The organism is Streptomyces sp. NPDC031049 (assembly GCF_055571015.1).
The window spans coordinates 1-53,170 of the sequence record NZ_JBVIGC010000023.1 but is presented as its reverse complement, the minus strand read 5'-3'; the positions used below and the strand labels follow the sequence as shown (position 1 = coordinate 53,170).

The following is a 53,170-nucleotide window of genomic DNA, read 5'->3' as shown; positions in this document are numbered from 1 at the left end:
ATCTTCTCCGCCTGCGACCGGTTCAGGATGATCACCTGGGAGCGGCGGCCGTCGATCCACGCGAACGCGTACGCCAGGATCACTTCACCGCGCTCTTCGTCGGACAGGTCGATGCGCGGCTTGTGGAAGAAGTCCCGGGGGCTGGGCTCGGTGGGCGTGTAGTCCCACTGGTCCTTCTCCCGGATCCAGTTGAAGTGCACCGAGTCGACGCGCGGGTGCCGGTACATCAGGTCGATGTAGCCCTCGTACATCGGCTGGAACGTCGCGACCTCCCCGTACGGGATGATCGCGGCGTGCTTGCCGTCGGGCTCCAGGCCGAAGCGTGCGCAGGCCAGCAGCGCCTGATGGATGGACGCCGGCGTGCAGTTCTTCAGGTCCTCCATCCGGGCGTGGGCGACGGCCATGAAGTGGGCCCGGTCGACGTGCCTGGGGAGGGCGTCCACGAAGTACGTCTCGCGGCGTTGGAGCCACTGGCGGGCGGAGTCGGTGACGGCGAGGTCGGTGACCGGCTGCTGCGGCTTGTCGTCGCCGCTGGTGGCCTGCCGGACACGGTCCTTGAGGTCGGACATGGTCATCCTTCCGAGGGCACGCGCAGCACGCGGGCCCGGTACTTGCGGTAGATCTCGGGGTGGTCTTCGGCGAGCCGCGCGGTGTCGACGGCCGGGACCAGGCGGGTGTACTCGGCTGCCAGCTGGGGCTGCTCCTGCCGGAACCGGGCGGGCGCGAACTGGCCGTTCTGCCGCCAGGTGATGACCGGCTTGCTGCCGACCTTGGCCACTTCGGCGTCCCCCAGCAGGGCACGCATCCGGTTCTCGGTGGCGGTCAGCTCGTCACCGAGCGCGCCGATCTGCTCGCGCAGCTCCCGGCGGCGCTGCGTCAGCAGCGCGGCTTCCACCGGGTCGACCTCCACCGTCGCTTCCTCGCGGGCGTCCCACAGACGCGCGAGCAGTTCGGTGGCGGCCTCGCTGCCGTCGGGCTCCGGCGGGATGCCGGCGAGGACGTGGTCGTGCCAGAACCGGTCGACGGCGTCGGCGAGCATCGCGCACAGTTCGTCGTCCCGCTCCAGCCGGAACCAGGTCAGGTCGTCATCGATGAGCCCGGCGACATAAGCGGCTCGGTAGCCGCTGACGGTCAGGTACCAGTGGGCCTGGATCGCGGGCCCGTCGGGGGCCTGCTCGCCCCGCCAGTTCTCCGCACGCGCGGACCGCCAGGTGCGGGACTTGCACTCCAGCACCGCGACGTCGTCCGGGTCCTCGTCGACGACGAGACGGTCGGGGTTGGCTATCCAGTACGGGCGGTCGACGTGCTGAAGGGTGCCCGGCGCGTCGAGGACGGTCAGCCCGGACTCTTCAGCGAAGAACTCGGCAGCGAGGCCTTCGAGCCGGTGACCGCGCCGCGCGGACCGCTCCAGACGAGGGTCGCGCTGCGGCCTGGCCTGCCCGGTCTTCTCCAGCCACACCCGCAGCGCCCCGCCGTAGCTGTCCATGCCCAGGATCGCGGCGACGTCGGAGCCGCCGACGCCTTGCCGCCGGGCCTCGCTCCAGACGTCCGCCGGGGCGCCGGCGGGCAGCAGCAGACGGGCGGTGGGGGTGATGGGAGGCCCGCCGCACGCAGGCCAGTTCTGCGGAGCCGTAGCACAAGGCGGCTCCTCCCCGGCCTTCGCTCCCGCGCCCGGCCAGATTCCAGGCGAGGGCGGCGTTGACGTGCGGCGGGTGGCACGGGTCCCGTACGGCGCAGGCCGGGTCTGCGGAGCGGGGGTCTGCCGTACAGGCTCCTCCCCGGCCTTCGCTCCCTCAGCGGCCGTGCGCGGACCGGCGGAGGGTGACGTTGACGCCGTACGGGTGGTTAGGGGCTCGCCCGCAGCAGGCGGAGTCTGCGGGCCCCGAGAGCCCTCTTCCGCCTTCGCTCCCGATGCAGGCGGCACTGTCGAACCTGCGGCGGATGACGTTGACTCCGGGCGAGCGGCCTGGGGCCCGCCCGGCGCAGGCAGGATCTCGGGAGCAGCGGAACGGTCCAGCCCCTCCCCTGCCTTGGCTTCCGCCGGCGCGCCCGTGACAGCGGCGGCGGACGGCGTTGACGCCGGACGGGTGGTCTTCACGGCAGCCTCACCGCCTGCACGGTGATGCCGGGCGTGGGGCCGGAGCGGACGTGCTCGGCGATCTCCCGCATGGACTCCGCCCATGACGGGGACAGGTGGCGGGGCGTCTGCCCGGCCAGGGCCTTGAGGACGTCGCCGTGCACCGTGTCGAGGAAGTCCGTAGGGTGCGGCAGGGACTCGATCTCCAAGAGTCCGCGCGCGGTGTTGCCGGAGTTCCAGCCGGTGAACACCACGGGCCCGGCGTACGGCTGGATACGGGCGCCCAACGCGATCAGCGTGCAGGAGCCGACGACGTTCCGCGCATACCGGCCCGGGTGCAGCAGGCCGACGTCGTTAACCCACCCGGCGGCCCGGACGTCGGGCAGGTTCACACGCGCCCGGCCCTCCGCCCCGATGACCGCGTCCCAGTCCAGGTCGCTGTCGTGGTGGGTGAGCTGCCCGTCGCTATCGATGACCGCCCACTTCATCGCCGGCCTCCCGTCCGCGCCCGGTTTCCGGGCCGGTTGACGGCCGGGGTGCGGCCGGTGCGGATCTTGGCGACGGGCACCCACACGCCCCACCTGATGTCGGCCTCGTTGTCCCAGTGGGCGAAGACCATCGGGGTGTCGTGCCAGCGACCGGCGATGCACACGGCGGTAGGACGGCCGTCGAAGAGACCGGGGACGTGAACCGGCTGGTCCAGGGCGACAGTTCCGCCCCGGCCGCAGACGTGGGTGACGCGGGCCCCGACCGGGAACTGGTCGGCCAGTTCCTTCAGCTGCTGGTGGGTCGCGCCCCACAGCGCGGTCGCGTCGACGACGGCGCCTCGGTAGTCGAGCGTGCGGGCGGTCATGACGCTGCCCTCTCTTCACGGTGGGTGGGGGTGCCGATGTAGCGGGCGCGGACGCCGTAGCCGCCGTTGCCAGCGAAGGCCTCCGCCTCCCAGTCCTCTGCCGGACGGAAGGCCGCCACGCCTCCCGAACGGAGTCGCCAGGCCGTCTGCCGGGCCGTGGGGCCGCTGCCGCAGACCAGGACGGTGCCCCACTCACCGGGGGCCTTCCGGAGCCGCTCCGCGCACTCCTGGTAGGCCCTGCGGCTCTCGCCGTTGCTGAGCAGCCGCGGCACGTCCGGCAGCTGCAACGACGCACCGGGGAACCAGCCGGCGGCGAAGCAGACGACGACGGCCTGTTCGGGTGAGCGAGCCCCGAGCCGTCCGACGGCTGCCTCTCGGTGCTTGCGTACGGCGCCGTGTGTCAGCCCTAGGTCCTCCGCGATCTCGCGGGCGTTCTGGCCGTTGGCCGTGGCGATGAGGACCTGTAGTTGGCGGCGGGTGAGCGGGCAGTCCAAGGGCGGCTGCCAGTCCCGCCGCACGGGATCGGAGTGAAGCCGGTCGATCTCGTCCAGGAGCAGCCGGATCGTCCGGGCCCCGGGGGCGTTCGGCGTCCGGGAGAGTCCGGAGCGGATGTTGGCGAGCATGCGGAAGCTGAGCGGTTCACCGGCCACGGTGCTCACCGCCGTCCGCGCGCTCCAGCTGCTCGATGCGCTTCGTCAGGCGCCGGATGTCGTCGGCCTGCCGGGAGACCTCGCCGACGTAGCGCGGGAGGGCCTCGCGGGCGTGGGCGATGAACTGGATGACGGGCACCTGGTACTCGTCGGAGGCGGTCTCCAGGAAGGAGATCGGGCCGACGGCGTCCGGCATCCCGTAGTCGTTCGGGATCGGCTCCCAGGGCCCGTTCGGCACGGCCGCGACGATGCGCTGTGTCTCGCGCAGGTACTCCGGGGATATCGGCTCAGGCATGGCGGCCGTCCTCGGCGTCCAGCGCGGCGAGGACCTGGCGGAGCGCCTCGCATACGCCGCCGAACTCGCGGGCGATCACGAAGGAGTCGGCGATCTCCAGGTCCAGCGCGTTGGCCTCGGCGAGCGTGCGGCAGGCCTGGTCGCGGGCGATGTCGAGGGGCGGAACGAACGTCGGCCCCGGGGGAAGCGGGTGCGTGTGTGCAATGCTGGATGGCATCGGGCCCACCTCAGTTCCTTCAGGGTGATGGGTGTTGGGCCGAGGGCTCGCCGGGTGCACGGCGGGCCCTCCTTGCTGTCAGGCCGCCTGGCGTTCCGCCAGCGGGGGCAGGTAGGGGCGATGGAGCACGGCCAGGCGCGCGATCTCGTCGTCCGTCAGACGGCAGGCCGGGCACACGGTCGGATCGGTCACGCCGTGCTCGCACGGCGCGTCGTATCCGGCACGGAACGCCTCCTCCGGCGTCCGACAGACCGGCATCACGCACCGGCCTTGAATTCGCGGGCCGCCTTGCACACGCGGCACAGGGCGCGCCAGATCGGGTTGCGATGGCCGCAGCTGCACACCCACCGGCACACGTCGTCGATGCGGGCGCGCATCAGGCCACGCTCCGGTCGGCGGCGGGCTCGTCGTCCGGCTCGGGGAGCAGCAGGTCGTGCACCTCGCAGCCGAGCACGTCGGCGATCGCCTTCAGGTTCCTGGGGGAGAACCCAGCGTTCCCCTTCTCGACGCTGCTGAGGTGGCTCTTACTGACGCCCGCTCTCTCAGCCAGCTCGGTGACGCTCAGCCCCGCCGCTATCCGCCGGCGGCGGAACTCTCGGGGGTCTTCGTTCATGAGGACGACTGTACGACTTTGTATCAGTTACCACAAGTGAGGAGTCCAAATTTCTCCTACCACCTGTGAAGGGGTTGTGCACGCCCTCGCGTGACCTGCTGCCGTTCAATAAAGTTCGAGAAAGTACGAGTGACCACGAGGGGGAGATCATGAAGGACAAGGTGGACCGCGACCACAGCCCGCCTGGACATGGGCAACTCATCCGCCTCGCCCGAGAGGCGAAAGGCTGGAGCCCGGAAGTCGCCGCCAGCCACATGCCGTACAAGTTCAGCGGCAGCAGCTGGCGTCACACCGAGGCCGGCTACCGGGGCGCCGGCGAGAAGCGAGTCCCGGTGCCCGGCAAACCGTCGACGGTCGCGGCAATGGCCCGCACCGTCGGAGTGACCGCCGACCGGCTCGCAGAGCACCACCCCGAAGCGGCGGAGGTCCTGCGCGAGATGGAGCGCCAGGAGCAGCGGCAGGCGCAGGCCATGCCGGACGTCCTGCGGTCGGCTCCGCCGCACGTACGCCGCATGATCGAGGTCGCCCTCGAGGACGTGGACCCGGCAGACCGTGCCGAGCTGCTGCGCGAGATGGCGGCCGACTACGAGGCGATCCGCACCCGCAAGGAGCGAAGGGCAGGCTCACCTCACCAACGACCCCGCAACGCAGGGTAGTTACTGCACGTCACGACCCATGGTTGCGCTGGCCAAAGCTTGATAACAGAACAGTCACGGTCCGCGTGAATATGCCTGACAGATGAGGCGTTCGGACGCACGATCGATTCCTCGTACACGAGAGTTGTGTACGAGGACCGACGCGCACTACTCACATCACAGGGGCGTGACATGACATGGGTCATCGTCACGGGTGCGCTCGGCGTCATCATCATCACTGGGGGTCTGTTCTTGCGGCGTCTCCTCGGTGACCTCTCCGCTCTACGCGCGGAGGTCACCGGGATGAGGCGACAGATCACAGGGATCGACAGGCAAGTTCGACGCCAGCGAGCCCAAGTGACATTCATCAGACAGATGCTCGCCGACAACGGCGAGACCACCGACGACGAGGGCCTTCCCCCACAGGCCGCCGTCGTCAACGGCCATCAGCCCGGCCATGGCGCCGAGGCCGACCCGGCGCAGGGGCAGGAGCCCGTCCGCCGGAAGCGGCACTTGGGGCTGTTCATCGGCGGGGCCGTCGCCGCCCTCGCAGCGATCAGCGAAGTCGCCCGCGAAGCTGCCCGCGCCCACCGCGGACAGTTCATCGGAGCAGTCACCGGGGCCGCCGTCACCGCGGCCACCGTGAGCATGGTCGTCGTCCAGCCCTGGAGCCACGACGCCGACTTCGAGCCGCCCACCTCGGCGCCGTCAGCCACCGCCCCACCGGTGCTTCCGCCTCCCGGCCCGCTGCCGCCCGAGCCAGGCAGCACGGCCGATCCGCCCGACTCGCCTGACCACGCGGACCCGAGCACGAGTCCGTCGGCCAGCGGCAGCCCGTCCGCCCTGGGAAGCGAGTCGCCGGCGGTGAGCGAGCCGCCGGTCGTCTCCTTGGCACCCGTCAACGACGTGCCGGAGCCGGAGCCGTCGCCGTCTGGTGCGGCCTCCCCGCCTGCGCCCGACTCCGATGCACGTCAGGGCGGGGACGGCACGGACGCGCCAGGAGCTGACGCTCCCCCGCCGGGGCCGTCGCCGACTCCGGCTGAGCCCCCGCCCGGCCCGGAGCCCCCGCCGTCCTCGCCGCCGCCCGTGGCTGAGGAGACCGCCGACGCGCTGCTGTGTGTGGATGTGACGGTGCGGCCGTCGGTCGACACTGAGGTCTGCCTGCCCGGATGACGGGCGCCCGCACCCGCCTGTCTGGGCAGCAGCGTCCGATAACAACCGCCCACCTGCCATTGCGCAGCCGCAGGCGAACGCCTGCGGCTGCGGTCCGTCAGGAGACACGGTCGCTACCTGCCGACCGCGAGGCTGCGGCGCCAGAGCCGCACCGACGACGGGTCGAACCCGCGGCCCTGCTTCGCGGGCAACATCACCACGTCCCAGAGCATGCTGACGATCGTCGCGCGCACCTCAACGGGTTCCGCGGCCCACGCCTCGGCAGTGATGCCCAGCATGCGTTCGAGGCGGCGATGCTCGCGGTGCGTGGTCAACTGGCTGCGTAGCTGATCGAGCTTCCGGTCGTAGCTGGCGATGGCCTGCATGGCCAGCATGGGGTCGACGTCGGGATGGTCCGCCGCCTGCTGAACCTTTTGCCGCAGGGCGGCCCTGCGGCGCTCCAGGTCGGCGATCTCCTGCCTGACGCTCGTGTTCTCCTCACCAGCCACGGCGTGCAGCTCCTGCGCCAGCCGCGGGTCGGACAGCAGACGCAGGGTCCGGCCGTCCACATAGGCATCGAAGTACGCCATGTTGCGGCCCTTCCCGCAGGACCGGCAGTAGTACAGGCGGCTACCGCCCACTGGCTTCGTCGACAGCCGGACGTGCTGGCCCTTGCACAGCCGGAAGGAGGTCGCGCATCTCGGCTGTTCCTTGGGGGACTTGCTCGTGTCGTGGCAGGTTACGCAGACGGCGTTGCCCGACAGCAGATATTTTCGGGCGCTGCCGTGGTAGCCGTGCTCCGCTGCGGACTCGGCGAACATCGCCCGCAGGTCGGACAGTTGCTCGAGAGAGATGACCTCGTCCCAGGCCGCTTTGTAGAGGGTGCCCTCGTATTCGACCAGGCCAGCCATCCGCCAGGCGGTGAGCGCCCGGGTCAGAGTGGTCAGGCTCCACGGGTTGCCTTCGGAGGTCAGACATCGCTCGTTCATCCACCGGACACCCCCGCGCCGGCTCATGCCCGCGAGCAGCTTCTCAGCGACTTCCGCCAGCAGCTCGGTCTCCTCCGGCACGGTCTGGTCGTAGTCGAGCACCGGTACTTCAATCTCTTCTCCGGTGCGGCGGTTGACCTTGACGCGGGTCTCGCCGGTAGGCCGGCCCCAGCCGAAGGCACGCCGCCCGCCCGGCCGAGACCTGGCAGGCACCTTGCCGCCCTTGCCGGTCATGGCCGCCTTGATCCCGAGGCGGACGCGGCGAGAGGTGTTGTCGGATTCGCGGCATGCCTGCGCTGCTTCGATGCGGAGGATGAACCGGTCGTCCGGGCTGGACAGGTCGCGCACGCCGGACACGGAGGCGAGCTGTATGTGCCGGGTGTCAGCGATGTTGAGGAGCAGCTCCAGGTCGTACGGCTGCCGGATCAGACGGTCCCCGTGGTACGTCATGATCCCGTCGTGGTGGTGGTCCGCTTTCGGGTCCGACGGGATGAGCTTGCTGCTGTCGCGATCCAGGGTGAGTAGCATCCGGTCCCAGTCGGGCCGCTTGCGGTTGCGCTGCCAGGCGCTGCGGGAGTTGTCGACGTACACGCAGCAGAACTCCGGCCAGCGCAGACGCTGTCCTTGGGCGCGGCCCTCGTCTTCCTGGCGTTCGACCTTCTCCAGGGAACCGTCGGGGGCGTAGGACAGGCGGGTGTACAGGCACGGGCGTTGCGGAACGATGAGGTTCATACGGGCTCCAACGCTCAACTAGTTAGTGTTTATCACACGTTGAGCGGCATCAACGTCGCCTTCAACAGCGCGGCCGTGGACCTGGTCGCCGTGCTGCGGCGGCCCATCATGCCCAGCTTCCACGCCGCGTTCAGCCTCGGCGGCATGGTCGGCGCGGGGCTGGGCGGTCGCCGGTTCGCTGTCGCCGACGCGGCACCTGCTCGGGCTGACCGTGATCGGGCTGCTGGTCACGGCCGTGGCGGGCCGCCTGCTGCTGCGCTGCGAACCGCTCGTTCCGCCGGACCGTGCCACCCGCGCCGAACCGCCCGTACCGCCGGACCGTGCCACCCGCGCCGAGGGGCCCGCGCCCCGGCGGACGGACCGCCGCACCCGCGTGCTGGTGATCACCTTCGGTGTCATCGCCCTGTGCACCGCCTACGGCGAAGGGGCCATGGCCGACTGGGGCGCCCTCCACCTCGAACAGGACCTCGACGCCTCCGAGGGCCTGGCGGCGGCCGGCTACTCCTGCTTCGCACTGGCGATGACCGTGGGCCGGCTGAGCGGCACGACCCTGCTGGAACGCCTCGGGCGGACCCGCACGGTGGTGGCCGGCGGCACGGTCGCCACGGCCGGCATGCTGCTGGGCTCGCTGGCCCCCTCGGTGTGGGTGGCGCTCTTCGGCTTCGCCGTCACCGGGCTGGGCCTCGCGAACATCTTCCCGGTCGCCGTCGAGCGCGCCGGTGCCCTCGGCGGCCCCGACGGCGTCGCCACCGCCTCCACGCTGGGCTACGGCGGCATGCTCCTCGGGCCGCCCGCCATCGGTTTCATGGCCGACTGGTTCTCGCTGCCCGTCGCCCTCACCAGCGTGGCGGTGCTGGCCGCGGTGGCCGTGCTCGTCACCTGCGTCACCCGGCGCGCGGCGGCGGGCGGCTGACCGGACAGGACCCGGCCAGGCGGGCGGAGGCTCCCGCGGGTCCGGCGGGCAGTGGGCGGCCTCCCCCGGAGCGCACTCCATCGGGCACACTCCCCGCATGGAGACTGCCACGTACGTGCGCGTGCTGGACCGGGAGGGCCGGGCGCTGGCGTCGGCCGCCGAGGCCGCGGGAAGCGACGCCAAGGTGCCGAACTGCCCCGGCTGGCAGGTGCGGGACCTGCTGCGGCACACCGGGATGGTCCACCGCTGGGCGGCGGCGTTCGTCGCCGAGGGGCACACCTCGTACCACCCGGATTCCGGCCTGCCGGACCTCGACGGCGACGCGTTGCTGGCCTGGTTCCGCGAGGGCCACCGCTCGCTCGTCGCCACCCTGATGTCCGCGGCACCGGACGTGGACTGCTGGCACTTCCTGCCGGCTCCCTCGCCGCTGGCGTTCTGGGCCCGGCGCCAGGCGCACGAGACGACCGTCCACCGGACCGATGCGGAGTCGGCCACCGGTGCCGCCCCCGCCGGCATCGACGCCGCCTTCGCCGTGGACGGCATCGAGGAGCTGCTGCTCGGGTTCCACGCCCGCGACAAGAGCCGGGTGCGCAGCGGGACGCCGCGGGTCCTGCGGGTGCGGGCGACCGATGCCGCGGACGCGGTGTGGACGGTGCGGCTCTCCGACCGGCCCCCGGCCGCCGAACGGGGCGCCGCGGGGGACGCGGACTGCGAGGTGGCCGGCCCGGTGGCGCGGCTGTACCTCGCGCTGTGGAACAGGCTGCCGTTCCCGGAGGTCACCGGCGACGCCTCGCTCGCCGCGCTGTGGCGGCGGACCTCGGCCGTGACCTGGAGCTGACGCGGCAATCCTCGGCCGTGACCTGGAGCTGACGCGCCGGTCCCGCCGGCGGGCGGACCGGACGGAGCGGCGGCCGGTCAGTCCGCGAGCATCCGGGTGAGGACGGCCCGCTGCACCGGCAGCACCCGGCCGTGCAGGGCGCGGCCCCTGCCGGTGAGGACGACCCGTACGCCCCGCCGGTCCTCCGCACACTCGGCGCGCTCGACGAGTCCGTCCTTCTCCAGCCGGGCGATCAGCCGGGACAGGGCGCTCTGGCTGAGATGGACCCGCTCGGCTATCTCCTGGACGCGCAGGGCGCACGGGCGGTGCGCGGCGAGGACGTCGAGCACCTCGAAGTCGCTGGCGCACAGGCCGTGCTGGTGCAGGGCCCGGTCGAGTGCGCACTGGGTGCGGGCATGCAGCGCCAGGATGCCGCGCCACCGCTCGACGAGCGCCTGTTCGGCTCCTGTCCCCGCCATGCGCGGCACCGTAGCAGAGAGCCGGCGCCGCCCGCGCCGGCCCGGAGGCGGGCGTCCGCGCGGGGCCGTGGGAGACTTGGCGGCATGAGCGGTGGGCGGGTGCACGGGGGACGGCGTACGCAGGCCGAGCGGGACGCGATCACGGTCGAGATCGGGTACGCCCTGTTCAGCGCCGCGTTCGCCGCGGCCGTGCTGTTCGGGGCGGTGGCCGGACCGGCGTACGTCTTCGGGCTGCCGCCGGGCATACGGCGGGTGCTGGTGGGCGCGGGGGCCGCGGTGGCGGTCCTGGTCTTCTTCGCCCGGGTGGTGAGTGTGCTGCTCCGCTTCGGCCGGGGCCCTCAGCCGCCCAGCCAGCCCGGCCGGACGAGCCCGGACTCGTAGGCCAGGACCACCAGTTGGGCCCGGTCCCGGGCGCCGAGCTTGACCATGGTCCGGCTGACGTGGGTCTTGGCGGTGAGCGGGCTGACCACCAGGCGGCGGGCGATCTCCTCGTTGGACAGGCCGATGCCGACCAGGGCCATCACCTCGCGCTCCCGTTCGGTGAGGCCGGCCAGGGCCTCGCCGGCCGCCGGTTCCTTGGAGCGGGCGGCGAACTCGGCGATGAGGCGGCGGGTCACGCCCGGCGAGAGCAGAGCGTCGCCGGCGACCACGGCCCGTACGGCGCGCACCAGTTCCTCCGGCTCGGTGTCCTTGACCAGGAACCCGGAGGCGCCGGAGCGGATCGCCTCGAAGACGTACTCGTCGAGTTCGAAGGTGGTCAGCATGACGACCTTCACGTCCGTCAGATCCGGCTCACCGGTGAGGCGGCGGGTGGCGGCGAGGCCGTCGAGGACGGGCATGCGGATGTCCATCAGGACGACGTCGGGCCGCAGTTCGCGGATCGCGCGCAGCGCCTCCTCGCCGTCCGCCGCCTCCCCGGCGACCTCGATGTCCGGCTGGGCGTCGAGCAACGCCCGGAAGCCGGCCCGCACCAGTGACTGGTCGTCGGCGAGCAGTACGCGAATCACCGGTCGTCCTCCTCGGCGTCCTCGGCGTGCTTCGGGTCCATGGCGTTCTGTGCGGTGAGCGGCAGGACGGCGAGCACCCGGAACCCGCCGTCGTCGCGCGGGCCCGCCTCGATGGTGCCACCGAGGGCCGCCGCCCGCTCCCGCATCCCGGCGAGCCCGTTGCCGCTGCCGCCCGCCTGCGCACCGGTCGCCGGGCCATCGTCGTCGACGCGCAGCCGCAGCATGCCGCCGTCCCTGCGGAGCCGCACGCGCGCGTGCCGCGAACCGGAGTGCCGTACGACGTTGGTGAGGGCCTCCTGGACGATGCGGAAGGCGGCGAGGTCGGTACCGGGCGGCAGGCGCGGCGGCTCGCCGTCGACGTCCACGGTCAGGCCGGCGCTCGCCGCCTGCTCCACCAGTTCGGGCAGGCGGTCCAGTCCGGGGGCCGGGGCGCGCGGGGCGTCGCCGGGGGCGCGGAGGGTGTCCAGGACCTGGCGCACCTCGCCGAGCGCCTCCTTGCTCTTGGCCTTGATGGTGGTCAGCGCCGTGCGCGCCTGTTCGGGGTCGGTGTCCAGCAGGGCGAGGCCGACGCCCGCCTGCACGTTGATGACGGAGATGCTGTGCGCGAGGACGTCGTGGAGTTCACGGGCGATCCGCAGCCGCTCCTCGTCCGCGCGCCGCCGGGCGGCCTGGGCCCGTTCGGCGCGGTCCCGCGCCCACTGCTCGCGTCGTGCCCGGGCCAGTTCGGAGAGGGCCACGATCGCCACCATCCAGGTGGCGACGACGATCTCGGTGCCCCAGGAGGCCGCGGCGTCCCCGTCCGGGGGCAGCCACCGGTAGAGCCAGTGGGCCACCAGCGCGTGCCCGGCCCACAGCGTGCCCATCGCCGCCCACGCCGCCCGCCGGTGGCCGGCGACGACGGCGGAGAAGCAGGCCACGGCGACGGCCAGGAACACCGGGCCGTAGGGGTAGCCGGCGCCCAGGTAGAGCAGGGCGGCGGTCGCCGTGCCGAAGACGACGGCCACCGGGTACCGCCGGCGCCACAGCAGCAGGCCGCCCGCCACCAGCAGCAGTACCCGCGCGAAGGAGTCCAGGCCGGCCCGTTCGCCCTGCTGTCCCTGGGCCGCCCAGTGCGAGCCGGCCAGCACGAAGGCGGTGATCAGCACGGTGGAGCGCCAGGGCCGGTGGGGGCGGCCCTCCTCCTCGCCCCAGCGGTTGAACCATGGCGGTCCGTGCCGCCACCAGTGCGGCGGACCGCCTGCGCGTGCGCGCTGCTCGTCCATGACGGACACGCTAGACGCGGGCCGTACCGGCCGGCGTCACCCGCGCGCGGTCATCGGCGGTACTCCCCCGGGCGTACGTCGCCACCGTCCGGACGTACGTCCCCGCCGACGTACGTCCCCCGCCGTCCGGAGGTACGTCCGCGCCGTCGGCTCCTCGTCGCGGCTCCGCACGCGCCGCGCGGCGCCGGCCGCAGGCCCCGCCGGTGAGGGACACCGAGAATTCACGTCCGCTGCGGGCGGAGTTCACCTCTCCGCGCCTCCGCCGACACCGCCGCCCACGGGAACATCGATAACCTGTTCCAATCCCGCCCTTCGAACTGAGAGGCCCGTGTGCCGAAACTGTCCGTCGTCGTCCCCATGCACAATGTGGGCGCCTTCGCCGAGAGCACGCTGAGAAGTCTGGTCAGGAACGCGGACCCCGACTTCGAGTTTCTGCTCGTGGACGACTGCTCCACGGATTCCACCCCGTGGGTGATCGACCGGTGGGCCGAGCGGCTTCCCCAGGCGCAGGTGATCCGGCACGAGACGAACCGGGGAATCGCCCAGGCACGCAACAGCGGAATCGACGCGGCGAGCGGCGAGTTCCTCACCTTTCTCGACGGAGACGACTGGTACGGCCCGGGGCATCTGCGCGAACTGGTGCGGGCCGTGGAGGAGTTGGGCTGCGACTTCGCCCGTACCGACCATGTGCAGGCCACCGGCACCGAGCGGGTGGTCCGGCGGCCCCCGGCCCGGCTGCGCAATGCGGTGATGGACCCGCGCGACGGAATAGCGCCGGCCGCCATGGAGACGATGGTGGATTACCCGTTCGTGTGGGCCGGAATCTACCGCCGGCACCTCTTCGAGGACGGCGCGATGCGTTTCGCGACGGAACTGCGCACCGCCGAGGACCGGCTGTGGATATGGCGCCTGCACCTCAAGGCGAGAACCTACGCGTCCGTCGGTCTGCACGGCGTCTTCTACCGGCGGGGCGTGGCGACGTCGCTCACCCAGATCAAGGACGCCCGCCAGCTGGATTTCATCCCCGCCTACGACACACTGCTCAACGAGGTGCAGCAGGACCCGGAAGCCGGGCGTTTCCTCCTCAAGGCCGTACGGACGTACTGCGCCATGATCGCCTTCCATGTCGGCAAGGTGGACGAGTACGAGGCGTCCGCCGCCCAGCGGCTGCGGCGTGAGGCGCGCGAGGCCCTCCGCCGGATGCCCCAGCCGGCGCTGGAGGAGACCCTCAGGACCATCGACAGACCGCGGAGCAGGTTGCTGAGCCGGCTGCGTGACGGGCGGAAGGCTGCCTGATCCATGCCCCACAAGACCCAGATCTTCCAGGTCTCGACCCTGTACGGAGCGGCGACCCTGGCCGCGGCGCTCGACGCCGGCCGGTTCGGGCCCCGCGACGCCGCCCGGCGCGTCCTGCTGGTCTCCAACAACGCCACCGTGCCCGAGACCGCGCTGCGCCTGGACGAGATGCACGGCTACGCGCGCATCGCCGCCCGGTTCGACGACGTGGTCAGCTGGAACGAGGCGATCACCCCGTACCACCCCAGCACCTGGGGCCCGCGCGGCAACGACACCACGCTGTGGCAGCGGGCGTTCCGGCTCGCCTGGGGCATCGACGCCCGCGAACCGGTCGAGCTGGCCGTGGAGTCGATCCAGGTCAATCCGGCCCGCGCACTGGCGGCGATCTTCTCCGAGAGCGCGGTCCACGTGTACGCCGACGGCCTGATGAGCTACGGCCCGACCCGCACCCGGCTGCCGCTGACCATCGGGTGCCGCATCCGGCGGCTGCTCCACCTGGACCTGGTGCCCGGTCTGAAGCCGCTGCTGCTGTCCGAGTTCGGCGTGGAACCGGAGATCGTCCCGGACGCGGCGTTCCGCGCGGTGCTCGACGAGATCTCCGGGGACGCGGCGGACGACCCGCTGTGGGAGCCGGTCCGCCGGGAGCGGCCGACGGCCGTGCTGCTGGGCCAGTACCTGGCGGCGATCGACGTCCTGACCGCGCAGGAGGAGGAGGACCTCCACCTCCGCATGCTCACGGGGGCGGCGCGGGCCGGGCACCGGTCCGTGGTCTTCAAGCCGCATCCGACGGCCCCGCCCAGCTATTCGGAGGCGCTGAGCAAGGCCGCGGCGGACGCGGGCGTGCGGCTCACCGTGCTGGACGCGCCCCTGCTGGCCGAGACGCTGTACCACCACGGCCGTCCCGAACTCGTCGTCGGCTGCTTCTCGACGGCGATGGTGACCGCCTCCGCCTACTACGGGGTGCCCGTGGCCCGCGTGGGGACCAGGCTGGTGATGGAGCGTCTGACGCCGTACGCGAACAGCAACCGCGTGCCGCTCGCCCTCGTCGACCGGCTGGTGCCCGACCTGGAGCGCGGGCAGGAACCGGCGCTCGTCGGCGCGGCCCCCGAGTCGCTGTCTCCGCTGGTGCGGACGATGGGCTTCTGCATGCAGCCCAAGACGTACGAGAGTCTGCGGGAGCCGGCCGCACAGTGGCTGCGCGCCCATCTGGCGGGGACCCCGGGCCACTACTTCCCCGAAGCGCGGCTGGCCGAACTCGCACTTCCCGGCAGCCGGCCGCGGTCCCGGGCGAGGCTCCAGGTCCGGCGCGCCAAGCGGGTGGTGCGCAAGGCGGTGCGGCGGGGCAACAGGACGTGACCGCGGCACGGGCCGGGCGCGCGGAAGATCCCGTCGTACGGGGTCGCCGCGCGCCCGCCCGGTTCAGCCGAGCCAGCGGCCCAGCCGCAGCCGGGTCCACAGCAGCGCGGCGGCGAACGACAGCACGACCGTGCCGGCCGTGAGGACGGCGAGCATGCCCACCGCGGCGGGCCCGCCCGCGTCCGCCGTCACCACATGGGGCGCGATGGCCTCCAGGAACAGCAGATGCACCAGGTAGGCGCCGAACGAGGCACCGGCCAGGCGGCCCAGCAGCGGGCGCAGCCGCGCGGGCACCCGGATCCGGTCGAGGGCCATCAGCAGGGTCCCCGCCAGCAGCGCCACCACGAGTGAGGCGTAGGGGCCCGGGAACCGCACGAGGTGTTCGTAGGCGGCCACCGCGGCCCACGCCGCAAGCCCTCCCGCGAACCACAGCAGCCGCCGCCGGCGTCCGCCGGCCACCCGGGCGGGCAACGACAGCAGCACCGCCCCGGCGACGGCGTAGACGAGCTGGTAGGTGTCGAACCGCCAGTCGAACGGGGGCATCGGGACGTCGAGCAGCGCGGTGAGGTCGTCCAGCAGGGCCGGGGCGAGGGCGAGCGCGAGCAGCAGGGCACCGGCGCCCCAGGGGCGCTTGCCGGCCCTGATCAGCACGGCCACCGACAGCAGCAGGATCACCGGGACGTAGGCGTACAGGTACCAGAGGTGGAAGGCGGGCCGGACGGAGCCGAACACCGCTTCCCAGGCGAGCCGGGCCGTGGGCCGGGTGTTGAGGTCCTGCACCAGGTCCCACGCCAGGTAGAGGGCGGTCCACACGGCCATCGGCACGACGACGCGGGTCAGCCGCCTGCGGATCTGCCCGCCGTCCCGGGGCGGTGCCCCGACGAGCACGACCCAGCCGGCGATCGCGAAGAACAGCGGCACGGCGCACCGGCTCAGTGCGTCGGCGACCAGCGCCGTCCAGTAGACGGGCCCGCCGCCCGAAGGGGCGCCGCCCACGGCCTTCATCAGTTCGGCGGCGGAGTGGCAGACGATGACGCCGACGGCGGCCAGGACGCGGACGAGGTCCACGTCGTGGCGGTACGCGGGGCGGGGACGCGGGGCCGGTCGCCCCGTGGCGGCTTCAGGGGCGCGCACGGACGGGGGCACGGTGAGGGGGTCGGCGGCGATGGGGGGTCACTCCCGGGTGGGGCACGGGCGCCCGGCGGTGTCCGGCCGGGCTGGGGACATCGGTGCAGGCTACGCAAGGACCTGGGACCACGGACAGGCGTCGTGGATGAACATCACCCCTCGCCGCATGGGGCTCCCGTGAAGATCGCGCCACCTCCCGGCCCGGCGCGCACGGCACCGGGCGGCACCGGCCTACTCCGGGCGGTCCAGCCCCACCCCGTGGGCGAGCCGGGCGGCGGCCTGCCGGAACAGGGCCGGCCGGTCCTCCACGACCCGGTGGAACTGCCCGAACACCTCGAAGCTGATCAGACCGAACAGCTGCGCCCACGCCGTGATCAGCGCCGCCACGGCGCCGGGCGGCAGGTCGGGGGCGAGGTCGTCGGCCATCCGGCGCGCCTCCGGCCGCAGCTCGGCCGGGAGCGCGGGCTCCGCCAGGGTCCGGTCGCGGTGGGCCTGGCGGGCGAGTCCGATGAGCACCCGTCCCACCCGGGCGGCGGCGGGAACGGTGTCCTGCGGGGCGGCGTACCCGGGCACGGGCGAGCCGTAGATCAGCGCGTACTCGTGAGGGTGCCCCAGTGCCCACGCGCGGACGGCCTCGCACACCGCGACCCAGCGCTCGGCGGGCCCGGCACCGGCGGCGGCGTCGTGCGCCGCCTCGGCGGCCTCGCCGATCGCGTCGTAGGCGTCGATGATGAGCGCGGTCAGCAGGTCGTCGCGGCTCGGGAAGTAGCGGTACAGCGCGGAGGAGACCATGCCGAGTTCGCGGGCGACGGCCCGCAGGGACAGCTTGGCGGCGCCCTCGGCGGCGAGTTGCCGGCGCGCCTCGTCCTTGATGGCGGTGATGACCTCGGTCCTGGCGCGTGCCCGCGCGCCCTGTGCGGTGCTGCTCATGACGGTCAGTGTCCCATGATTCAGAGCAGTGCACACAAACGAGAGCACTGCTCTTGCCGTTTTCGGACGCCTCGTGCAGACTGAGGACGTCGAGAGAGCAGTGCTCACAAAAGAGAGCGGTGCTCCACGACCAAGTCCCCTGGAGGCACCTCATGTCGTCCGCGTCGCCGTACTACCTCAAGGCAGGACCGGTCGCCGCCCGGTTCAACCGGCTCGTCGGCCGGCTCGCCCGGCTGGGCATCAGCCTGGCCGGCACCGCCGAGCTGTCCGTCCGCGGGCGCACGAGCGGACGGATGCAGCGCCTCCCGGTCAATCCGCACCGCCACGGGGACGCGCAGTACCTGGTCTCGGCACGCGGCCACTCCCAGTGGGTGCGCAACATGCGCGCCGCCGGGGGCGGGGAACTGCGCGTCGGGCGCAAGGTCCGGCAGTTCACCGCGGTGGAGCTGCCCGACGAGGAGAAGCTCCCGGTGCTGCGGACCTATCTCCGGAAGTGGGGCTGGGAGGTCGGCCAGTACTTCCAGGGGGTCACCGCGAAGTCCACCGACGAGGAGATCATCGCGTCCGCCCCCGACCACCCGGTCTTCCGGATCGAGGTCAGGAGCTGACCTCGCCGTCCGCCGCAGCCCCGGGGCGGCGGTCCAGAGCGGCCAGCGCGCGCTGGGCCATGGGGTGGCCGCGCACCAGCTCGCCCAGCGACGTCGCCCCCTGGGTGATCTCCCGGAACGCCCGCCACGCCGGACGGAAACCGGTCAGGGCCGCGTGGAAGACGCCCGGCCGCCGCTCGAACACCGCCAGCATCCGCTTGCCGACGCTCATCTCCACGCCGAGCCCGGCCTTGACGGCGAACGCGTAGTTCAGGGCCTGCCGGCGGGTGTCCACCGCGTCGTGCGCCTCGGCGATCCGCACCGCCCACTCCCCCGCGAGCCGGCCCGAGCGCAGCGCGAACGAGATGCCCTCCCGGGTCCAGGGCTCCAGCAGCCCCGCCGCGTCCCCGCACACCAGGACCCGGCCGCGCGAGAGCGGCGAGTCGTCGGCGCGGCAACGGGTCAGATGCCCGGAGGAGACGGCCGGTTCGAACCCGGCGAGGCCCAGCCGGCCCACGAAGTCCTCCAGGTAGCGCTTGGTCGCCGCGCCCTCGCCGCGGGCCGAGATGACCCCCACCGTCAGGGTGTCGCCCTTGGGGAAGACCCAGCCGTAACTGCCGGGGATCGGGCCCCAGTCGATGAGGACGCGTCCCTTCCAGTCCTCGGCGACCGTCTCCGGCACCGGGATCTCCGCCTCCAGGCCCAGGTCCACCTGGTCGACCTTGACCCCGACGTGGGCTCCTATCCGGCTGGCGCTGCCGTCCGCGCCGACGACGGCCCGCGCCAGCACCGTCTCGCCGCCCTGGAGGACCACCGCGACCGTGCGCCGGTCCGGGACCGCGGAGCCGTGCTGCTCGACCCGCGTCACCGTCGCGCCGGTGCGCAGCTCGGCGCCCGCCTTCTGCGCGTGCTCGACGAGCTGCTGGTCGAACTCGGGCCGGTCGATCAGTCCGAAGAGCATCTGCTTGGAGCGGCGGGTCCGGGTGAAGCGCCCGTTGTGGGAGAACGTCACCGCGTGCACGCGGTCCTTCAGGGGCAGCTCGAAGCCGGGCGGCAGGGCGTCGCGCGAGGGGCCGATGATGCCGCCGCCGCAGGTCTTGTAGCGGGGCAGGTCCGCCTTCTCCAGCAACAGCACGCGCCGACCCGCGACCGCCGCCGCGTAGGCCGCCGAGGCCCCCGCGGGTCCCGCGCCCACCACGACGACGTCCCACACCTGACGCGCGTCGTCCGCCGAAGAGTTCTCGCTGCTCACGATGGTCTACTGCTCCGATCAAGCCGCCTGCCGCTGATGACCTTCGCATCCTACGGCGGCAGCGCCGCAGGCCCCTGTGCGAGGATCGCACCCGGTACAACGTCGCACCCACAAGGAGCGTGCCCATGTCGTCGAATCCGGTCGCCGAGACCGTCGCCTCGCTGATGCCCAGGGCGCGGGCGGAGCTCACCGAACTGGTGGCGTTCAAGTCGGTGGCGGACTTCGACCAGTTCCCCCGGAGCGAGAGCGAGGGCGCGGCGAACTGGATCGCCGACGCGCTGCGCGCCGAGGGCTTCGAGGACGTGGCCCTGCTGGACACCCCGGACGGCACGCAGTCCGTCTACGGCCACCTGCCGGGTCCCGAGGGCGCAAAAACGGTCCTGCTCTACGCCCACTACGACGTGCAGCCCCCGCTGGACGAGGCCGGCTGGCACACGCCGCCGTTCGAGCTGACCGAGCGCGACGGGCGCTGGTACGGACGCGGCGCCGCCGACTGCAAGGGCGGCGTGATCATGCACCTGCTCGCGTTGCGAGCGCTCAAGGCGAACGGCGGCGTGCCGGTGCACGTCAAGGTGATCGCCGAGGGGTCCGAGGAGCAGGGCACGGGCGGTCTGGAGCGGTACGCCGAGGAGCACCCGGAGCTGCTGGAGGCGGACACCGTCGTCATCGGCGACGCGGGCAACTTCCGCGTGGGTCTGCCGACGGTCACCTCGACCCTGCGCGGCATGACCCTGGTCCGGGTGCAGGTCGACACGCTCGAAGGCAACCTGCACTCCGGCCAGTTCGGCGGCGCGGCCCCCGACGCCCTGGCCGCCCTGATCCGGGTGCTGGACTCGCTGCGGGCCGAGGACGGTTCGACGACCGTGGACGGCCTGACGACGGACAGCCGGTGGGAGGGCCTGGAGTACGACGAGGAGCAGTTCCGCAAGGACGCCAAGGTCCTCGACGGCGTGGGGCTGATCGGCTCCGGCACGGTCGCCGACCGCATCTGGGCACGCCCGGCCGTCACGGTCCTCGGCATCGACTGCCCGCCGGTCGTGGGTGCCACGCCGTCGGTGCAGGCGAGCGCCCGTGCGCTGGTGAGCCTGCGGGTGCCGCCGGGCGTGGACGCCGCCGAGGCCACCAAGCTGCTCCAGGCGCACGTCGAGACGCACACGCCGTGGGGCGCGCGGGTGCGCGTCGAGCAGATCGGCCAGGGCCAGGCGTTCCGCGCCGACACCACCAGCCCGGCGTACCGGGCCATGGCGGACGCGATGGCGGTGGCGTACCCGGGCCAGGAGATGCAGTACGCCGGGCAGGGCGGCTCGATCCCGCTGTGCAACACCCTGGCCTCGCTCTATCCGGGCGCCGAGATCCTGCTGATCGGCCTGAGCGAGCCGGAGGCGCAGATCCACGCCGTGAACGAGAGCGTGTCGCCGCAGGAGCTGGAGCGGCTGTCGGTGGCGGAGGCGCTGTTCCTGCGCAACTACGCGGCGAGCTGAGCCCGTCGGGCCGCGTCCGGCGTCCGCGGCGAGCGGGCCGGCGGCGTTGCACCGCCGGCCGTCGCCATGTGACCGGGCGGCGTCGGTGCGGCGCCCGGTGAATGCACCGTCGGCCGAGACCGGGCGTCCGGCACCGGCGACGCATGGCCCGCCGACGTCTGGCCGGCCGATGTCCGCCCGCGGTGTCAGCCCGGTCGGTGTCAGCCCGGCCGATGTCTGCCCGGCCGGCGTCAGCCGACCGGGACGCCGGACTCCAGATAGAGCGCCGCTCCCCGTTCCCGGGCCCGCAGCGCCCAGCGCAGCCGCTCGTAGCGCACCGGGGGCAGCAGGTCGGCGGCCTCCTCCTCGGTGACGAAGCGCCAGGCGCGCAGTTCGGGCCCGGGCAGCAGCAGCCGACCGGTATCGGCGCGGTCCAGCCGTCCGCCGTCGAAGAGCAGGCGCAGGCCACCGAATCCGGGCGGGGCGGGCCGTTCCCAGTCCACGACCAGCAGCGTCGGCGCGTGGTCCAGGCGGATGCCGGTCTCCTCGGCGACCTCGCGCACGCCCGCGCGTGCGGGCGCCTCGCCGGGTTCCACGACCCCGCCGGGGAACTCCCAGCCGGCCTTGTAGGTGGGGTCGACCAGCAGGACCCGGTCCCGCTCGTCGAAGAGGAGGACGCCGGCGGCGAGCGTCTCGGCGGTGGGCTCGGGCGTCTGCACGATGTCGCAGGCGGGCACGGCACCGCTGCCGACCGCCTCGGCGATGCGCACGGCCGTCTCGTACGGGGTGAGGGCGCTGGTGTCGACGGGGTGGGCGTCCGCGGTCAGCCAGGAGGCGAGGGCGGCGCGGTAGGGCTCGATGCGGTCGTAGGACCACTGGCGGACCCGCATCTCGCCGTCGGGGAGGTCCGGGGGGACCTCCCGGCCGGCTATGCGCTCCCGCAGGATCGTTTCGGCCGGGGCGAGCAGGATGTGCCGGACCGGTATCCGGCGGGCGGCGAGGCCGCCGAAGATCTCGTCGCGGTACTCCTGGCGGAGCAGGGTCATGGGAACCACCAGGGTGCCGCCCAGCTCGGCGAGCATGGCCGCCGCCGTGTCGATCACCAGGCGGCGCCAGATCGGAAGGTCCTGGAAGTCACCGGCTTCCGAGAGATGCTTGGCCGGCAGCAGGTGCGGGAGCGCCGCGCCGATGACCTCGGGGTCGAAGAGCGTGCTGTTCGGGATCAGTTCGATCAGTTCCCGTGCGGCGGTGGTCTTCCCCGCACCGAACGCGCCGTTGATCCAGACGACGGTCACAGGTCCCCCTCTTCTGTTGGCCCCCTGTGGCTTGCCCGCTCCACCCTGTCACGGAAACCAGCCGCAGTTGAGGGCGCGGACGCGACAGCGCCGACGCCCTCGGTACGGGCGCCGGCGCTGTCGCCGTGCGGGGAGCCGCGTCAGTCCTCCCGGCCGGAGTCGTCCGAGGGGGTCAGGCTGTCCGGCGCGACGTCGACGGAGCTGAGGGTGTCCTCCACGTCGAGGCCGAGGGGAAGCTCTCCCACGGCGTGGGACGGGGTGACCGCCGCGACGACGAAGCCGGTGGCGAGGGAGGCGATGGCGAGCATGCTGCGCTTCTTCATGTCCTGGTTCAACTGCTCCGACGGGCAGAAGTTACCGCCGACTTCGACCGCCGACGCCCGGCTTCCACCGCCGAGCCGACTTCCACCCGGATGCCCGGCTTCCACCGCCGACGGCCACGGCACCCGGCGTCGTTCCGGCATGGCCGGTCCGGCCGTCGGCTCGGCGACGGCGCGGCCACGATTCCGCTCCCGGGGTCTCAGACGCCCGCCGCGGTCACGCCCGACGGCGTCCGGGCGAGGGCGGCCGCCGCGGCGCCCACCAGCCCGGCGTCCGTGCCCATCTGGGCCGGGGCCACGGTCAGGTGCCGTACGAAGGACAGGGTCGCGTACCGGGTGAGCGCCTCGCGCAGCGGACCGAACAGCACCTCCCCCGCCTTGCCGACCCCGCCGCCGATCACGGCGATGTCGATCTCCACCAGGGTCGCGGTGGCCGCGATCCCGGCGGCCAGTGCCTGCGCCGCCCGCTCGAAGGACGCCACGGCGACCGGGTCGCCCGCGCGGGCGGCGGCGGCCACCGCGGCGGCCGAGGTGTCGCCGTCCGGCCCGGGGCGCCACCCGGCGTCCAGGGCGCGGCGGGCGATGTGGGGTCCGCTGGCGATGCGCTCGACGCAGCCGCGGGCCCCGCACGGGCAGGGGTCGCCGTCGAGATCCACGCTGATGTGGCCGATGTGGCCCGCGTTGCCCGTCGGGCCGGGATGCAGCCGGCCGTTCAGCACCAGTCCGCCGCCGACGCCGGTGGAGACCACCATGCACAGCGCGTTGTCGTGGCCGCGGGCGGCGCCCTGCCAGTGCTCGGCCGCCGTGATCGCCACGCCGTCGCCGATCAGCTCGACGGGCAGGCCGCCCGCGGCGTCCCGGACCCGCCGGACCAGGGGGTAGGCGCGCCAGCCGGGCACGTTCACCGGGCTGACCGTGCCCGCGGTCGCGTCCACCGGGCCGGCGCTGCCGATGCCGACGGCCCTGGCCCGTGCCCACAGCGGCGAGGCGGTCAGCTCACCGAGCACCTCCTCGACCGCCCGCATCACGGTCTCGCCGTCCTGCCGTGCGGGCGTGGCGCGCTGGGCCCGCACCAGGATCCGGCCGGCGCCGTCCACCAGCGCTCCGGCGATCTTGGTGCCGCCGATGTCCAGCGCGGCCACGAGGTCGGTGTGCATCAGTGTCGGATCTCCCCGTCAACCATGAACAACACGAATGAGGAACACATACGAGAACCACAGAGGAACAGCAGCCGCCGTGCCAGGTGCTGGGGGACACCGGCCGAAGATTGCGCTGGACAGTGTCTCCTGCGTCTGACAACGTTGTCCAGGCTCTATGCTCGACGCCACATCCTCATACAAACGCATGACCGACGCATCCCCCGCGTGACGAGCAGGAGCGACGCGCTCCGTGGACGACAGGACAGGACACCGCACCGTGCCCGCAACGCCCCGCCGCCCCGACCGCCCCGCCGGGCACCGTTACGGCAACCGCCCGACCATGAAGGACGTCGCCGCCCGGGCCGGGGTCGGCCTGAAGACCGTCTCCCGGGTGGTGAACGGGGAGCCGGGCGTCACCCCGGACACCGAGCGCCGTGTCCAGGAGGCCATAGCCGCGCTCGGCTTCCGGCGCAACGACAGCGCCCGCGTGCTCCGCAAGGGCCGCACGGCGAGCATCGGCCTGGTGCTGGAGGACCTCGCCGACCCGTTCTACGGTCCGCTGAGCCGGGCCGTGGAAGAGGTGGCCCGCGCCCATGGCGCCCTGCTGATCAACGGCTCCAGCGCGGAGGACCCGGACCGCGAACAGGAACTGGTGCTGGCGCTGTGCGCACGCCGCGTGGACGGGCTGGTGGTGATCCCGGCCGGGGACGACCACCGGTACCTGGAGCCGGAGCTGAAGGCGGGCGTCGCCACGGTGTTCGTGGACCGTCCGGCGGGCCACATCGACGCGGACGTGGTGCTGTCCGACAACTTCGGCGGCGCGCGCGACGGGGTCGCCCACCTCATCGCCCACGGGCACCGCAGGATCGGCTTCATCGGGGACATGCCCCGCATCCACACGGCCGCCGAGCGGCTGCGCGGCTACCGGGCGGCGATGGAGGACGCCGGTATCCCGGTCGAGGACTCCTGGATGTCCCTGGGCGTCACCGACCCGGAGCGGGTGCGCCGGGCGGCCGAGGAGATGCTGTCCGGTCCGCACCCGGTCACCGCGGTCTTCACCGGCAACAACCGGGTGACGGTCACCGTGATCCGGGTCCTGGCCGGGCATCCCCGTCCGGTCGCCCTGGTGGGCTTCGACGACATCGAGCTGGCCGACCTCCTCCAGCCGGGCGTCACCGTCGTCGCCCAGGACGCCGCGGCCCTCGGCCGCACCGCCGCCGAGCGGCTGTTCCGGCAGCTGGACGGCGCCCTGCCGGTCCCCGAGCGCATCGAGCTGCCCACCCGGCTGATCACCCGCGGCTCGGGCGAGCTGCCGCCGGCGGGCTGAGCGTCGTATGACGGAGCACAGCCGGGGACCGGGCCGGCCCGTACCGGGCGGGAGGGAGCGGGAGGCGGACGATCCGCGCCCGGCCGGCCGCTCGCTGCGCTCCCTCGGGCTGGCGGACGTGCCGCGCGAACATCCGCTGCTCTACCCGGGCGCCTGGCCCGCGGATTCGGGGCTGCTGGACGGGGACCGGATGCTGCCGCTGGACAGGCTCGTGCACGACGACCGCGTCCCGGTGCTCGCGATCGGCTCCAACGCCTGCCCCGGCCAGCTGCGGCACAAGATGGCCGAGTTCGGCGTCGAGGCGCCGATCCCGATGGTCAGGGCCCGGGTCACCGGCATCGACATCGGCGTCTCCGCGCATGTGAGCCGCATGGGCTACGTGTCCGCCTCGCCGGTCGCCGCTCCGGACGCCGTCCGCACGCTGTTCGTCCTCTGGCTCGACGCCGAGCAGCTCGCGGTGATCGACGCCAGCGAGGGCGTGCCCCTGCCGACCGGCAACTACGACCGGGCCTGGCTGCCCGCGCCCGACGTGCGGATCGAACTGGCCGACGGCGGCGTGCTGCGCGGGGCCCATGCCTACGTCAACCGGCACGGGGTCCTGCACGACGGCACGGGCACGCCGTGCGTGCACCCGGGCCAGCGGGAGCTGCTCCGTGAACTCCTCGCCGGCTCGCCGTCGCTCCGCGAGCTGTTCGGTGCCACCCCCGAGGAGTTCTGCGCGCGGGCGCGCACCGATCCGGGGCTGTGCGCGCGGGGCACCCGGCTGTTCGCCGGGGAGAAGCGGGTGACGGCGTCCGGCCTCGAGCGGTACGTGGCGCTTCAGCGGACGGGGAGCCCGGGCACCGGCTGGTCGTTCGCGCCGCCCCCGACGTAGAACGGTGCCGGCGTCGAGGACGCCGGCACCTTGTCGTCGCCCTGCTCCGCGGGGCGGCCGTGGCGGTACGGGCCGGTGGTGGCGGATGTGAGGGTGCCGCCCCGCACCGGGCACCGCCGGGGCGGCTACCGGGCCGTGGCGGTCAGGTCGCCGCGCCGCGGAGCGGCGAAGCCCTCCAGGTCGGCACGGGTCAGGCCGGTCAGCCGGGCGACCTCGGCGATGTCCAGGGCGCCGCAGTCCAGGCCGCGCAGCAGATAGCCGCTGAGCGCCTTGGCGGTGGCGGGCTCGTCCATGACGTCGCCGCCCGTGTGGTTGGCGTAGCGGGCGAGCCGGGCGGCGGCCTGCTCGAAGCCCTCGCGGTAGAAGGCGAACACGGCCGCGTACCGGGTGGGGATGTGCCCGGGGTGCATGTCCCAGCCCTGGTAGTAGGCGCGGGCCAGGGCCCGGCGGGTGAGGCCGTAGTGCAGGCGCCAGGCGTCGTGGACCTTCTCGGTGGGGCCGACGGGCAGGACGTTGGTGGAGCCGTCGGAGACCCGTACGCCGGTGCCGGCCGCGGCGACCTGCATGATCGCCTTGGCGTGGTCGGCGGCGGGGTGGTCGCTGGCCTGGTAGGCGGCGGAGACTCCGAGGCAGGCGCTGTAGTCGAAGGTGCCGTAGTGCAGGCCCGTGGCGCGCCCCTCGGCGGCCTGGATCATGCGGGCGACGGTGGCCGTGCCGTCGGCGGCGAGGATGGACTGGCTGGTCTCGATCTGGATCTCGAAGCCGATCCGGCCGGGCTCCAGGCCACGCGCCCGCTCGAAGGCCTCCAGCAGCCGCACCATCGCGGTGACCTGCTCGGGGTAGGTGACCTTCGGCAGGGTGAGGACCAGCCCGTCGGGCAGGCCCCCGGCCTCCATCAGGCCGGAGAGGAAGACGTCGAGCGTGCGGATGCCCCGGTCGCGCACGGCGGCCTCCATGCACTTCATGCGGATGCCCATGTAGGGCGCCGCCGTGCCTCCCCCAGCCTTCGGCCGGGAGGTGCCCCCAGCGCGGGCCTCGGCGATCAGGCGGGCGGCGCGGGCCGCGTCCTGGTCCTCGTCGCGGCCCTTGTAGCCGTCCTCGAAGTCGACGCGCAGGTCCTCGATCGGCTCCCGCTCCAGCTTGGCGCGCACCCGCGTGTAGACCGGCTCGGCCAGGTCCGCGGAGAGGCCGAGGACGGCGGCGAAGGAGTCGGCGTCCGGGGCGTGTTCGTCGAGGGCAGCGAGGGCCTCCTCGCCCCAGGAGCGGACGGTGTCGGCGGAGAAGACGTCACCGGGGACGTAGACGGTGTGGACGGGCTGGCGGGTGCCGGGGTCTCCGGGGTAGCGGCGCTCCAGCTCCGCGTCGACCGGTGCGAGGGAGGCGCTGATCTCCTCGCTGACCGCGCCCGCGAGGCTCGTCGCCACCTTCTCCTGCTGCCCCATTCCCACACGCTCCTGTTCATCTTTTCCGCTTTACGGAATCAACAATCCGCAGAGCGAAGTTATCCGGCGAGCTTCCCGCCGGTCAACACCCTCTCGCGCGTCGGCCGGGACGGCGGCCCCGCACACGGCCGAGGCCCCCGGACCGGGAAACGGTCGCGGGGGCCTCGGGCGCGGCTCGGGCGGCGCACCGTCCGGGCGCTGCCGGCGAGGGGTCAGCCCTTGCGGGCCTTGATCTCCTCGGTGAGCTGCGGGACGACGTCGAACAGGTCGCCGACGACGCCGTAGTCGACCAGTTCGAAGATCGGCGCCTCGGGGTCCTTGTTGATCGCCACGATCGTCTTCGAGGTCTGCATACCCGCCCGGTGCTGGATCGCACCCGAGATGCCCGAGGCGATGTACAGCTGCGGCGAGACGCTCTTGCCGGTCTGGCCGACCTGGTTGGTGTGCGGGTACCAGCCGGCGTCCACCGCGGCACGCGAGGCACCGACGGCCGCGCCGAGCGAGTCGGCGAGGGCCTCGATGATCGCGAAGTTCTCCGCGCCGTTCACGCCACGGCCGCCGGAGACCACGATCGCGGCCTCGGTCAGCTCCGGACGCCCGGTCGACTCACGCGGGGTGCGCGCGGTGACCTTCGTCCCCGTGGCCTTCTCCGAGAAGGTCACGTTCAGCGCCTCGACGGCACCGGCGGCCGGGGCCGGCTCGACGGCGGCGCTGTTGGGCTTGACGGTGATGACCGGCGTGCCCTTCGACACGCGGGACTTGGTGGTGTACGCGGCGGCGAACACCGACTGCGTCGCCACCGGGCCTTCGTCGCCGGCCTCGAGGTCGACGGCGTCGGTGATGATGCCGGAGCCGATGCGCAGCGCCAGACGGGCGGCGATCTCCTTGCCCTCGGCGGAGGACGGCACCAGCACCGCGGCCGGGGACACGGCCTCGTAGGCGGCCTGGAGGGCGTCCACCTTCGGCACGACCAGGTAGTCGGCGTACTCGGCGGCCTCGTGGGTCAGGACCTTCACGGCGCCGTGCTCGGCGAGGGCGGCGGCGGTGTCACCGGCGCCGCTGCCGAGGGCGACGGCGACCGGCTCGCCGATGCGACGGGCGAGCGTCAGCAGCTCCAGGGTGGGCTTGCGGACGGCGCCGTCCACGTGGTCGACGTAGACGAGAACTTCAGCCATGGGACTTCTTCTCTCCTGCTTGCGAAAGATGAGGGACGGTCAGCGGATCCGGGCTCAGATGAACTTCTGGCCCGCGAGGAACTCAGCGAGCTGCTTGCCGCCCTCGCCCTCGTCCTTGACGATCGTGCCCGCGCTGCGCGCCGGACGCTCGGCCGCCGACTCGACGGCGGTCCAGGCGTTCTCCAGGCCGACCTCGTCCTCGTCGATGTCCAGGTCGGACAGGTCCCAGGACTCCACCGGCTTCTTCTTCGCCGCCATGATGCCCTTGAAGGACGGGTACCGCGCCTCGCCCGACTGGTCGGTCACCGACACGACCGCCGGCAGGGAGGCCTCCAGCTGCTCGGTGGCGGCGTCGCCGTCGCGGCGGCCCTTGACCGTGCCGCCCTCGACCGAGACCTCCGACAGCAGCGTCACCTGCGGGACGCCGAGGCGCTCGGCCAGCAGGGCCGGGACGACGCCCATGGTGCCGTCGGTGGAGGCCATGCCGGAGATCACCAGGTCGTAACCGGCCTTCTCGATCGCCTTGGCCAGCACCAGCGAGGTGCCGATGGCGTCGGTGCCGTGCAGGTCGTCGTCCTCCACGTGGATCGCCTTGTCGGCGCCCATGGACAGCGCCTTGCGCAGCGCGTCCTTGGCGTCCTCCGGGCCCACCGTGAGAACGGTGATCTCCACGTCGTCGTCGGAGTTCTCCGAGATCTGCAGCGCCTGCTCGACCGCGTACTCGTCCAGTTCGGAGAGCAGACCGTCCACGTCGTCCCGGTCGACGGTCAGGTCATCGGCGAAGTGCCGGTCGCCAGTGGCGTCGGGCACGTACTTCACAGTGACAACGATCCTCAAGCTCACGCCGGCTCTCCTACTGCATCGTCATTTCAGTGCTGCCTGCTTGCAGGCAGCATAGGCGCCCCAAGCGGCCGATCCCGGGCCGGTGCGGGGCACCGCTCCACCCGGAATATTACTCGTCAGTACACCCAGTTCTTTCCCGCTAAGCAAGCGCTTTGAACTGTGACCTTTGCAACGCAGCGTAACCGGAACTCGACGGCTTCGCAGGCGCGGGGGACGGACGGTCAGTCACGCAGACCGCTGTAGCGGCCCTGGTGGTAGAGCAGGGGCCGGCCCGGCCCGCCGGGATCGCCGTGGAGCACCTCGGCGAGCACGATGCGGTGGTCGCCCGCCGGGACCCGCGCGACGATCCCGCACACCAGCCAGGCGGGGACGCCGTCCAGGACGGGAACGCCCTCGGGTCCCTCCCGCCAGGCGGTGCCCGGCCCGAAGCGGTCCGCGCCGCTGCGGGCGAACGTGGCCGCCAGCTGCTCCTGGTGCTCCCCGAGCAGGTGGACGCCGACGTGCTCCGCGCCGGCGACGGCGGGCCAGCTGGAGGAGCCGGTGCCGATGCCGAACGAGAGCAGGGGCGGTTCGGCGGAGACGGAGGTCAGGGAGGTGGCGGTGAAGCCGACCGGACCGGAGTCACCACGGGCGGTGACCACGGCGACCGAGGCGGCGTGCCGCCGGAAGACGGACCGCAGGAGTTCGGGGCCGGTGAGCCGGGGGGCGATCAGGTCGGAGGGGGCCGTCATACGGGGTGTCCTTCTGAGCCGTGCCCCCGGCCGGGACGAAGGGAGGGCCGGAGGGCATGCAGCCAGGCTGTCGATCGTCGGAAGACGCAGTCAAGTGACTGCTCGGTATGTGGAAGAGCTCTCGTGGCGGCAGTGGCGGTGGTCACAGCGCCTCCCCCAGGGCCGCGATCACGTCGGCCTTGCGCGGCTGGCCGGCGGCTCTGCGCACGACGCGGCCGTCGGCGTCGAGGACCAGCACGGTGGGCGTCCGGACGATCTCCAGCGCGCGGACCAGCTCCAGCCGGGCCTCGGCGTCGATCTCGACGTGGGCGACGCCCGGGACCAGGCCGGCCACGTCGCCGAGCACCCTGCGGGTGGCCCGGCAGGGGGCGCAGAAGGCACTGGAGAACTGCACGAGGGTGGCGCGCTCGCCGAGGTCCCCGCCCAGGTCCCGGGGTCCGAGCCGCCGGCCGTCGTCCACCCCGCGCACGTGCCTGCTCCGCTCCGCCGCCGTCGCGGCTCCGTTTCGTCCGCCGCCCGCCGCCGCGGGCCGTGTCCGGCACCGTGCCGGACGGTCTTCTCGCAGTGGCAGCGTTGCGGCGGGCCGGGGCATTCCCGGGGCCGGGCGCAGGAGTGACGTGATGAGAATCTCGCCGCCGGGGGGCGCCAGGGCTGGTTCACCGGCCGTTCTTGGGGCACGATCTGCGACAAGCCGAAAACCTACGGCTGCGTAACTTCCACGGGGAGACCCTCCCCCGGCAGAGCAGGAAGGGCACGTCCCGCCCATGGCAGAACTCGTCTACCGCCCGGTCATCGGTCTCGCCCGCACGATGTTCAAGGTGTGGGATCTCAAGATCGACTGCCGCGGTTCGGAGAACATTCCGCGCTCGGGCGGCGCCGTACTGGTGAGCAACCACATCAGCTACCTGGACTTCATCTTCAACGGCCTGGCGGCGCTGCCGCAGAAGCGGCTGGTGCGCTTCATGGCCAAGGAGTCGGTCTTCCGGCACCGGATCTCCGGCCCGCTCATGCGGGGCATGAAGCACATCCCGGTGGACCGCGGGCAGGGCGAGGCGGCCTACGCCCACGCCCTGGACTCGCTGAGATCCGGCGAGATCGTCGGCGTCTTCCCGGAGGCCACCATCTCGCAGTCGTTCACGCTGAAGACCTTCAAGTCCGGTGCGGCACGGCTCGCGCAGGAGGCGGGCGTCCCACTGGTCCCGATGGCGGTGTGGGGCACCCAGCGGCTGTGGACCAAGGGACACCCGCGCAACTTCAAGCGCAGTCACACCCCGATCACCATCCGGGTCGGCGAGGCGTTGGAGGCCTCCCGCGACAAGTACGCCGGTGCGATCACCCGTCAGCTGCGCGAGCGGGTCCAGGAACTGCTGGAGGCGGCCCAGCGCGCCTACCCGGTCCGGCCGAAGGGCCCGGAGGACACCTGGTGGATGCCGGCCCATCTCGGCGGCACGGCCCCGACGCCGGAGCAGGTCCGGGCGGCCGAGGCCCACTGACTCCGGCGTCTCACAGGGCGGTGGGACTGACCCGGCACCTCACAGGGCGGTGGGCAGGGTGCGCCAGAGCTGGTCCCGGTCGGCGGCCGATCTGAGGGCGCGCAGCACGGCCGGATGCGGTGCCGCGTAGAGGACCGGATGGTCCGCCTCGCCGGCCGCCGGGTCCGGCTCGAAGGCCAGTCGCTCCCCGTTCAGGGAGAAGCGGGCGTCCACGCCCGGCTTGTTGCCGCGCGGGTCCTGCCGGTGCCAGGCCCCGTCGAGGCGTACGGCGACCAGGCCGTGCACCACGCCCAGTAGCTGGTAGCACAGGGCGGTGGGGATGTCCTCGGCCCGCAGCAGCGCGGCGAGCGCGTGGGCCTTGGCGTAGCAGATCCCGGTGCGCCGTTCCAGGACGTCGGAGGCCCGCCAGGTGACGCGAGGGTCGCCGGAGTCCTGCGAGTGCGCGATGGTGTCCCGCACGAACTCGAAGGCCAGCCGCGCATAGTCATACGAGTCCGCCGCCCGCCTCGCCAGGTGCGCCGCCGTGTCCCGCACGAACGGGGACTCGTGGTCGATGACCTCGTCGGCGGCGAGGTAGGCGGACAGGTCCGAGGTTTCCTGGATCAGCTCCATGCCCGCAGAGCATAGGAACGCGGCCACTCCTCGGTCAATGACTTTTCGTGTGGCCGCATACTTATGCAGCGGGACGTTCTCCGCTCTACTGGCGGGCCATCTCCTCCTTGAGGGCCGCCACGAACATGTCGACGTCCTCCTCGGTGGTGTCGAAGGCGCACATCCAGCGGACGTCACCGGCGGCCTCGTCCCAGAAGTAGAAGCGGAAGCGCTGTTGCAGCCGCTCGCTCACCTCGTGCGGCAGCCGGGCGAAGACCGCGTTGGCCTGCACCGGGTAGAGGATCTCCACCCCGTGCACCGCGCGCACGCCCTCGGCCAGACGCTGTGCCATCTCGTTGCTGTGGCGGGCGTTGCGCAGCCACAGGTCCTTGGCGAGCAGCGCCTCCAACTGCACGGAGACGAAGCGCATCTTGGACGCGAGCTGCATCGACAGCTTGCGCAGATGCTTCATACGCCGCACGGCGTCGGGGTTCAGGACGACGACCGCCTCGCCGAACAGCGCGCCGTTCTTGGTGCCGCCCAGGGAGAGCAGGTCGACGCCGGCCGCGTTGGTGAACGTGCGCATCGGGACGTCCAGGGAGGCGGCGGCGTTGGCTATCCGCGAGCCGTCGAGGTACACCTTCATGCCGCGGGCGTGCGCGTGCGCGCAGATGGCGCGGATCTCGTCCGGGGTGTAGAGGGTGCCCAGCTCGGTGCTCTGGGTGATCGAGACGACCTGCGGCATGGCGCGGTGCTCGTCGTCCCAGCCGTACGCCTGCCGGTCGATCAGCTCGGGGGTGAGCTTGCCGTCGGGCGTGGGGACGGTGAGCAGCTTCAGCCCGCCGACCCGCTCCGGCGCCCCGCACTCGTCGACGTTGATGTGCGCGCTCTCGGCGCAGATCACCGCGCCCCAGCGGTCGGTGACCGCCTGGAGCGCGACGACGTTGGCGCCGGTGCCGTTGAACACCGGGAAGGCCTCGGCCGTGGGCCCGAAGTGGCTGCGGATCACCCGCTGGAGGTTCTCGGTGTAGACGTCCTCGCCGTAGGCCACCTGGTGCCCGCCGTTGGCCAGGGCCAGGGCGGCGAGCACCTCGGGGTGGGCGCCGGCGTAGTTGTCGCTGGCGAAACCCCGGTGCCCGGGGTCGTGCCGGCGGCGTGCGTCGGTCTTCGGGGGGTTCACGGCTTCTCGGTCAGCCACAGACGGTTTCCGTTCACTTCCGCGGCGGGCTTCTCCCAGACACCGGCGACGGCCTCGGCCAGGTCCTTGACGTCCGTGAAGCCCGCGAACTTCGCGTTGGGCCGCTCGGCACGCATCGCGTCGTGCACCAACGCCTTGACCACCAGGATCGCAGCCGCGGACGTGGGGCCCTGCTCGCCCCCCGCCTTGCGGAAGTAGTCCGCCATGGCCAGGGTCCACGCCTCGGCGGCGGCCTTGGCGGCGCCGTACGCGGCGTTGCCCGCGGTGGGCCTGCTCGCGCCGGACGCGCTGATCAGGACGTACCGGCCCCGGTCGCTGCGCTGGAGCGCCTCGTGGAAGGCGAGGGAGGTGTGCTGGACGGTGCGGATCAGCAGCTTCTCCAGCAGCTCCCAGTCGTCGAGGTTCGTCTTGGTGAAGGTCTGGCTGCCGCGCCAGCCGCCGACGAGGTGGACCAGGCCGTCGACGCGGCCGTGCTCCTTCTCGATGCGGTCGGCCCACTGGCGGGTGGAGTCCAGGTCGAGCAGGTCGACCGTCTCACCGGTGACCGACGCGCCGCCGTGCGCGTAGCGCGCCGCGTCCACGGCCTCGGCCAGCCGCTGCGGGTCGTTGTCCGAGCCGACGACCGTCGCCCCCGCCTCGGCGAGCCGCAGCAGTGCCGCCCGGCCGGCAGGGCCGCCCGCACCGGCCACCGCGATCACCGCGCCGTCAAGCGCCCCGTTCCCCATGGTCCTCGCCTCCCGAGCCTGAGTCTGCCTGTCGGTGCGGTCGCTCACGCGGCCGTCCGCTCGGCACCGTCCGCCGTGATGCCCTTGGTGGAGGCAATCACCTTCTTCAGCTTCTTGGACAGGGCCTCGTAGAACATGCTCAGCGGAAACTCGTCCGGGAGCACGTCGTCCACCAGCTTGCGCGGCGGCTGGGACAGGTCCAGGGCGTCGGGGCCCTTGGCCCACTTCGAGCCCGGGTGCGGGGCGAGGTAGGTGGAGACCAGCTCGTAGCCGGCGAACCAGTGGACGATCTTGGGGCGGTCGATGCCGTCGCGGTAGAGCTTCTCGATCTCGGCGCACAGCTGGTTGGTGACCTGCGGGGCCCGCTCCCAGTCGATGGAGAGCTTGTTGTCGGTCCACCGCACCACGTCGTGCTTGTGCAGGTAGGCGAAGAGCAGCTGGCCGCCGAGGCCGTCGTAGTTGCGCACCCGCTCGCCGGTGACCGGGAAGCGGAACATGCGGTCGAACAGCACCGCGACCTGGACGTCGCGGGCCTGCGGCACGCCCTCGCCGGCCAGCTTCACGGCCTCCTTGAAGGCGGTGAGGTCGCAGCGCAGCTCCTCCAGGCCGTACATCCAGAACGGCTGGCGCTGCTTGATCATGAACGGGTCGAAGGGCAGGTCGCCGTGGCTGTGGGTGCGGTCGTGGACCATGTCCCACAGGACGAACGCCTCTTCGCAGCGCTTCTGGTCGTGCACCATCGCGGCGACGTCCTCGGGCAGCTCGAGGCCCAGGATGTCGACGGCGGCCTCGGTGACCCGGCGGAAGCGGGCCGCCTCGCGGTCGCAGAAGATGCCGCCCCAGGTGAACCGCTCGGGGGCCTCGCGCACGGCGATGGTCTCCGGGAAGAGCACGGCGGAGTTGGTGTCGTAGCCCGAGGTGAAGTCCTCGAAGGTGATGCCGCAGAACAGCGGGTTGTCGTAGCGGGTGCGCTCCAGCTCGGCCAGCCAGTCCGGCCAGACCATGCGCAGCACGACCGCCTCGAGGTTGCGGTCCGGGTTGCCGTTCTGCGTGTACATCGGGAAGACGACCAGGTGCTGGAGGCCGTCCTGGCGGTTCGCGGCCGGCTGGAACGCCAGCAGCGAGTCCAGGAAGTCGGGCACCTGGAAGCCGCCCTCGGCCCAGCGGCCGAGGTCCGTCACCAGGGCCTCGTGATAGGCGCGGTCGTGCGGGAGCAGCGGGGACAGCTCCTTCACGGCCTCCACGACGCGCGCGACGGCCTGCTCGGCCTCGGCGCGGTCCGGGGCGCCCTCGGCGTCGAAGTCGATCGACCCGTCCTTGGACTGCCATGGCCGGATGCACTCCACGGCATCCTTGAGCACGGGCCAAGCAGGGTGCTCGACCACCCCGCTCACGGGAGGAACCGTCTCCTCCGTACCCACCTGCACAAGAATTTCCGTCATGTCTCATCCTCCACGGGAGAACCTCGCGTCAGGACACCGTATGCATACGCGCTTCCTCCCAGCAAGGGGGGCCTCGGGAAATTATCCTGCCCCACCCCCGCCTGCACCGCACTTTTTCCTGTAGGTCGCCCGGAGTGCGCGGGGGCCACCGAAACTGCCGGAGCCAGACCCGTATACCCACGGCGGCGCCGGGGAAGCGGTCGGATGTGTCCTCGCCGTCGACGGGAATGAGCGGAACCTTGAACTTCCTCACCATCGGCCACCGCGGAGTGGCGGGTGTCGAGCCGGAGAACACCCTGCGCTCCTTCGTCGCCGCCGAGCGGGCCGGTCTCGACGTCGTCGAGCTGGACCTGCACCTGAGCAAGGACGGCGAGCTGGTCGTCATGCACGACGCGCACGTGGACCGCACGACCGACGGTACGGGCCCGATCGCCGACAAGACGCTGGCGGAGCTGCGCTCGCTGGACGCGGGGCTCGGGGAGCGGGTGCCGGTGTTCGAGGAGGCGCTGGACGCCGTGTCGCTGCCGGTGCAGGCCGAGATCAAGGACGTGGCCGCGGCACGGACGCTGGCCGAGGTGATGCTCCGCCGGAACCTGGCCGGCCGGGTGGAGGTGATCTCCTTCCACGACGAGGCGATCACCGAGATCGCCCGGCTGGTACCGGGGGTGCGCACGGCGCTGGTCGCCCAGTACTACGGCCCCGAGGTGGTGGACCGTGCGGTCGCGGCCGGGGCGGGGAGCGTCTGCCTGGACATCCAGCGGCTCACCCTGGAGACCGTGGAGCGGGCACGGGCGGCGGACCTGCGGGTCTTCTCCTGGACGATCAACACCCAGCAGCAGCTCAGGCTCGTGCGGGCGTTCGGGCTGGACGGCGCGACCACCGACTACCCGGAGATCAGGCGCACGGGCCGCTTCACCGCCTGACGGCGGGCCCTCCCGCCGCCCGCGGGCCCGTCACACCAGCGGCTTGACGAGCAGCTCGAACCGGAGATCGTCCCGCTGCGGGATGCCGAAGCGCTCGTCGCCGTACGGGAAGGGCGTCATCCGGCCGGTACGGCGGTAGCCGCGGCGCTCGTACCAGGCGATCAGGTCCTCGCGCACGGAGATCACGGTCATGTGCATCTCGGTCACGCCCCAGTCCGCGCGGGCCTGCCGCTCCGCCTCGGCGAGGACCGTCCTGCCGAGCCCGCCGCCCTGGAGCGCCGGGCTGACCGCGAACATCCCGAAGTAGGCGTGCTCGCCGCGGTGCTCGAGCTGGCAGCAGGCGATGATCCGCCCGTCCCGCTCGGCGGTCAGCAGCCTGCTGTCGGGCGACTTGACGACCTCCAGTACGCCCTCCCGGTCGGTGCGCTGCCCCTGGAGGATGTCGGCCTCGGTGGTCCACCCGGCCCGGCTGGCGTCCCCCCGGTACGCCGACTCGATCAGCGCCACCAGGTCGTCGACGTCGGTGTCGACGGCGTCGCGGAAGGTCAGTCCGGTGGCGGCGGTGTCCATGGCACAGGTCTCCGGTTCTCGGCGCGGCAGGAACACCCAGAAGGGTAATGCCCGCACTAGGCTCCGCCGCATGGTGCATGTACTCAGCAGCCGTGTGCTCCTCCGTCCCACCGACCCCGAGCGGACCCGTGCCTTCTACGGCGAGCAGCTCGGCCTCGCCGTCCACCGCGAGTTCGGCACCGGACCCGAGCGCGGCACCGTCTACTTCCTCGGCGGCGGCTTCCTGGAGGTCTCCGGCCGGGCCGAGGCGCCGGCGGACCCGGGCCCGCGGCTGTGGATGCAGGTCGAGGACGTCACGGCGGCCCACGACGAGCTGCGCGCCAAGGGCGTGGAGATCGTCCGTCCGCCGGTGCAGGAGCCGTGGGGCCTGGTGGAGATGTGGATCGCCGACCCGGACGGCACGCCGATCGTGCTGGTGGAGGTGCCCGCGGACCATCCGCTGCGGTACCGGCCGGGCATCTGACCCGCCCGGCCGGACCCGCCCGTACCGCCCGGCCGGACCTGCCCGTACCGCCGGGTCCGGCCGCCGGCCCGCCGCTCAGTCCGGCCGGTGCTCCCAGCCCCGGTCGGTGCGGGTCAGCTCCCGGAAGCCGGCCCCGGTCAGGTCCGTGATCGCCGTGCGGTCGCCCTCCGTCTCGTAGGCGGCGAGCCGGTCCACTCCGCACAGGCGCAGCCAGTCGGCGGCCCGGGCGAGCAGCCTCCGCTCCAGGCCGGTGCCCCGCTCCCCCGGTTCGATGTGGAGGTCGCCGATGTCGGCGAGGCCCGCGGCCCTCGTGTGCCGCTCGGGGCGGGACAGGGCGGTGTCCACCTCGATGTGGCCGAGGGCCCGCCCGTCGGCGCGGGCGGTGAAGCGGGTGCCGCAGGCGCCCAGCGTGCGCTCGACGGTGACGCCGGGGCCGGGCGGGTCGGCGGGCAGGTCGGCCGTGCGCGCCAGGAGGATGACCTCCGTGTCGCCCGTGTGCCGGAACCCGGCGCGTTCGTACACGGCCCGGACGTGCGGCCAGGTGCGCGGCAGGCCGTACACGAGGGGAGCGGGCAGCGCTCCGTCGGCGTAGCGGACCCGGACGTCCCAGCGGGCGAGCTGGGCCAGGCACGCCCGCATCAGCAGGTCGGCGGCGGGCGCGGGGTCCGGCCGGAAGGACGCCGGCACATGGCACACGAACCAGTCGACGGCACCGGCGTCGCGGTAGGCCTCGCCGACCTCGGGATCGTCCCGGTAGCGCAGCAGATGGGCGGCGGCGACGAGGGCCCCGCGCTCCTCGGCGACCAGCGTCACGCGCTCGGCCACCCACGGGTCGGTGACGAACTCGTCGGGCTGGCGCTCCAACGCGCTCAGGACGGTGTTCACGGAGACGGAGACACCGGGGGCGACGGCGGCGACGTGGGCGTTCACCAGGTCCGTCAGCTGGTCGCGGTCGGCGCGGCGGAAGGGGCGCACAAGGGGCGCGGGCATGGGGGACCTCCGGGCAGGACGAAGAAGCGGGAGGCCGCCACGCGGTGTGCGGTACGGGCCCGAGGATACGCCGGGCGGCGCAGCACGCACCACCCGGTCGCCGCCGGATGGCCGGGGCGCGGGCCGCGGCTTAGCGTGCTGGAGGGGACGACCGACCGCGGAAGGACGCCCGCACCATGAAGCTCGACGCCCCGGTGACCGGCGGGCCCTGCTGGGCCGAGCTGGGCACCAGCGACCTGGAGTCGGCCAAGCGGTTCTACACCAAGCTGTTCGGCTGGCGCCCCGAGACGGACGCGCGGCACGAGGCGGGCGGCTACACGGTCGCGCATCTCGGTGCCGCGCCGGTCGCGGGCCTCGCGCCGCTGTACCAGCCCGGCCAGCCGGTCGCCTGGAACGTGTCGTTCGCGGTGGCCGACGCGGAGGCCGCCGCAGGCGAGGTGACCGCCGCGGGCGGGGCGATGCTGCTCGGCCCGCGGGACGTGCTCGACGCGGGCCGCTTCGCGGTGGCCGCGGACCCGACGGGCGCCGTCTTCCAGCTGTGGCAGGCCGGTGCCTTCGCGGGGGCCGGGCTGTTCAACGCGCCCGGCACGCTGGGCTGGGTGGAGCTGCTGACCAGGGAGCCGGAGCGGGCGGCCGAGTTCTACGGCAGGGTGTTCGGCTGGCGTGCGGACACCGCCGACCGCTACCCGCGGTGGAGTCTGGACGGCGCGGACTTCGGGGGGATGGTGGCGATGGACGACAAGTTCCCGCACGAGGTGCCGGCGCACTGGCTGCCGTACTTCGCGGTGGCCGACGTGGACGCCGCCACCGCCGACTCGGTGGAGAGCGGCGGGGTGCCGCTCATGGTTCCCACCTCGCTGCCCGACGGCCCCCGCATCGCCGTGCTGCGGGACCCGCAGATGGCGATGTTCGGGGTGTACCGGGGGGACTTCGCGGGCTGAGCCGCCGCCGGCGCCGGGTGCCTCACCCGCGCAGGCCGCCCAGCCGGCCCTCCAGCTGGACGAGGAGGTCGCCGAGGAGCGCGGCGAGCTCGCCCCGGTGCGGCGCCGGCAGCCCGGAGAGGGCGGCGCTCTCGTAGGCGAGCTGTTCGGGCAGGATCGCGTCGACGAGGTCGCGGCCGGCGTCCGTGAGGCGGACATGGGCGACGCGGCGGTCGCGGGTGTCGCCGCGGCGCTCGACGAGGCCGCGCTCGGTGAGGTGTTTGAGGCGCTTGGTGACGGCGGCGCCGGAGGAGAAGGTCTCCCGGGCCAAGTCTCCCGGGGTCAGTTCGTGCCCGGTGCGGCGCAGCGCGCCGAGCAGGTCGAACTCCGCGCGGCTGAGCCCGGCCCGGCGCAGCGGGGCGTCCTCGGCCTGCTGGAGGAGGGCGGCGCAGCGGTTGATGCGGCCGATGATCTCCATGGGGGCGGTGTCGAGGCCGGGGTGCACCGCCCGCCACTGCCGCACCACCCCGGCGACGACGTCCCCGCGCGCCTCACCGGGCGCCGTGGGAGCACCGGGCGCCGACGGGCCGCCTGGGGTCGCTGCCCCGGCCGGCGCCGCCGCCCCGCGCGGCGGTCCTGCCTCCCGTGCCGTCATGGCCGTACGTCCTCCGTAGTGGTGCCCGTAGTGGTGTCCGGCGTGGTGCCCGTCGCCGTGTCCGTCATCGTGTCCGCCGTGGGGTCGGTGTCCTGGTCCCGGCCGGCCCGTCCACGCCGTACCGTGGCCGCGAGCGTACGGTGTCCGGCCTGCTCGGCGCGGAGGACCCGCTCCTGCGGCAGGGAACGCTGCCACCACTCGCCCGCCGCGGCGTCGGCCGTGGCCCGCAGATCGGCCAGGGCGGCGACGAGGGAGCGCCGGGCGGCGTCCAGGGCGCCGGGGGCCGGGGCGGGCTCGGCCAGGACGCGGGCGGCGCGCTCGCGGGCGCGGTCGACGGCGGTCAGCGCCTGCTCGACGCGGTCGCCGGCCCGGCGGTTGGTGACGGCGACCGCGGCCAGGAAGCCGACCAGGGCACCGACGAGGGTGTCCACGACCCGCTCGGCGATCAGCTCACCGGGATGCCCGTAGCCCGCGAACTCCGTGATGAGCAGCGCCATCGGCGTCACGCAGACGCTGCCGAGCCAGTAGTTGCGGGAGATGAGCGCCTCGGCGCCGAAGTTCAGGGCGAGGCAGAGCAGCACGAGCAGGGCCTGGCCGAGGTGGGCGAGCGGCGCGATCGCGGCGAACAGCAGCACCCCGGCGAGGTTGCCGACGACGCGCTGGACGGTCCGGCTCCAGGTGAGGACGAGGTTGGCCTGGTAGAGCGCGGCGGCGGTGACCAGGGCCCAGTAGGGGCGGCCGATGCCTAGGGCCAGGGAGGCGTACCCGGCGAGCGCGCAGCCGAGGGCGGTGCGTACGGCGATCGGGGCGAGCGGAGCGAGCCGGCGCCGCAGCGGCAGCGGCAGCGGCCGGGCGGTCGACTCGGCCTCGGCGCCGAGCAGTTCGTCCGCGCCGGCGGGGCCGTCGCCGGTCCGGGGGACGCGGCCGGTGCCGCGCAGATCGCGGGCCCAGCCGCGCAGCCGCTCGGGGTCGGCGTCCGCGGGGGCGGCGAGCGCCACCTCGGCGCGGACGACGAGCCGCTCCAGGGCGCGCCGGGTGGCGGCACGGGCGCCGGACCGCGGCAGGGGCGGCAACGACTGCCAGGCCGTCTGCACGGCGGCGTACCCGGCGGCACGGGCCTCGGTGCTCCCGTCGCCGGTGCCGCGGGTGTCGGCGTACGCGGCGGCGGCGCGCAGGGCGTGGGCGGTGGCGCGGCGCTCGGGGCCGTGCGGGCGGACCAGGCCGGGGGCCATGCCGACGAGCCAGGCCCAGGCGCCCGCCGCGGCGGCCAGCGCCAGGTGGCCGGGGACCTGTCCGAGGGTCTGCGGCACGAACAGCGAGGCGGAGCTGATGAAGGTGAGGACGACGTTGCCGGGCGGGCCGATCCGGGTGGCGTCGCACAGCACCTTCTGCGCGGCGGCGAGCAGGGCCCCGACGGTGACGAGGACGACCGCGTTCCGGGTCAGCGAGGCGGTGACCAGGGCGACGGCGACGCCCCCGACCATGCCCAGGACCACCCAGGCCAGCGCGCGGGCGCGGGCGGCGTAGGGGCGGTTGTGGGCGTACAGGGCGCACAGGGACCCGGCCATGGTGTACATCGCCAGGTCGAGCCGGCCGAGGGCCAGCAGGATCAGGTTGGGCGGGGCGACCGCGGCCACCGAGCTGAGGGCGGGCTTGAACCAGATGTCGGAGGGGCGTCGCAGCCGGAGTGCGCCGGCCAGCGGCAGCCGCCGGAGGGTCCGGCCTCCTGCGGTGGAGGTGGGGGTCGCACTGCTCATGAGGTCCTACTTTAGCGAGTGTTTTACTCGTGAAGGACCGAGGCCCGCGCACCGCGCGCAGCGCCGAGTGGGCCGCCGCACGCTCCCCGGGTGCGCCTGTGCGCTCGCGTGCGCACCGCGCGGTCGGGGCAGTTGCTTGACCGACCGTCGAGCGGGGAGGTGCGTGTGCACGGACCGGCGTCGTCCGGCTGGCTGCTGGTCGCGCTGTGCGCGGCGACCGGTGCTTACTGCCTGCTGCGGATGCGCAGCGGCGTCGAGGAGCAGCGCAGCGCCGCGGGCGGCGAGGCGCTGATGGGTTTCGGCATGGCCGCGATGGCCGTCCCGGCGGCGGTGTTCACCCCGCCCGGCTGGGTCTGGGGGGGCTACGCCGTCGTGTTCGGGGCCGCGGGGCTGCGCGCCCTGTGGGCGGCCAGGAGCGGCCCGCACCACCTGCACCATCTCGTCGGTGCCGGGGCCATGGTGTACATGGCGGTCGTCATGGCGGGCTCCCCCGCCCACGCGCACGCCCACGGCGCCGCCGGCTCGGGCGTCCCCCTGCTGACGGGCGCCCTGCTGCTCTACTTCGCGGGGTACGTCCTGCTGACCGGGGTGCGCCTGGTTCCCGTCCCCGCCGTCGCGGGCGGCGGCCCGTCGTCCGGGTGGGGCGACCGGCCGGAACTGGCCCGCGCGTGCCGGCTGTCCATGGGCATCGCGATGCTGGCGATGCTCCTGACGATGTGACGCCGGGCCCGGCGGGGCCGTTGACTGCGTCACTTTGCCGCGGCGGGCCGTGCCTCGCGCCCTCCCGCGCTCATAGGCTGCCCCCATGATCCTCCCCGCGGCCCTGTTGCTGCTCGGTGCCCTGACCGCCGTCGCCGCTCCCCGGCTGCTCGCCCGGGCCGACTGGCCGGACCGCGAACCGGTGGTGGCGCTGTGGGCGTGGCAGTGCGTGGTGGCGGCGGTCCTGGTGTGCTGCGCCCTGTCGATGACGCTCAGCGCGGCGGCGACGTGGCACGCGGTGGGCGGTCAGGTGTTCGCCACGGCGCCGCGCGCGGTCGTGGAGGCCTATGCGCTCGGCTCGGCCGGCCACTGGGCGGCGACGACCGCGGTGACGCTGGCGTGCGGCGGGCTGTGGACGGCGGCGATGCTGGTCCGGGAGGTCGTACGGGCCCGTGCGCGGCGCCGGGCGCGTCGCGTCGCACTCCGTGAGCGCTCCCCGCTGCTGCCGGGTGAGAGCGCCGACACGGGGCCGCTGGTGGTCCTGGAGAGCGAGCGGCCGGAGGCCTGGTGGCTGCCGGGCAGCCCGCCGCAACTGGTCGTGACCACCGCCGCGTTGCGCCGGCTGAAGGGCCGGCAGCTGGACGCGGTGCTCGCCCACGAGCAGGGCCACGCACGGGCCCGGCACGACTGGCTGCTGCACTGCTCGGCGGCGCTCGCGAGCGGGTTCCCGCAGGTGCCGGTGTTCGCGGCGTTCCGTGACGAGATGCACCGCCTGGTCGAGCTGGCGGCCGATGACGTGGCCTCGCGCCGCTTCGGCCGGCTGACGACCGCCCTGGCCCTGGTGGAACTCAACGAGGACCGCGGGGTCTTCGGCCCCTGCCCGGCCGCCCAGGCCCATGTCCCGCAGCGGGTCCACCGGCTGCTCACACCGCCGGACCGGCTGACGGCGGGCCGGCGCCTGCGGCTGACCGCGGCGGCGTCACTGGTGCCGGTCGTGCCGGTGCTGGTGGCGTTCGTACCGGGGCTGCGGGCGCTGGGCTGACCGCCGCGCCTGCCCGACGCCGGTCCCGGAGGGGCGCCGGTGGCCCACCGTGTCGCCCGGAGGTGGTTTCAAGGCCCCGGGTTCGGCCAGTATCGCTGCATGCGGACGCCGACCCTCCATTCACCGCCCCGCCCGCCGCGGTCCCGCACCGCCCTGCGCGCCCTCTGGCCGCTCGGCCTGTGCTCCGTGCTGCTGCTCGGCCTGGTCGTGGCCGAATGGCGTCCGCTGATCGCCTGGGACGAGGACGTCTCACGCACCACGCACCGCTGGGCGGTCGGCGAAGCGGGCCTGACCCGGGCCAACCGGATCCTGACGGACTGGGTGTGGGACACCTGGACCATGCGGCTGCTGGCCGCGGTGGTGGTGGTGTGGCTGTGGTGGCGGCTGGCGGAACGGTGGACGGCCGTGTGGCTGGCCGTGGCCTGCGTCGCCGGCTCACTGCTGCAACAGGCGGTCAAGGCCGTGGTGGGCCGGGAGCGCCCGGTCTGGCCCGATCCCGTGGACAGCGCCCACTTCGCGGCCTTCCCCTCCGGCCACGCGATGACCGCGACGTTCGTGTGCGGCCTGCTGCTGTGGCTGCTGCACCACTACGGCGCTCCCCGCGCGGTGCGGCTGACCGCTTCGGCCGTCGCCGTGGTGTCCGTCGCCGGTGTCGGCGTGACCCGGGTGTGGCTGGGCGTCCACTGGGCCACGGACGTGATCGGCGGCTGGCTGCTGGGCGCGCTGGTGGTGGCCCTCGCGGTCCTCGCCCACCGGAGGTGGCACCCCCCGGGGGGCACCGGACCGGCCGCGGGCGACGGGCACTAGCATCCCGGCATGACCGCCGTCCTGTTCGACTTCTCCGGCACCCTCTTCCGCATCGAGTCGACCGAGACCTGGCTGCGCGCCGTGCTCGCCGACACCGGCCTGGCCCTGCCCGAGGCGGAGGCGGCCGAGCTGGCACGGGCGCTGGAGGCGGCCGGGGCGCTGCCCGGCGGGGCGCCCCCGTCCCGGATCCCCGGGCATCTCGCCCCGGCGTGGGAGGAGCGGGACCGCAGCGCCGAGCTGCACCGGGCGGTGTACACCGGGCTGTCCCGGCAGGTGCCGCTCCCCCGCCCCGAGCTGCACGACGCCCTGTACGACCGGCACATGACACCGGCCGCATGGCGCCCCTACCCCGACGCCGCCGAGGTGCTGGGGGCGTTGCGCGAGCGCGGGATCGCCGTCGGCGTGGTCAGCAACATCGGCTGGGATCTGCGCCCGGTCTTCCGCGGGCACGGCCTGGACCGCCATGTGGACACGTACGTGCTGTCCTATGAGCACGGCATCCAGAAGCCGGACCCGCGGCTGTTCGCCGCCGCCTGCGCGGAGCTGGGCGCCGATCCCGGGCGGACCGTGATGGTCGGTGACGACCGGCGGGCCGACGGCGGCGCGGCGGCCCTCGGCTGCATGGTCCACTTCGTGGACCATCTGCCGGTGGCCGAACGGCCGGACGCGCTGCGGGCGGTCCTGGACCTGGTCGGCTGAGCACGGGGCACCGGGACGCCCCCCGAAGGCGTTCGTGCGCCGGTTCCACGCCCTTGTGGGGGTGCCGTGCACCGCTGACCGTGGGTTCCGGGTCGGATGACGGTGTACGGACAGGGGGCTGACGTGCGAGGCAGGGTCGACGACGTGATGGGCCGCCTGCTGCTCCGGCTGGCGGTCGTGCTGCACCGGACGCTGGCGGGCAACCGGCTGCTGCACCGGCGGAACAGGGCGCTGCGGGCGGCCCATCGCCGAGGGGTGCCGCTCCCGGAGCTGGCAGCCGAACTGGGGCTGACCGAGGGGTGGGTGCGGCGCGTGCTGAACGAGCAGGAGCCGCCGCCTGTGGACCGGGCCGCGTAGCCGGCACCGGCAGGGTGTGTCCGTCCGTATCGGGCGATCCCCCGCGTCGCCCGATACGGACAGGAGCCGGCCCTGCGCACGGAGTGCCGGTCCGGACGCGCCGAGTATAGTTGGCTGCCGGCCAGTCAACGCAGGAGTTACAGGATGTCCCCGCGCAGCGCCTCGGTCAATGCGGAGTTGCGCAGACGCTCCATGGAGCGGCTGCTCCAGGCGGCGGTGGAGCTGGTCGGCGAGCGCGGTTACGAGGCGACCACGCTCGGGGCCATCGCCGACCGGGCGGGCTCGGCGCGGGGTCTGGTGTCGTACTACTTCCCCGGCAAGCGCCGGCTCGTGCAGTCCGCCGTGCACCGGCTGATGCACCGCACTCTGGAGGAGGCGCTCGAGCGCGAGCCGCGCACCGAGGACGGCGCGGAGCGCATGGCGCGGGCCATCGACGCGATCCTGGGCCTGGCCCGGGACCGGCCCGTGCTGATGCGCCAGCACATGGCGGGCCTGCTCCAGGCCGAGGGTTTCGTGGTGTGCCCGGAGCAGCGGCGGCTGGCCGAGCTGCTGCGGGACACCGTCGCCCGGCACGGGTCGCGGGACGTCGACCACGACTATCCGATGCTGCGCGCCCAGCTGATGGGCGCCGTGTACGCCGCTCTGGTGCCGGGGGTGCCGATGCCGGTGCCGGCGCTGCGGGCCGAGTTGTTCCGGCGGTACCGGCTGGCGTGGGAGCTGGGTGACCCGCCGGGCGCCGAGGCGCCCGGCGGGGGGTGCGACACGGATCTGTCGCGGTTCTTCGCGACCGGCGCGGCACCGCGGTGCGCGCCGGGCGGCGGGCCCGCGGGGCCGGATCAGCCGCGGTCGAAGTAGTCCGGCTGCGTCTGGACGTTCAGCTCCCGCAGGTGCACCCACCGGGCCGGGTCGGTGCGGCGGTCGTCGAGCTTGAGGACGTCGAGGCCCTTGGCGATGTCGTTCGAGTAGATGTAGCCGTTGTAGTAGTACGCCGACCAGGAGCCGCCGGTGACGATCCGGTCGGTGGTCAGCGGGCCGCGCTCGAAGTAGGCGATCTCCTTGGGCCGGTTGGAGTTCGTGAACTCCCAGACGGAGACACCGCCCTGGTACCAGGCCTGGACCATGAGGTCGCGGCCCTTGACCGGGATCAGCGAGCCGTTGTGGGCGACGCAGTTCTCCGTGTCCGCCTGGTGGCGCGGGATCTTGAAGTAGCTGCGGAAGACCAGCTTGCTCCGGTCGCCCTTGCCGACGATGTCGTAGATGCCGTTCGCGCCGCGCTTCGGGCCGATCTCGGCGTTGCAGGTGGCGCCGACGCCGCCGCCCAGCTCGTCGGTGAACACGACCTTGTTCGCCTTCTGGTTGAAGGTGGCCGAGTGCCAGAACGCGAAGTTGACGTTGTCCTGGACCCGGTCGATCACCTTCGGGCGCTCGGGGTCCTTGATGGAGAACAGGATGCCGTCGCCCATGCAGGCGCCGGCCGCGAGGTCCTTCGACGGCAGCACCGTGATGTCGTGGCAGCCGGTGGTCTTGGACACACCCGGGTTGGTGGGGCCGCCCGGGTTGCCGCCGCCGTCCGGGCCCTCACCCGGGAACAGCACCGGGAAGCCCACGACCGCAGCCTTCTCGGGGGCCTTGCGCGGCACCTTGATGACCGAGATGCCGTCGTGCGGCGGCTGGCAGTCGGGGTAGGCGGCGTTCGGCGAGTAGGAGGAGACGTAGACGTAGACGTCGCGGCGCTCGGGCACCAGCGTGTGGGTGTGCGAGCCGCAGGCGGTCTCGACGGCGGCGACGTACTTCGGGTTGCGCTTGTCGCTGATGTCGAAGACCTTCATGCCCTCCCAGGAGGACTTCTCGGTCGCGGGCTGGGTGGCGCTGTTGCAACTGCTGTCGCTGCGCGAGGAGTCGGTCGACAGGAACAGCAGGTCGCCGGAGACGGAGATGTCGTTCTGCGAGCCCGGGCAGAGCACCTGGGCGACCGTCCTGGGCGCCCTGGGGTTGCTGATGTCGAAGATGCGGAAGCCGTCGTAGTTGCCGGCGAACGCGTACTTCCCCTGGAAGGCCAGGTCCGAATTGGTGCCCGGCAGCTGGTCCTTGGGGACGTTGGCGAGAAGCTCGATGTTGGCGGAGTGGACGATCTCGTCCTGGCCGGGTATCGCACCGCTCTCGATGGCCTCCCGCGCCTCGGCACGGGCGCTGCCCGACACCTCCTTGGACGCGGCCGGACCGTCCCCCGGGTCGGGGATCGCGGTGGCCGGACCGGCGGTGACCAGCGCGGCCAGGAGTCCGGCGGCGGCCGCCGCAACTCCCAGGCGTCTGCGACGCGTTCGCGGGTCGTTCAACAGGATCACTGTTTCCTCCCTCGTTCCGTTCGCTGGGGAACGGTCACGCACCCCGGCAGTATCGTCTCGCCATGCCCATACCAACAGAGGTCAACGGGAACGTAATGAAGTTTTTTGATCAGTGACACGCGGAAGCGTGCTAAGACGTTCACGGCACTCACGAGGTGCCGCCCCTCGCACCCCGCCCAGGAGGTCGTCGTGCTCTTCCGCTCCACGTCCCGCGCGTCGCTCGCCACCGCCTCGTTCGCCGCCCTGGCCGTGCTCGGCCTCGGGGCCTGCGACTCCGGCGAGGAGACCAAGTCGGCGGCGGCGGACGGCCCTTCGGTGATCGCGCCGGGCAAACCGGGCGAGGGCAACCGCACCCTGTCCCCCGGGGAGGCGGCGAAGCACCGCGCCGACGACGACTCGCCCAACGCGGCGGACGTGAGTTACGCCCGCATGATGATCCAGCACCACGAGCAGGCGCTGGTGATGACCGAACTCGTCCCGGACCGGGCCGCGTCGGGCCAGGTCGAGCGGCTCGCCGAGCGCATCGCCGCCGCGCAGGAACCGGAGATCGCGGCCATGCGGGGATGGCTGAAGACACACGGCAAGGCGGAGCGGGAGACCGGTGGCGGGCACGATCACGCCACGATGCCGGGCATGGCCACGGAGGGGCAGCTGAAGAAGCTGCGCGCGGCGAAGGGCGAGGCGTTCGACGAACTCTTCCTGAAGCTGATGATCACCCATCACGAAGGGGCGATCACCATGGCCGGGGACGTGAAGGCGCAGGGCAACAACGTGCAGATCGAGGAGATGGCGGACGACGTGGTCGCGCAGCAGACGAGCGAGATCACCCGGATGCGGAAGATGCTCTGAGCGCTCCGGTCACGGAGGACGCGGTGACCGCTCCGGTCAGCGCCGCGCGCGCCGCGGGGTGAGGAACCCCTCGTCGCGCGCCCGGCCGATCATCCGCAGCGAGGTGCGGCGGCTGTGACCGGTCGCACGCATCACCGCCAGGACCGGGTCGGCGCCGTCCTGCTGGGCGGCGCGGTACTCCCGCGCCACGAGCCGCGCCCCTTCCCGGCCGCGCGGCCACGCGGGCCGGGCCCGGCGGCCGGCGGGGTGCCCCGGGTCACCGGCCGCCGGCCCGCAGGCCTCGGTCAGCGGGACCTCCAGCCACTCGGCGAGCACCGCCAGGTCGTCGAGGGACAGCGCCGGCCGGGCCCGGACGTCCTCGATCCGCACGCCCCGGCCGGACAGCACGGCGAGCACCTCCACCCGGGCGCCGTCGGCGAAGTCGAGGCGCACGTCGAACCACGAGGTGGTGCCGCCGCTCTCCCGCACGTCCCAGGCGTGCCGCACGGACGTCTCTGCGTCGTCCGGGCAGCGGTCGGAAAGCTGAAGAGAACGATCAGCGAAGAATGCTTCGAGCACACACGGAACGTAACCGCATGATCACATTCCATACGAACGGACACGCGCCCCCGGATGCCCGCGGCACCCTGTCAGCGGACGGGCGGCGGTGCCATCCTGGAAGCACCCGGGGAAGGGAGACCCGCCGTGCTGCGTGTCGCCGTCATCGGCTCGGGACCGAGCGGTTGCTACACCGCCCAGAGCCTCGTGCAGCAGGACGCCGTGGTGCGCGTCGACGTCCTGGACCGGCTGCCGTGCCCGTACGGCCTGGTGCGGTACGGCGTGGCGCCGGACCACGAGAAGATCAAGTCCTTGCAGAACACCCTGCGCACGGTGCTGGAGCACGACCGGGTCCGCTTCCTCGGCGGTGTGCCGGTCGGTGCGGGCGGGGTGCCGGCCGCGCGGCTGCGGGAGCTGTACCACGCGGTGGTGTACTGCGTGGGCGCCGCCACCGACCGGCGCCTCGGCATTCCCGGTGAGGACCTGCCCGGCAGCTGGTCCGCCACGGAGTTCGTGTCCTGGTACAGCGCGCATCCGGACGCGGTCGACGACGGGTTCGTGCAGGACGCGCGGTCGGCGGTGGTCATCGGCGTGGGCAACGTCGCCGTGGACGTGGCGCGGATGCTGGCGCGCGGCGCGGCCGAGCTGCGCCCCACCGACATGCCGCAGGCGGCGCTCACCGCGCTCACCGCCGGCCGGGTGCGGGACATCCACATGGTGGGCCGGCGCGGCCCGTCGCAGGCCCGGTTCACCACCAAGGAGCTGCGCGAGCTGGGCGCGCTGCCGGACACGTCCGTCGCGGTGGACCCGGCCGAGGCCGCCCTCGACCCGGCGTTCGAGGACCCCTCCGCCCTGCCGGGGACGCAGCGCAGGAACGTGGAGGTGCTGCGCGGCTGGACCGCCCCGCCCGGCCGCGAGGCCGGTCACCGCATCGCGGTGCGCTTCTTCCTCCGCCCGGTGGAGCTGCTCGCCGACGGCGGCCGCGTGGGCGCGGTGCGCTTCGAGCGGACGGCGCCGGACGGCCGCGGCGGAGTGCGCGGGACCGGACGGTACGAGGAGATCGAGGCCCAGCTGGTGCTGCGGTCGGTCGGCTACCGCGGGGTGCCGCTGGAGGGGCTGCCGTTCGACGCGGCGAGCGGGACGGTGCCGCATCTCGCCGGTCGGGTGCTGAGCGGCAGGGCCGTCGTGCCGGGCGTGTACGTGGCCGGCTGGATCAAGCGCGGCCCGACGGGCGTCATCGGCACCAACCGCCCGTGCGCGAAGGAGACGGTGACCTCGCTGCTGGCCGACGCCGCCGTGCTCGGCCGCCGGGAGGTGCCCGAGGACCCGCTGACCGCGCTGCGCGCCGAGGGGCTGCGGCCGGTGGAGTGGGAGGGCTGGCGGGCCATCGAGCGGGCCGAGGCGGAGCTGGGCGCGGCCCTCGGCCGCGGTGTGGTGAAGCTGCCCGACTGGGAGTCCCTGCTGGCAGCGGCCCGCACCACCGCGTCCTGATCGCGGCCCTCCGGCGGTCGGCGGCCCGGGGGGCGGGGCCCGTGCGAGGGGCCGGGCCGTCTCAGGCGGTACCGAGGGTGGCCGCCTCGCGGTCGGCGGCGGCGAGGATCGCGTCGAGCAGGCCCGGGAAGAGCCCGTCCAGGTCGTCCCTGCGCAGGCCGTTCATCTTGGCCGTGCCCCGGTAGACCTGGCGGATCACACCGCTCTCGCGCAGCACCCGGAAGTGGTGCGTGGTGGTCGACTTGGTGACCGGCAGGACGAACTGCGAACAGGACAGCTCGTCGCGATCGGCGGCCAGTTCGCGCACGATGCGCAGCCGCATGGGGTCGGAGAGCGCGTGCAGCACGCCCTCCAGCCGGATCTCCTCGCGCGCCGGATGCGGCAGATCGCGGCTGCTGGGGGCGGTGGCGGCGGGGGTCACGGGGCTGGCTCCACTTCGTCCGGGGACCTCTGCATTGTACGAGAAGCATCGTAGTTTGACATCCACCGTACTACGAGGGTTATCGTACGACGCGTTCCTCCGCCCCGCGACGAATGGGAGCACCGCCGTGACCACCCTCTTCCAGCCCCTCACCCTGCGCGACGTCACCATCCCGAACCGGGTGTGGATGCCGCCGATGTGCCAGTACTCGGCCGAGCCCGCGGGGCCGTCGACCGGCGCCCCCGGCGACTGGCACTTCGCGCACTACGCGGCGCGCGCGGCCGGCGGTACGGGCCTGATCGTGGTCGAGGCCACGGGCGTGTCCCCGGAGGGCCGGATCTCCCCGTACGACCTCGGCCTGTGGAACGACACCCAGGTGGCGGCCTTCCGCCGGATCACCGGCTTCCTCCGGTCGCAGAACACCGTCCCCGCCGTCCAGCTGGCTCACGCGGGGCGCAAGGCCTCCACCGACCGCACCTGGAAGGGCGGGGCACCGGTGGGCCCGGAGGCGCACGGCTGGCAGCCGCTGGCACCCAGCCCGCTCGCCTTCGACGAGCGGCACCCCGTGCCGGCCGAGCTGACGGCCGGGCAGATCCAGGAGATCGTCGGGCAGTTCGCCGACGCGGCCCGCCGCGCCCTGGCCGCCGGGTTCGAGATCATCGAGATCCACGGCGCCCACGGGTACCTGATCAACGAGTTCCTCTCGCCGCACTCCAACCACCGCACCGACGCCTACGGCGGCTCCTACGAGAACCGCACCCGGTTCGCCCTCGAGGTCGTCGACGCCGTGCGGGCGGTGTGGCCCGAGGAGAAGCCGCTATTCTTCCGCGTCTCGGCCACGGAGTGGCTGGAGGAGGGCGGCTGGACGGCCGACGACACGGTCCGCTTCGCCCGGGAACTCCAGGCGCACGGCGTCGACCTGCTCGACGTCTCCACCGGCGGCAACGCCTCCGGCGTCCGCATCCCGACCGGCCCCGGCTACCAGGTGCCGTTCGCCGCGCGGGTGAAGGCCGAGACGTCGCTGCCGGTCGCGGCGGTCGGCATGATCACCGAGGTGGAGCAGGCCGAGAAGATCCTGGCCAACGGCGAGGCCGACGCCGTCCTGCTCGGCCGCGAGCTGCTGCGCGACCCCTCCTGGGCCCAGCGCGCGGCCCGGGAGCTGGGCGCGCGGACGCATGTGCCGGACCCGTACCACCGGGCCGTGTGACGCGGCGGCGGCACCCCCGGCACGGCGCCGCGACCGGGGAAATCGCCGTGCGCGGGGCGTTGACTAGAAAGCGCTTGCACTCTACGTTCCGTTCAACAGCCTGACCGAGAGGTCCGGGCTGCGCGTCGAGGGGTCATGTCGCCATACGTCGTTCACGTAGAGAGACGAACGGCGGATGACCCCCTCCCGCGATCCCCCCACGAGAGAGAAGGAACGGAACATGACGTTAGCGACATCACCGCGCGCCGGCGGTCGCGCGCTGACCGGCGCGCTGGCCGCGCTCGGCGTCTCGGTTGGCATGCTCATGACCACCGGGTCCGGCTCCGCACACGCCGCCACCTGGCCGACCCCGAACGGCAGCCAGGGCGTCTCCTCCACCATCTCCGTGTCCGGCACCAAGGACTACGGGATGAAGCGCCTGTACGGCACCGGCGACCTGGGCTCCGGCGGCCAGGACGAGGACCAGGGCCCGATCCTGGAGCTGGCTCCGGGCGCCGTGCTCAAGAACGTCATCATCGGGGCCCCGGCCGCCGACGGCATCCACTGCAAGGGCAGCTGCACGTTGCAGAACGTCTGGTGGGAGGACGTCGGCGAGGACGCGGCCACCTTCCGCGGCTCCTCGTCGTCGAACGTCTACACCGTCACCGGCGGCGGCGCCAAGGAGGCCAGCGACAAGGTCTTCCAGTTCAACGGGGCGGGGACGCTGAACGTGTCCGGGTTCGCCGTGAAGAACTTCGGCACCTTCGTCCGCTCCTGCGGCAACTGCTCCACGCAGTACAAGCGGACGATCAACCTCAGCAATGTCGAGGTGACCTGGAAGGGCAGCCGGATCGTCGGCATCAACACCAACTACGGCGACAGCGCGACCCTGCGCGGCATCACCGTGATCGGGGACTCCGGCCGGAAGATCGTCCCCTGCCAGAAGTACATCGGCAACGACGACGGGGACGAGCCGGACTCCAACGGCTCGGGCCCCGACGGCACCCACTGCCGGTACTCCTCGTCCGACGTCACCTACCGCTAGCAGCCCCCCCCCCCCCCCCCCCCAGGGGGGGGGGGGGGGGGGGGGGGGGGGGGGGGGGGGGGAGGAGGGGGGGGGGGGGGGGGGGGGGGGGGGGGGGGGGGGGGGGAGAGGGAGGAGGA

Annotated in this window: 57 protein-coding genes and 2 pseudogenes (1 of these 59 cut by a window edge); 25 read left to right on the top strand and 34 right to left on the bottom strand. The window is 73.3% G+C overall.

Going from position 1 to position 53,170, the window contains the following annotated elements; translation table 11 throughout:
- The 8 genes from ACZ45Q_RS30190 to ACZ45Q_RS30155 all read right to left on the bottom strand — a co-directional run.
- A protein-coding gene (locus ACZ45Q_RS30190; protein ID WP_468267128.1) for a recombinase RecT crosses the window boundary here: on the bottom strand, positions 1–569 show its 5' portion. Its footprint begins 310 nt before the window's first position; only the first 569 of its 879 coding nucleotides appear in the window; it begins with the start codon at positions 567–569; its stop codon lies beyond the left edge, outside the window.
- Positions 570–571: 2 nt separating this feature from the next.
- Positions 572–2,182, bottom strand: a complete 1,611-nt coding sequence (locus ACZ45Q_RS30185) for a YqaJ viral recombinase family nuclease (protein ID WP_468267126.1) — start codon at positions 2,180–2,182, stop codon at positions 572–574.
- Positions 2,095–2,565 carry a hypothetical protein gene (locus ACZ45Q_RS30180; protein WP_468267124.1) on the bottom strand — a complete coding sequence of 157 codons (471 nt, stop codon included), beginning with the start codon at positions 2,563–2,565 and terminating at the stop codon, positions 2,095–2,097. Before ACZ45Q_RS30180 ends, ACZ45Q_RS30185 begins: the two co-directional genes overlap by 88 nt.
- Positions 2,562–2,930, bottom strand: a complete 369-nt coding sequence (locus ACZ45Q_RS30175; protein ID WP_468267122.1) for a hypothetical protein — start codon at positions 2,928–2,930, stop codon at positions 2,562–2,564. The genes ACZ45Q_RS30180 and ACZ45Q_RS30175 overlap by 4 nt, the downstream gene beginning before the upstream one ends.
- The gene (locus tag ACZ45Q_RS30170) at positions 2,927–3,589 is read right to left on the bottom strand and encodes a response regulator transcription factor (protein ID WP_468267120.1); all 663 of its coding nucleotides are present in this window, start codon (positions 3,587–3,589) and stop codon (positions 2,927–2,929) included. The genes ACZ45Q_RS30175 and ACZ45Q_RS30170 overlap by 4 nt, the downstream gene beginning before the upstream one ends.
- Complete coding sequence (locus ACZ45Q_RS30165; protein ID WP_468267118.1) at positions 3,570–3,875, bottom strand: hypothetical protein; 306 nt, start codon at positions 3,873–3,875, stop codon at positions 3,570–3,572. The genes ACZ45Q_RS30170 and ACZ45Q_RS30165 overlap by 20 nt, the downstream gene beginning before the upstream one ends.
- A complete protein-coding gene (locus ACZ45Q_RS30160) occupies positions 3,868–4,092 on the bottom strand; it encodes a hypothetical protein (protein ID WP_468267116.1) in 225 nt (74 codons plus the stop codon). Before ACZ45Q_RS30160 ends, ACZ45Q_RS30165 begins: the two co-directional genes overlap by 8 nt.
- A gap of 376 nt (positions 4,093–4,468) precedes the next feature.
- Complete coding sequence (locus tag ACZ45Q_RS30155) at positions 4,469–4,705, bottom strand: helix-turn-helix domain-containing protein (RefSeq protein WP_468267114.1); 237 nt, start codon at positions 4,703–4,705, stop codon at positions 4,469–4,471.
- A 149-nt stretch (positions 4,706–4,854) separates the two neighbouring features.
- Here ACZ45Q_RS30155 and ACZ45Q_RS30150 point away from each other — a divergent pair, with 149 nt between their 5' ends.
- Complete coding sequence (locus ACZ45Q_RS30150) at positions 4,855–5,361, top strand: helix-turn-helix domain-containing protein (protein ID WP_468267112.1); 507 nt, start codon at positions 4,855–4,857, stop codon at positions 5,359–5,361.
- A gap of 171 nt (positions 5,362–5,532) precedes the next feature.
- The gene (locus tag ACZ45Q_RS30145; RefSeq protein WP_468267110.1) at positions 5,533–6,513 is read left to right on the top strand and encodes a hypothetical protein; all 981 of its coding nucleotides are present in this window, start codon (positions 5,533–5,535) and stop codon (positions 6,511–6,513) included.
- A 113-nt stretch (positions 6,514–6,626) separates the two neighbouring features.
- On the opposite strand, the gene ACZ45Q_RS30140 is transcribed toward ACZ45Q_RS30145, so the two are convergent.
- Positions 6,627–8,213 carry a recombinase family protein gene (locus tag ACZ45Q_RS30140; RefSeq protein ID WP_468267108.1) on the bottom strand — a complete coding sequence of 529 codons (1,587 nt, stop codon included), beginning with the start codon at positions 8,211–8,213 and terminating at the stop codon, positions 6,627–6,629.
- A gap of 45 nt (positions 8,214–8,258) precedes the next feature.
- Here ACZ45Q_RS30140 and ACZ45Q_RS30135 point away from each other — a divergent pair.
- Positions 8,259–9,126: pseudogene (locus tag ACZ45Q_RS30135) on the top strand (MFS transporter); the annotation flags it as partial.
- A gap of 97 nt (positions 9,127–9,223) precedes the next feature.
- On the top strand, positions 9,224–9,964 hold the full coding sequence (locus ACZ45Q_RS30130) for a maleylpyruvate isomerase family mycothiol-dependent enzyme (RefSeq protein WP_468267106.1): 741 nt from the start codon (positions 9,224–9,226) through the stop codon (positions 9,962–9,964).
- A gap of 77 nt (positions 9,965–10,041) precedes the next feature.
- On the opposite strand, the gene ACZ45Q_RS30125 is transcribed toward ACZ45Q_RS30130, so the two are convergent.
- Positions 10,042–10,422 (bottom strand): MarR family transcriptional regulator, encoded by a 381-nt coding sequence (locus tag ACZ45Q_RS30125; RefSeq protein WP_468267104.1) that lies wholly within the window; start codon positions 10,420–10,422, stop codon positions 10,042–10,044.
- Between the two features lie 84 nt (positions 10,423–10,506).
- On the opposite strand from ACZ45Q_RS30125, the gene ACZ45Q_RS30120 reads away from it, so the two are divergent.
- Positions 10,507–10,803 (top strand): DUF6332 family protein, encoded by a 297-nt coding sequence (locus tag ACZ45Q_RS30120; protein ID WP_468267102.1) that lies wholly within the window; start codon positions 10,507–10,509, stop codon positions 10,801–10,803.
- On the opposite strand, the gene ACZ45Q_RS30115 is transcribed toward ACZ45Q_RS30120, so the two are convergent.
- Together ACZ45Q_RS30115 and ACZ45Q_RS30110 are read right to left on the bottom strand one after the other, a co-directional pair.
- Positions 10,761–11,429 (bottom strand): response regulator, encoded by a 669-nt coding sequence (locus ACZ45Q_RS30115; RefSeq protein ID WP_468267100.1) that lies wholly within the window; start codon positions 11,427–11,429, stop codon positions 10,761–10,763. The genes ACZ45Q_RS30120 and ACZ45Q_RS30115 overlap by 43 nt on opposite strands.
- Positions 11,426–12,691 carry a sensor histidine kinase gene (locus ACZ45Q_RS30110; protein WP_468267098.1) on the bottom strand — a complete coding sequence of 422 codons (1,266 nt, stop codon included), beginning with the start codon at positions 12,689–12,691 and terminating at the stop codon, positions 11,426–11,428. Before ACZ45Q_RS30110 ends, ACZ45Q_RS30115 begins: the two co-directional genes overlap by 4 nt.
- A gap of 330 nt (positions 12,692–13,021) precedes the next feature.
- Here ACZ45Q_RS30110 and ACZ45Q_RS30105 point away from each other — a divergent pair, with 330 nt between their 5' ends.
- Positions 13,022–13,987 (top strand): glycosyltransferase family 2 protein, encoded by a 966-nt coding sequence (locus ACZ45Q_RS30105; protein ID WP_468267096.1) that lies wholly within the window; start codon positions 13,022–13,024, stop codon positions 13,985–13,987.
- Between the two features lie 3 nt (positions 13,988–13,990).
- On the top strand, positions 13,991–15,343 hold the full coding sequence (locus ACZ45Q_RS30100) for a polysialyltransferase family glycosyltransferase (protein ID WP_468267094.1): 1,353 nt from the start codon (positions 13,991–13,993) through the stop codon (positions 15,341–15,343).
- A gap of 63 nt (positions 15,344–15,406) precedes the next feature.
- Here the strand turns inward: ACZ45Q_RS30100 and ACZ45Q_RS30095 are convergent, their stop codons facing one another.
- Positions 15,407–16,489: an acyltransferase gene (locus tag ACZ45Q_RS30095; protein ID WP_468267093.1), complete on the bottom strand. Its 1,083-nt coding sequence runs from the start codon at positions 16,487–16,489 to the stop codon at positions 15,407–15,409.
- 213 nt (positions 16,490–16,702) lie between these two features.
- On the bottom strand, positions 16,703–17,401 hold the full coding sequence (locus tag ACZ45Q_RS30090; RefSeq protein ID WP_468267091.1) for a TetR/AcrR family transcriptional regulator: 699 nt from the start codon (positions 17,399–17,401) through the stop codon (positions 16,703–16,705).
- A gap of 152 nt (positions 17,402–17,553) precedes the next feature.
- Here ACZ45Q_RS30090 and ACZ45Q_RS30085 point away from each other — a divergent pair, with 152 nt between their 5' ends.
- Positions 17,554–18,009, top strand: coding sequence for a nitroreductase family deazaflavin-dependent oxidoreductase (locus tag ACZ45Q_RS30085; RefSeq protein WP_468267089.1), 456 nt, complete (start codon positions 17,554–17,556; stop codon positions 18,007–18,009).
- Here the strand turns inward: ACZ45Q_RS30085 and ACZ45Q_RS30080 are convergent.
- Positions 17,999–19,240: a geranylgeranyl reductase family protein gene (locus ACZ45Q_RS30080; protein ID WP_468267087.1), complete on the bottom strand. Its 1,242-nt coding sequence runs from the start codon at positions 19,238–19,240 to the stop codon at positions 17,999–18,001. The two genes, ACZ45Q_RS30085 and ACZ45Q_RS30080, sit on opposite strands and share 11 nt — an antisense overlap.
- Before the next feature lie 125 nt (positions 19,241–19,365).
- Here ACZ45Q_RS30080 and ACZ45Q_RS30075 point away from each other — a divergent pair, with 125 nt between their 5' ends.
- Positions 19,366–20,721, top strand: a complete 1,356-nt coding sequence (locus ACZ45Q_RS30075; protein WP_468267085.1) for a M20/M25/M40 family metallo-hydrolase — start codon at positions 19,366–19,368, stop codon at positions 20,719–20,721.
- Positions 20,722–20,951: 230 nt separating this feature from the next.
- Here ACZ45Q_RS30075 and ACZ45Q_RS30070 read toward each other — a convergent pair whose 3' ends face one another.
- From ACZ45Q_RS30070 to ACZ45Q_RS30060, 3 genes are all read right to left on the bottom strand, one after another.
- Positions 20,952–21,995, bottom strand: a complete 1,044-nt coding sequence (locus ACZ45Q_RS30070; RefSeq protein ID WP_468267083.1) for an NUDIX hydrolase — start codon at positions 21,993–21,995, stop codon at positions 20,952–20,954.
- A 140-nt stretch (positions 21,996–22,135) separates the two neighbouring features.
- Entirely contained in the window at positions 22,136–22,318 is a 183-nt protein-coding gene (locus ACZ45Q_RS30065) for a hypothetical protein (RefSeq protein WP_468267081.1), read from the bottom strand.
- 197 nt (positions 22,319–22,515) lie between these two features.
- Positions 22,516–23,472 (bottom strand): ROK family protein, encoded by a 957-nt coding sequence (locus tag ACZ45Q_RS30060; RefSeq protein WP_468267079.1) that lies wholly within the window; start codon positions 23,470–23,472, stop codon positions 22,516–22,518.
- Positions 23,473–23,704: 232 nt separating this feature from the next.
- Between ACZ45Q_RS30060 and ACZ45Q_RS30055 the strand changes: the two genes are divergently transcribed.
- Positions 23,705–24,781: a LacI family DNA-binding transcriptional regulator gene (locus ACZ45Q_RS30055; RefSeq protein WP_468267077.1), complete on the top strand. Its 1,077-nt coding sequence runs from the start codon at positions 23,705–23,707 to the stop codon at positions 24,779–24,781.
- 7 nt (positions 24,782–24,788) lie between these two features.
- Positions 24,789–25,655 (top strand): hypothetical protein, encoded by an 867-nt coding sequence (locus ACZ45Q_RS30050; RefSeq protein ID WP_468267075.1) that lies wholly within the window; start codon positions 24,789–24,791, stop codon positions 25,653–25,655.
- A gap of 125 nt (positions 25,656–25,780) precedes the next feature.
- On the opposite strand, the gene ACZ45Q_RS30045 is transcribed toward ACZ45Q_RS30050, so the two are convergent.
- The 5 genes and pseudogenes from ACZ45Q_RS30045 to ACZ45Q_RS30025 form a co-directional block, all read right to left on the bottom strand.
- Positions 25,781–27,097 carry a DUF6986 family protein gene (locus tag ACZ45Q_RS30045; RefSeq protein WP_468267073.1) on the bottom strand — a complete coding sequence of 439 codons (1,317 nt, stop codon included), beginning with the start codon at positions 27,095–27,097 and terminating at the stop codon, positions 25,781–25,783.
- 212 nt (positions 27,098–27,309) lie between these two features.
- Positions 27,310–28,272 carry an electron transfer flavoprotein subunit alpha/FixB family protein gene (locus ACZ45Q_RS30040; protein WP_468267071.1) on the bottom strand — a complete coding sequence of 321 codons (963 nt, stop codon included), beginning with the start codon at positions 28,270–28,272 and terminating at the stop codon, positions 27,310–27,312.
- A 54-nt stretch (positions 28,273–28,326) separates the two neighbouring features.
- Complete coding sequence (locus ACZ45Q_RS30035) at positions 28,327–29,115, bottom strand: electron transfer flavoprotein subunit beta/FixA family protein (protein ID WP_468267069.1); 789 nt, start codon at positions 29,113–29,115, stop codon at positions 28,327–28,329.
- A 221-nt stretch (positions 29,116–29,336) separates the two neighbouring features.
- Positions 29,337–29,846: a flavin reductase family protein gene (locus tag ACZ45Q_RS30030; protein WP_468267067.1), complete on the bottom strand. Its 510-nt coding sequence runs from the start codon at positions 29,844–29,846 to the stop codon at positions 29,337–29,339.
- A 142-nt stretch (positions 29,847–29,988) separates the two neighbouring features.
- Positions 29,989–30,338, bottom strand: a pseudogene (locus ACZ45Q_RS30025) (TlpA family protein disulfide reductase); the annotation flags it as partial.
- A gap of 272 nt (positions 30,339–30,610) precedes the next feature.
- On the opposite strand from ACZ45Q_RS30025, the gene ACZ45Q_RS30020 reads away from it, so the two are divergent.
- Positions 30,611–31,339 (top strand): lysophospholipid acyltransferase family protein, encoded by a 729-nt coding sequence (locus tag ACZ45Q_RS30020; RefSeq protein ID WP_468267065.1) that lies wholly within the window; start codon positions 30,611–30,613, stop codon positions 31,337–31,339.
- A 39-nt stretch (positions 31,340–31,378) separates the two neighbouring features.
- On the opposite strand, the gene ACZ45Q_RS30015 is transcribed toward ACZ45Q_RS30020, so the two are convergent.
- The 4 genes from ACZ45Q_RS30015 to ACZ45Q_RS30000 all read right to left on the bottom strand — a co-directional run bounded on the left by ACZ45Q_RS30015 (position 31,379) and on the right by ACZ45Q_RS30000 (position 35,295).
- On the bottom strand, positions 31,379–31,951 hold the full coding sequence (locus ACZ45Q_RS30015) for a transglutaminase domain-containing protein (RefSeq protein WP_468267063.1): 573 nt from the start codon (positions 31,949–31,951) through the stop codon (positions 31,379–31,381).
- Positions 31,952–32,036: 85 nt separating this feature from the next.
- On the bottom strand, positions 32,037–33,110 hold the full coding sequence (locus tag ACZ45Q_RS30010; protein ID WP_468267061.1) for a threonine aldolase family protein: 1,074 nt from the start codon (positions 33,108–33,110) through the stop codon (positions 32,037–32,039).
- Positions 33,107–33,853, bottom strand: a complete 747-nt coding sequence (locus ACZ45Q_RS30005; protein WP_468267059.1) for an SDR family NAD(P)-dependent oxidoreductase — start codon at positions 33,851–33,853, stop codon at positions 33,107–33,109. The genes ACZ45Q_RS30010 and ACZ45Q_RS30005 overlap by 4 nt, the downstream gene beginning before the upstream one ends.
- 44 nt (positions 33,854–33,897) lie before the next feature.
- Positions 33,898–35,295 (bottom strand): DUF6421 family protein, encoded by a 1,398-nt coding sequence (locus tag ACZ45Q_RS30000; RefSeq protein WP_468267057.1) that lies wholly within the window; start codon positions 35,293–35,295, stop codon positions 33,898–33,900.
- A 239-nt stretch (positions 35,296–35,534) separates the two neighbouring features.
- Between ACZ45Q_RS30000 and ACZ45Q_RS29995 the strand changes: the two genes are divergently transcribed.
- Complete coding sequence (locus ACZ45Q_RS29995) at positions 35,535–36,218, top strand: glycerophosphodiester phosphodiesterase (protein WP_468267055.1); 684 nt, start codon at positions 35,535–35,537, stop codon at positions 36,216–36,218.
- Between the two features lie 30 nt (positions 36,219–36,248).
- Here ACZ45Q_RS29995 and ACZ45Q_RS29990 read toward each other — a convergent pair whose 3' ends face one another.
- Positions 36,249–36,788 carry a GNAT family N-acetyltransferase gene (locus ACZ45Q_RS29990; protein WP_468267053.1) on the bottom strand — a complete coding sequence of 180 codons (540 nt, stop codon included), beginning with the start codon at positions 36,786–36,788 and terminating at the stop codon, positions 36,249–36,251.
- 70 nt (positions 36,789–36,858) lie between these two features.
- Between ACZ45Q_RS29990 and ACZ45Q_RS29985 the strand changes: the two genes are divergently transcribed.
- Positions 36,859–37,251 carry a VOC family protein gene (locus ACZ45Q_RS29985; protein WP_468267051.1) on the top strand — a complete coding sequence of 131 codons (393 nt, stop codon included), beginning with the start codon at positions 36,859–36,861 and terminating at the stop codon, positions 37,249–37,251.
- A 75-nt stretch (positions 37,252–37,326) separates the two neighbouring features.
- Here ACZ45Q_RS29985 and ACZ45Q_RS29980 read toward each other — a convergent pair whose 3' ends face one another.
- Positions 37,327–38,241, bottom strand: coding sequence for a GNAT family N-acetyltransferase (locus ACZ45Q_RS29980; protein WP_468267049.1), 915 nt, complete (start codon positions 38,239–38,241; stop codon positions 37,327–37,329).
- Positions 38,242–38,417: 176 nt separating this feature from the next.
- Here ACZ45Q_RS29980 and ACZ45Q_RS29975 point away from each other — a divergent pair, with 176 nt between their 5' ends.
- Positions 38,418–39,182, top strand: coding sequence for a VOC family protein (locus ACZ45Q_RS29975; RefSeq protein ID WP_468267047.1), 765 nt, complete (start codon positions 38,418–38,420; stop codon positions 39,180–39,182).
- A gap of 22 nt (positions 39,183–39,204) precedes the next feature.
- Here the strand turns inward: ACZ45Q_RS29975 and ACZ45Q_RS29970 are convergent, their stop codons facing one another.
- Together ACZ45Q_RS29970 and ACZ45Q_RS29965 are read right to left on the bottom strand one after the other, a co-directional pair.
- Complete coding sequence (locus ACZ45Q_RS29970; protein ID WP_468267045.1) at positions 39,205–39,816, bottom strand: MarR family winged helix-turn-helix transcriptional regulator; 612 nt, start codon at positions 39,814–39,816, stop codon at positions 39,205–39,207.
- Positions 39,813–41,573, bottom strand: coding sequence for an FUSC family protein (locus ACZ45Q_RS29965; protein ID WP_468267043.1), 1,761 nt, complete (start codon positions 41,571–41,573; stop codon positions 39,813–39,815). Before ACZ45Q_RS29965 ends, ACZ45Q_RS29970 begins: the two co-directional genes overlap by 4 nt.
- A 165-nt stretch (positions 41,574–41,738) precedes the next feature.
- Between ACZ45Q_RS29965 and ACZ45Q_RS29960 the strand changes: the two genes are divergently transcribed.
- From ACZ45Q_RS29960 to ACZ45Q_RS29935, 6 genes are all read left to right on the top strand, one after another.
- On the top strand, positions 41,739–42,293 hold the full coding sequence (locus ACZ45Q_RS29960) for a DUF5134 domain-containing protein (protein ID WP_468267041.1): 555 nt from the start codon (positions 41,739–41,741) through the stop codon (positions 42,291–42,293).
- An 85-nt stretch (positions 42,294–42,378) separates the two neighbouring features.
- Entirely contained in the window at positions 42,379–43,314 is a 936-nt protein-coding gene (locus ACZ45Q_RS29955; protein ID WP_468267039.1) for a M56 family metallopeptidase, read from the top strand.
- 99 nt (positions 43,315–43,413) lie between these two features.
- Positions 43,414–44,121, top strand: a complete 708-nt coding sequence (locus ACZ45Q_RS29950) for a phosphatase PAP2 family protein (RefSeq protein WP_468267037.1) — start codon at positions 43,414–43,416, stop codon at positions 44,119–44,121.
- A 9-nt stretch (positions 44,122–44,130) separates the two neighbouring features.
- Positions 44,131–44,820, top strand: coding sequence for an HAD family hydrolase (locus ACZ45Q_RS29945; protein ID WP_468267035.1), 690 nt, complete (start codon positions 44,131–44,133; stop codon positions 44,818–44,820).
- A 123-nt stretch (positions 44,821–44,943) separates the two neighbouring features.
- The gene (locus tag ACZ45Q_RS29940; protein WP_468267033.1) at positions 44,944–45,177 is read left to right on the top strand and encodes a hypothetical protein; all 234 of its coding nucleotides are present in this window, start codon (positions 44,944–44,946) and stop codon (positions 45,175–45,177) included.
- A gap of 144 nt (positions 45,178–45,321) precedes the next feature.
- A complete protein-coding gene (locus tag ACZ45Q_RS29935) occupies positions 45,322–46,032 on the top strand; it encodes a TetR/AcrR family transcriptional regulator (RefSeq protein ID WP_468267031.1) in 711 nt (236 codons plus the stop codon).
- Here ACZ45Q_RS29935 and ACZ45Q_RS29930 read toward each other — a convergent pair.
- On the bottom strand, positions 46,014–47,522 hold the full coding sequence (locus ACZ45Q_RS29930; RefSeq protein WP_468267029.1) for an LVIVD repeat-containing protein: 1,509 nt from the start codon (positions 47,520–47,522) through the stop codon (positions 46,014–46,016). The two genes, ACZ45Q_RS29935 and ACZ45Q_RS29930, sit on opposite strands and share 19 nt — an antisense overlap.
- A 189-nt stretch (positions 47,523–47,711) precedes the next feature.
- On the opposite strand from ACZ45Q_RS29930, the gene ACZ45Q_RS29925 reads away from it, so the two are divergent.
- The gene (locus ACZ45Q_RS29925; RefSeq protein WP_468267027.1) at positions 47,712–48,371 is read left to right on the top strand and encodes a DUF305 domain-containing protein; all 660 of its coding nucleotides are present in this window, start codon (positions 47,712–47,714) and stop codon (positions 48,369–48,371) included.
- Between the two features lie 36 nt (positions 48,372–48,407).
- On the opposite strand, the gene ACZ45Q_RS29920 is transcribed toward ACZ45Q_RS29925, so the two are convergent.
- A complete protein-coding gene (locus ACZ45Q_RS29920) occupies positions 48,408–48,857 on the bottom strand; it encodes a DUF6214 family protein (RefSeq protein ID WP_468267313.1) in 450 nt (149 codons plus the stop codon).
- Between the two features lie 198 nt (positions 48,858–49,055).
- Here ACZ45Q_RS29920 and ACZ45Q_RS29915 point away from each other — a divergent pair, with 198 nt between their 5' ends.
- Positions 49,056–50,399, top strand: a complete 1,344-nt coding sequence (locus tag ACZ45Q_RS29915; protein ID WP_468267025.1) for an FAD-dependent oxidoreductase — start codon at positions 49,056–49,058, stop codon at positions 50,397–50,399.
- 61 nt (positions 50,400–50,460) lie between these two features.
- On the opposite strand, the gene ACZ45Q_RS29910 is transcribed toward ACZ45Q_RS29915, so the two are convergent.
- Entirely contained in the window at positions 50,461–50,820 is a 360-nt protein-coding gene (locus ACZ45Q_RS29910) for an ArsR/SmtB family transcription factor (RefSeq protein ID WP_468267023.1), read from the bottom strand.
- Between the two features lie 127 nt (positions 50,821–50,947).
- On the opposite strand from ACZ45Q_RS29910, the gene ACZ45Q_RS29905 reads away from it, so the two are divergent.
- On the top strand, positions 50,948–52,027 hold the full coding sequence (locus ACZ45Q_RS29905) for an NADH:flavin oxidoreductase/NADH oxidase (RefSeq protein WP_468267021.1): 1,080 nt from the start codon (positions 50,948–50,950) through the stop codon (positions 52,025–52,027).
- Between the two features lie 220 nt (positions 52,028–52,247).
- A complete protein-coding gene (locus tag ACZ45Q_RS29900) occupies positions 52,248–53,051 on the top strand; it encodes a pectate lyase (RefSeq protein ID WP_468267019.1) in 804 nt (267 codons plus the stop codon).
- Positions 53,052–53,170: the final 119 nt, after the last annotated feature.

Bases quoted from the DNA above. Each gene is read 5' to 3' on its own strand.
- ACZ45Q_RS30040 (WP_468267071.1), bottom strand. From the start codon at position 28,272: ATGGCTGAAGTTCTCGTCTACGTCGACCACGTGGACGGCGCCGTCCGC.
- ACZ45Q_RS29980 (WP_468267049.1), bottom strand. From the start codon at position 38,241: ATGCCCGCGCCCCTTGTGCGCCCCTTCCGCCGCGCCGACCGCGACCAG.
- ACZ45Q_RS30140 (WP_468267108.1), bottom strand. From the start codon at position 8,213: ATGAACCTCATCGTTCCGCAACGCCCGTGCCTGTACACCCGCCTGTCC.
- ACZ45Q_RS30175 (WP_468267122.1), bottom strand. From the start codon at position 2,930: ATGACCGCCCGCACGCTCGACTACCGAGGCGCCGTCGTCGACGCGACC.
- ACZ45Q_RS30110 (WP_468267098.1), bottom strand. From the start codon at position 12,691: ATGGACGAGCAGCGCGCACGCGCAGGCGGTCCGCCGCACTGGTGGCGG.
- ACZ45Q_RS30145 (WP_468267110.1), top strand. From the start codon at position 5,533: ATGACATGGGTCATCGTCACGGGTGCGCTCGGCGTCATCATCATCACT.
- ACZ45Q_RS29970 (WP_468267045.1), bottom strand. From the start codon at position 39,816: ATGACGGCACGGGAGGCAGGACCGCCGCGCGGGGCGGCGGCGCCGGCC.
- ACZ45Q_RS30050 (WP_468267075.1), top strand. From the start codon at position 24,789: ATGACGGAGCACAGCCGGGGACCGGGCCGGCCCGTACCGGGCGGGAGG.
- ACZ45Q_RS30090 (WP_468267091.1), bottom strand. From the start codon at position 17,401: ATGAGCAGCACCGCACAGGGCGCGCGGGCACGCGCCAGGACCGAGGTC.
- ACZ45Q_RS30005 (WP_468267059.1), bottom strand. From the start codon at position 33,853: ATGGGGAACGGGGCGCTTGACGGCGCGGTGATCGCGGTGGCCGGTGCG.
- ACZ45Q_RS30085 (WP_468267089.1), top strand. From the start codon at position 17,554: ATGTCGTCCGCGTCGCCGTACTACCTCAAGGCAGGACCGGTCGCCGCC.
- ACZ45Q_RS30150 (WP_468267112.1), top strand. From the start codon at position 4,855: ATGAAGGACAAGGTGGACCGCGACCACAGCCCGCCTGGACATGGGCAA.
- ACZ45Q_RS29985 (WP_468267051.1), top strand. From the start codon at position 36,859: ATGGTGCATGTACTCAGCAGCCGTGTGCTCCTCCGTCCCACCGACCCC.
- ACZ45Q_RS29935 (WP_468267031.1), top strand. From the start codon at position 45,322: ATGTCCCCGCGCAGCGCCTCGGTCAATGCGGAGTTGCGCAGACGCTCC.
- ACZ45Q_RS30160 (WP_468267116.1), bottom strand. From the start codon at position 4,092: ATGCCATCCAGCATTGCACACACGCACCCGCTTCCCCCGGGGCCGACG.
- ACZ45Q_RS30155 (WP_468267114.1), bottom strand. From the start codon at position 4,705: ATGAACGAAGACCCCCGAGAGTTCCGCCGCCGGCGGATAGCGGCGGGG.
- ACZ45Q_RS29950 (WP_468267037.1), top strand. From the start codon at position 43,414: ATGCGGACGCCGACCCTCCATTCACCGCCCCGCCCGCCGCGGTCCCGC.
- ACZ45Q_RS30185 (WP_468267126.1), bottom strand. From the start codon at position 2,182: ATGGGCGGAGTCCATGCGGGAGATCGCCGAGCACGTCCGCTCCGGCCC.
- ACZ45Q_RS30180 (WP_468267124.1), bottom strand. From the start codon at position 2,565: ATGAAGTGGGCGGTCATCGATAGCGACGGGCAGCTCACCCACCACGAC.
- ACZ45Q_RS30165 (WP_468267118.1), bottom strand. From the start codon at position 3,875: ATGCCTGAGCCGATATCCCCGGAGTACCTGCGCGAGACACAGCGCATC.
- ACZ45Q_RS29945 (WP_468267035.1), top strand. From the start codon at position 44,131: ATGACCGCCGTCCTGTTCGACTTCTCCGGCACCCTCTTCCGCATCGAG.
- ACZ45Q_RS30060 (WP_468267079.1), bottom strand. From the start codon at position 23,472: ATGCACACCGACCTCGTGGCCGCGCTGGACATCGGCGGCACCAAGATC.
- ACZ45Q_RS29955 (WP_468267039.1), top strand. From the start codon at position 42,379: ATGATCCTCCCCGCGGCCCTGTTGCTGCTCGGTGCCCTGACCGCCGTC.
- ACZ45Q_RS30030 (WP_468267067.1), bottom strand. From the start codon at position 29,846: ATGACGGCCCCCTCCGACCTGATCGCCCCCCGGCTCACCGGCCCCGAA.
- ACZ45Q_RS29990 (WP_468267053.1), bottom strand. From the start codon at position 36,788: ATGGACACCGCCGCCACCGGACTGACCTTCCGCGACGCCGTCGACACC.
- ACZ45Q_RS30020 (WP_468267065.1), top strand. From the start codon at position 30,611: ATGGCAGAACTCGTCTACCGCCCGGTCATCGGTCTCGCCCGCACGATG.
- ACZ45Q_RS29900 (WP_468267019.1), top strand. From the start codon at position 52,248: ATGACGTTAGCGACATCACCGCGCGCCGGCGGTCGCGCGCTGACCGGC.
- ACZ45Q_RS30000 (WP_468267057.1), bottom strand. From the start codon at position 35,295: ATGACGGAAATTCTTGTGCAGGTGGGTACGGAGGAGACGGTTCCTCCC.
- ACZ45Q_RS30100 (WP_468267094.1), top strand. From the start codon at position 13,991: ATGCCCCACAAGACCCAGATCTTCCAGGTCTCGACCCTGTACGGAGCG.
- ACZ45Q_RS30075 (WP_468267085.1), top strand. From the start codon at position 19,366: ATGTCGTCGAATCCGGTCGCCGAGACCGTCGCCTCGCTGATGCCCAGG.
- ACZ45Q_RS30065 (WP_468267081.1), bottom strand. From the start codon at position 22,318: ATGAAGAAGCGCAGCATGCTCGCCATCGCCTCCCTCGCCACCGGCTTC.
- ACZ45Q_RS30045 (WP_468267073.1), bottom strand. From the start codon at position 27,097: ATGGGGCAGCAGGAGAAGGTGGCGACGAGCCTCGCGGGCGCGGTCAGC.
- ACZ45Q_RS30130 (WP_468267106.1), top strand. From the start codon at position 9,224: ATGGAGACTGCCACGTACGTGCGCGTGCTGGACCGGGAGGGCCGGGCG.
- ACZ45Q_RS30120 (WP_468267102.1), top strand. From the start codon at position 10,507: ATGAGCGGTGGGCGGGTGCACGGGGGACGGCGTACGCAGGCCGAGCGG.
- ACZ45Q_RS30125 (WP_468267104.1), bottom strand. From the start codon at position 10,422: ATGGCGGGGACAGGAGCCGAACAGGCGCTCGTCGAGCGGTGGCGCGGC.
- ACZ45Q_RS29975 (WP_468267047.1), top strand. From the start codon at position 38,418: ATGAAGCTCGACGCCCCGGTGACCGGCGGGCCCTGCTGGGCCGAGCTG.
- ACZ45Q_RS29965 (WP_468267043.1), bottom strand. From the start codon at position 41,573: ATGAGCAGTGCGACCCCCACCTCCACCGCAGGAGGCCGGACCCTCCGG.
- ACZ45Q_RS30015 (WP_468267063.1), bottom strand. From the start codon at position 31,951: ATGGAGCTGATCCAGGAAACCTCGGACCTGTCCGCCTACCTCGCCGCC.